The sequence below is a fragment of the Pseudarthrobacter sp. B907 genome (assembly GCF_040137805.1).
GTDB lineage: Bacteria > Actinomycetota > Actinomycetes > Actinomycetales > Micrococcaceae > Arthrobacter.
In genome coordinates this window covers 57,672-111,530 of record NZ_JBEEQE010000006.1, presented here as the reverse complement: position 1 = coordinate 111,530, position 53,859 = coordinate 57,672, and the positions used below count along the sequence as shown (strand labels likewise).

The 53,859-nt window shown below is 69.4% G+C and carries 61 protein-coding genes (2 of these 61 running past the window's edge); 25 read left to right on the top strand and 36 right to left on the bottom strand.

All coding sequences use genetic code 11. The annotated features are described in order from the left end of the window. Window positions 1-1,107 carry the 5' portion of a pyruvate dehydrogenase (acetyl-transferring) E1 component subunit alpha gene (pdhA, locus tag ABLI39_RS07240; protein ID WP_349412759.1) on the bottom strand. Its footprint begins 141 nt before the window's first position, so 1,107 of the gene's 1,248 nt are visible here — the first part of the coding sequence; it begins with the start codon at window positions 1,105-1,107; the stop codon falls past the left edge of the window. Window positions 1,108-1,254: 147 nt separating this feature from the next. After that, window positions 1,255-2,373 carry a histidinol-phosphate transaminase gene (locus ABLI39_RS07235; protein ID WP_349412758.1) on the bottom strand — a complete coding sequence of 373 codons (1,119 nt, stop codon included), beginning with the start codon at window positions 2,371-2,373 and terminating at the stop codon, window positions 1,255-1,257. Between the two features lie 59 nt (window positions 2,374-2,432). On the opposite strand from ABLI39_RS07235, the gene ABLI39_RS07230 reads away from it, so the two are divergent. Beyond that, entirely contained in the window at window positions 2,433-2,861 is a 429-nt protein-coding gene (locus tag ABLI39_RS07230; protein WP_349412757.1) for a phage holin family protein, read from the top strand. 9 nt (window positions 2,862-2,870) lie between these two features. On the opposite strand, the gene ABLI39_RS07225 is transcribed toward ABLI39_RS07230, so the two are convergent. Beyond that, window positions 2,871-3,665, bottom strand: coding sequence for an alpha/beta hydrolase (locus ABLI39_RS07225; RefSeq protein WP_349412755.1), 795 nt, complete (start codon window positions 3,663-3,665; stop codon window positions 2,871-2,873). 233 nt (window positions 3,666-3,898) lie between these two features. Between ABLI39_RS07225 and ABLI39_RS07220 the strand changes: the two genes are divergently transcribed. Beyond that, window positions 3,899-4,216 carry a hypothetical protein gene (locus ABLI39_RS07220; protein WP_349412754.1) on the top strand — a complete coding sequence of 106 codons (318 nt, stop codon included), beginning with the start codon at window positions 3,899-3,901 and terminating at the stop codon, window positions 4,214-4,216. Window positions 4,217-4,353: 137 nt separating this feature from the next. Here the strand turns inward: ABLI39_RS07220 and ABLI39_RS07215 are convergent, their stop codons facing one another. Beyond that, the gene (locus ABLI39_RS07215; protein WP_349412753.1) at window positions 4,354-4,650 is read right to left on the bottom strand and encodes a hypothetical protein; all 297 of its coding nucleotides are present in this window, start codon (window positions 4,648-4,650) and stop codon (window positions 4,354-4,356) included. Window positions 4,651-4,857: 207 nt separating this feature from the next. On the opposite strand from ABLI39_RS07215, the gene purB reads away from it, so the two are divergent. From purB to ABLI39_RS07190, 5 genes are all read left to right on the top strand, one after another. Continuing rightward, a complete protein-coding gene (purB, locus tag ABLI39_RS07210; protein ID WP_349412752.1) occupies window positions 4,858-6,300 on the top strand; it encodes an adenylosuccinate lyase in 1,443 nt (480 codons plus the stop codon). A 110-nt stretch (window positions 6,301-6,410) separates the two neighbouring features. After that, a complete protein-coding gene (locus ABLI39_RS07205; RefSeq protein WP_349412751.1) occupies window positions 6,411-7,295 on the top strand; it encodes an endonuclease/exonuclease/phosphatase family protein in 885 nt (294 codons plus the stop codon). A 52-nt stretch (window positions 7,296-7,347) separates the two neighbouring features. Then, entirely contained in the window at window positions 7,348-8,016 is a 669-nt protein-coding gene (locus tag ABLI39_RS07200) for a histidine phosphatase family protein (RefSeq protein ID WP_349412750.1), read from the top strand. Between the two features lie 117 nt (window positions 8,017-8,133). Next, a complete protein-coding gene (locus ABLI39_RS07195; protein WP_349412749.1) occupies window positions 8,134-8,613 on the top strand; it encodes a GNAT family N-acetyltransferase in 480 nt (159 codons plus the stop codon). 94 nt (window positions 8,614-8,707) lie between these two features. Next, window positions 8,708-9,895 carry an alkaline phosphatase family protein gene (locus tag ABLI39_RS07190; protein ID WP_349412748.1) on the top strand — a complete coding sequence of 396 codons (1,188 nt, stop codon included), beginning with the start codon at window positions 8,708-8,710 and terminating at the stop codon, window positions 9,893-9,895. A gap of 47 nt (window positions 9,896-9,942) precedes the next feature. On the opposite strand, the gene ABLI39_RS07185 is transcribed toward ABLI39_RS07190, so the two are convergent. The 4 genes from ABLI39_RS07185 to ABLI39_RS07170 all read right to left on the bottom strand — a co-directional run bounded on the left by ABLI39_RS07185 (window position 9,943) and on the right by ABLI39_RS07170 (window position 13,583). After that, complete coding sequence (locus ABLI39_RS07185; RefSeq protein ID WP_349412747.1) at window positions 9,943-10,335, bottom strand: nuclear transport factor 2 family protein; 393 nt, start codon at window positions 10,333-10,335, stop codon at window positions 9,943-9,945. Between the two features lie 107 nt (window positions 10,336-10,442). Further along, window positions 10,443-11,633, bottom strand: coding sequence for a 4-hydroxybenzoate 3-monooxygenase (locus ABLI39_RS07180; protein ID WP_349412746.1), 1,191 nt, complete (start codon window positions 11,631-11,633; stop codon window positions 10,443-10,445). 93 nt (window positions 11,634-11,726) lie between these two features. After that, complete coding sequence (locus ABLI39_RS07175; RefSeq protein WP_349412745.1) at window positions 11,727-12,506, bottom strand: IclR family transcriptional regulator; 780 nt, start codon at window positions 12,504-12,506, stop codon at window positions 11,727-11,729. Window positions 12,507-12,542: 36 nt separating this feature from the next. Beyond that, window positions 12,543-13,583 carry an FUSC family protein gene (locus ABLI39_RS07170; protein ID WP_349412864.1) on the bottom strand — a complete coding sequence of 347 codons (1,041 nt, stop codon included), beginning with the start codon at window positions 13,581-13,583 and terminating at the stop codon, window positions 12,543-12,545. A gap of 212 nt (window positions 13,584-13,795) precedes the next feature. Here ABLI39_RS07170 and mscL point away from each other — a divergent pair, with 212 nt between their 5' ends. Next, the gene (gene mscL, locus ABLI39_RS07165) at window positions 13,796-14,311 is read left to right on the top strand and encodes a large conductance mechanosensitive channel protein MscL (protein WP_349412744.1); all 516 of its coding nucleotides are present in this window, start codon (window positions 13,796-13,798) and stop codon (window positions 14,309-14,311) included. A gap of 87 nt (window positions 14,312-14,398) precedes the next feature. Further along, window positions 14,399-15,271: an amino acid-binding protein gene (locus ABLI39_RS07160; RefSeq protein ID WP_349412743.1), complete on the top strand. Its 873-nt coding sequence runs from the start codon at window positions 14,399-14,401 to the stop codon at window positions 15,269-15,271. Here the strand turns inward: ABLI39_RS07160 and ABLI39_RS07155 are convergent. Further along, window positions 15,268-16,227, bottom strand: a complete 960-nt coding sequence (locus ABLI39_RS07155) for a diacylglycerol/lipid kinase family protein (protein ID WP_349412742.1) — start codon at window positions 16,225-16,227, stop codon at window positions 15,268-15,270. The two genes, ABLI39_RS07160 and ABLI39_RS07155, sit on opposite strands and share 4 nt — an antisense overlap. Window positions 16,228-16,598: 371 nt before the next feature. Between ABLI39_RS07155 and ABLI39_RS07150 the strand changes: the two genes are divergently transcribed. Then, entirely contained in the window at window positions 16,599-17,084 is a 486-nt protein-coding gene (locus ABLI39_RS07150; protein ID WP_349412741.1) for a hypothetical protein, read from the top strand. A 31-nt stretch (window positions 17,085-17,115) separates the two neighbouring features. Here ABLI39_RS07150 and ABLI39_RS07145 read toward each other — a convergent pair whose 3' ends face one another. From ABLI39_RS07145 to ABLI39_RS07090, 12 genes are all read right to left on the bottom strand, one after another. Further along, a complete protein-coding gene (locus tag ABLI39_RS07145) occupies window positions 17,116-17,931 on the bottom strand; it encodes an IclR family transcriptional regulator domain-containing protein (RefSeq protein WP_349412740.1) in 816 nt (271 codons plus the stop codon). 38 nt (window positions 17,932-17,969) lie between these two features. Then, the gene (locus ABLI39_RS07140) at window positions 17,970-18,641 is read right to left on the bottom strand and encodes a 3-oxoacid CoA-transferase subunit B (protein ID WP_349412739.1); all 672 of its coding nucleotides are present in this window, start codon (window positions 18,639-18,641) and stop codon (window positions 17,970-17,972) included. A gap of 1 nt (window position 18,642) precedes the next feature. After that, window positions 18,643-19,302, bottom strand: a complete 660-nt coding sequence (locus ABLI39_RS07135; RefSeq protein ID WP_349412738.1) for a 3-oxoacid CoA-transferase subunit A — start codon at window positions 19,300-19,302, stop codon at window positions 18,643-18,645. Window positions 19,303-19,305: 3 nt separating this feature from the next. After that, window positions 19,306-20,532: a thiolase family protein gene (locus tag ABLI39_RS07130; protein WP_349412737.1), complete on the bottom strand. Its 1,227-nt coding sequence runs from the start codon at window positions 20,530-20,532 to the stop codon at window positions 19,306-19,308. Between the two features lie 86 nt (window positions 20,533-20,618). Beyond that, complete coding sequence (gene pcaC / locus ABLI39_RS07125; RefSeq protein WP_349412736.1) at window positions 20,619-21,083, bottom strand: 4-carboxymuconolactone decarboxylase; 465 nt, start codon at window positions 21,081-21,083, stop codon at window positions 20,619-20,621. Continuing rightward, window positions 21,080-21,898 carry an alpha/beta fold hydrolase gene (locus ABLI39_RS07120; RefSeq protein ID WP_349412735.1) on the bottom strand — a complete coding sequence of 273 codons (819 nt, stop codon included), beginning with the start codon at window positions 21,896-21,898 and terminating at the stop codon, window positions 21,080-21,082. Before ABLI39_RS07120 ends, pcaC begins: the two co-directional genes overlap by 4 nt. Continuing rightward, window positions 21,891-23,369, bottom strand: coding sequence for a lyase family protein (locus tag ABLI39_RS07115; protein WP_349412734.1), 1,479 nt, complete (start codon window positions 23,367-23,369; stop codon window positions 21,891-21,893). The genes ABLI39_RS07120 and ABLI39_RS07115 overlap by 8 nt, the downstream gene beginning before the upstream one ends. After that, window positions 23,366-23,947: a protocatechuate 3,4-dioxygenase subunit alpha gene (pcaG, locus tag ABLI39_RS07110; RefSeq protein ID WP_349412733.1), complete on the bottom strand. Its 582-nt coding sequence runs from the start codon at window positions 23,945-23,947 to the stop codon at window positions 23,366-23,368. The genes ABLI39_RS07115 and pcaG overlap by 4 nt, the downstream gene beginning before the upstream one ends. Then, on the bottom strand, window positions 23,940-24,848 hold the full coding sequence (gene pcaH, locus ABLI39_RS07105; RefSeq protein ID WP_502935200.1) for a protocatechuate 3,4-dioxygenase subunit beta: 909 nt from the start codon (window positions 24,846-24,848) through the stop codon (window positions 23,940-23,942). The genes pcaG and pcaH overlap by 8 nt, the downstream gene beginning before the upstream one ends. Before the next feature lie 49 nt (window positions 24,849-24,897). Continuing rightward, window positions 24,898-26,847, bottom strand: a complete 1,950-nt coding sequence (locus ABLI39_RS07100) for a sugar phosphate isomerase/epimerase and 4-hydroxyphenylpyruvate domain-containing protein (RefSeq protein WP_349412732.1) — start codon at window positions 26,845-26,847, stop codon at window positions 24,898-24,900. Next, window positions 26,847-27,728 carry a shikimate dehydrogenase gene (locus ABLI39_RS07095; protein WP_349412731.1) on the bottom strand — a complete coding sequence of 294 codons (882 nt, stop codon included), beginning with the start codon at window positions 27,726-27,728 and terminating at the stop codon, window positions 26,847-26,849. The genes ABLI39_RS07100 and ABLI39_RS07095 overlap by 1 nt, the downstream gene beginning before the upstream one ends. Before the next feature lie 125 nt (window positions 27,729-27,853). Continuing rightward, on the bottom strand, window positions 27,854-28,672 hold the full coding sequence (locus ABLI39_RS07090) for an IclR family transcriptional regulator (protein WP_502935204.1): 819 nt from the start codon (window positions 28,670-28,672) through the stop codon (window positions 27,854-27,856). 282 nt (window positions 28,673-28,954) lie between these two features. Between ABLI39_RS07090 and ABLI39_RS07085 the strand changes: the two genes are divergently transcribed. Then, window positions 28,955-30,274 carry an MFS transporter gene (locus ABLI39_RS07085; RefSeq protein WP_349412730.1) on the top strand — a complete coding sequence of 440 codons (1,320 nt, stop codon included), beginning with the start codon at window positions 28,955-28,957 and terminating at the stop codon, window positions 30,272-30,274. Between the two features lie 139 nt (window positions 30,275-30,413). On the opposite strand, the gene ABLI39_RS07080 is transcribed toward ABLI39_RS07085, so the two are convergent. After that, complete coding sequence (locus ABLI39_RS07080; protein ID WP_349412729.1) at window positions 30,414-31,502, bottom strand: ATP-dependent DNA ligase; 1,089 nt, start codon at window positions 31,500-31,502, stop codon at window positions 30,414-30,416. 154 nt (window positions 31,503-31,656) lie between these two features. Between ABLI39_RS07080 and ABLI39_RS07075 the strand changes: the two genes are divergently transcribed. Further along, entirely contained in the window at window positions 31,657-33,351 is a 1,695-nt protein-coding gene (locus ABLI39_RS07075; RefSeq protein ID WP_349412728.1) for an alpha-amylase family protein, read from the top strand. Window positions 33,352-33,501: 150 nt separating this feature from the next. Then, window positions 33,502-33,738 (top strand): hypothetical protein, encoded by a 237-nt coding sequence (locus ABLI39_RS07070; protein WP_146336271.1) that lies wholly within the window; start codon window positions 33,502-33,504, stop codon window positions 33,736-33,738. A gap of 4 nt (window positions 33,739-33,742) precedes the next feature. Here ABLI39_RS07070 and ABLI39_RS07065 read toward each other — a convergent pair whose 3' ends face one another. Both ABLI39_RS07065 and ABLI39_RS07060 read right to left on the bottom strand, forming a co-directional pair. After that, a complete protein-coding gene (locus ABLI39_RS07065) occupies window positions 33,743-34,030 on the bottom strand; it encodes a MoaD/ThiS family protein (protein WP_349412727.1) in 288 nt (95 codons plus the stop codon). Window positions 34,031-34,039: 9 nt separating this feature from the next. Next, entirely contained in the window at window positions 34,040-35,188 is a 1,149-nt protein-coding gene (locus ABLI39_RS07060) for a WD40/YVTN/BNR-like repeat-containing protein (RefSeq protein ID WP_349412726.1), read from the bottom strand. A 175-nt stretch (window positions 35,189-35,363) separates the two neighbouring features. Between ABLI39_RS07060 and ABLI39_RS07055 the strand changes: the two genes are divergently transcribed. From ABLI39_RS07055 to ABLI39_RS07035, 5 genes are all read left to right on the top strand, one after another. Next, window positions 35,364-35,873 (top strand): universal stress protein, encoded by a 510-nt coding sequence (locus tag ABLI39_RS07055; protein ID WP_349412725.1) that lies wholly within the window; start codon window positions 35,364-35,366, stop codon window positions 35,871-35,873. Further along, window positions 35,863-36,480 carry a DinB family protein gene (locus ABLI39_RS07050; RefSeq protein ID WP_349412724.1) on the top strand — a complete coding sequence of 206 codons (618 nt, stop codon included), beginning with the start codon at window positions 35,863-35,865 and terminating at the stop codon, window positions 36,478-36,480. Before ABLI39_RS07055 ends, ABLI39_RS07050 begins: the two co-directional genes overlap by 11 nt. A 216-nt stretch (window positions 36,481-36,696) precedes the next feature. After that, the gene (locus ABLI39_RS07045) at window positions 36,697-37,044 is read left to right on the top strand and encodes a metal-sensitive transcriptional regulator (protein ID WP_349412723.1); all 348 of its coding nucleotides are present in this window, start codon (window positions 36,697-36,699) and stop codon (window positions 37,042-37,044) included. Between the two features lie 64 nt (window positions 37,045-37,108). Continuing rightward, window positions 37,109-37,339, top strand: a complete 231-nt coding sequence (locus ABLI39_RS07040) for a heavy-metal-associated domain-containing protein (RefSeq protein WP_146336265.1) — start codon at window positions 37,109-37,111, stop codon at window positions 37,337-37,339. A 49-nt stretch (window positions 37,340-37,388) separates the two neighbouring features. Then, a complete protein-coding gene (locus tag ABLI39_RS07035; protein WP_349412722.1) occupies window positions 37,389-39,653 on the top strand; it encodes a heavy metal translocating P-type ATPase in 2,265 nt (754 codons plus the stop codon). 42 nt (window positions 39,654-39,695) lie between these two features. Here the strand turns inward: ABLI39_RS07035 and ABLI39_RS07030 are convergent, their stop codons facing one another. Then, window positions 39,696-40,646 (bottom strand): EamA family transporter, encoded by a 951-nt coding sequence (locus ABLI39_RS07030; protein ID WP_349412861.1) that lies wholly within the window; start codon window positions 40,644-40,646, stop codon window positions 39,696-39,698. A 177-nt stretch (window positions 40,647-40,823) separates the two neighbouring features. Between ABLI39_RS07030 and ABLI39_RS07025 the strand changes: the two genes are divergently transcribed. Beyond that, a complete protein-coding gene (locus ABLI39_RS07025) occupies window positions 40,824-41,366 on the top strand; it encodes a CGNR zinc finger domain-containing protein (RefSeq protein ID WP_349412721.1) in 543 nt (180 codons plus the stop codon). On the opposite strand, the gene ABLI39_RS07020 is transcribed toward ABLI39_RS07025, so the two are convergent. The 3 genes from ABLI39_RS07020 to ABLI39_RS07010 all read right to left on the bottom strand — a co-directional run bounded on the left by ABLI39_RS07020 (window position 41,363) and on the right by ABLI39_RS07010 (window position 43,780). Then, a complete protein-coding gene (locus ABLI39_RS07020) occupies window positions 41,363-41,713 on the bottom strand; it encodes a hypothetical protein (RefSeq protein WP_349412720.1) in 351 nt (116 codons plus the stop codon). The genes ABLI39_RS07025 and ABLI39_RS07020 overlap by 4 nt on opposite strands. Window positions 41,714-41,798: 85 nt before the next feature. Next, window positions 41,799-42,392, bottom strand: coding sequence for a hypothetical protein (locus ABLI39_RS07015; RefSeq protein WP_349412719.1), 594 nt, complete (start codon window positions 42,390-42,392; stop codon window positions 41,799-41,801). A 35-nt stretch (window positions 42,393-42,427) separates the two neighbouring features. Continuing rightward, window positions 42,428-43,780, bottom strand: coding sequence for an MATE family efflux transporter (locus ABLI39_RS07010; RefSeq protein ID WP_349412718.1), 1,353 nt, complete (start codon window positions 43,778-43,780; stop codon window positions 42,428-42,430). 145 nt (window positions 43,781-43,925) lie between these two features. Between ABLI39_RS07010 and ABLI39_RS07005 the strand changes: the two genes are divergently transcribed. Continuing rightward, on the top strand, window positions 43,926-44,360 hold the full coding sequence (locus tag ABLI39_RS07005; RefSeq protein ID WP_349412716.1) for a DoxX family protein: 435 nt from the start codon (window positions 43,926-43,928) through the stop codon (window positions 44,358-44,360). 170 nt (window positions 44,361-44,530) lie between these two features. Continuing rightward, a complete protein-coding gene (locus tag ABLI39_RS07000) occupies window positions 44,531-45,490 on the top strand; it encodes an acyl-CoA thioesterase (protein WP_349412714.1) in 960 nt (319 codons plus the stop codon). On the opposite strand, the gene dnaB is transcribed toward ABLI39_RS07000, so the two are convergent. Continuing rightward, a complete protein-coding gene (gene dnaB, locus ABLI39_RS06995) occupies window positions 45,487-46,872 on the bottom strand; it encodes a replicative DNA helicase (RefSeq protein WP_349412713.1) in 1,386 nt (461 codons plus the stop codon). The genes ABLI39_RS07000 and dnaB overlap by 4 nt on opposite strands. A gap of 639 nt (window positions 46,873-47,511) precedes the next feature. Between dnaB and ABLI39_RS06990 the strand changes: the two genes are divergently transcribed. Both ABLI39_RS06990 and ABLI39_RS06985 read left to right on the top strand, forming a co-directional pair. Next, window positions 47,512-47,934 (top strand): hypothetical protein, encoded by a 423-nt coding sequence (locus tag ABLI39_RS06990; protein ID WP_349412712.1) that lies wholly within the window; start codon window positions 47,512-47,514, stop codon window positions 47,932-47,934. A 3-nt stretch (window positions 47,935-47,937) separates the two neighbouring features. Continuing rightward, the gene (locus tag ABLI39_RS06985) at window positions 47,938-48,513 is read left to right on the top strand and encodes a hypothetical protein (RefSeq protein ID WP_349412711.1); all 576 of its coding nucleotides are present in this window, start codon (window positions 47,938-47,940) and stop codon (window positions 48,511-48,513) included. 22 nt (window positions 48,514-48,535) lie between these two features. Here ABLI39_RS06985 and ABLI39_RS06980 read toward each other — a convergent pair whose 3' ends face one another. The 3 genes from ABLI39_RS06980 to ABLI39_RS06970 all read right to left on the bottom strand — a co-directional run bounded on the left by ABLI39_RS06980 (window position 48,536) and on the right by ABLI39_RS06970 (window position 50,564). Beyond that, on the bottom strand, window positions 48,536-48,910 hold the full coding sequence (locus ABLI39_RS06980; protein ID WP_349412710.1) for a TFIIB-type zinc ribbon-containing protein: 375 nt from the start codon (window positions 48,908-48,910) through the stop codon (window positions 48,536-48,538). Window positions 48,911-48,984: 74 nt separating this feature from the next. Continuing rightward, complete coding sequence (locus tag ABLI39_RS06975; RefSeq protein ID WP_349412709.1) at window positions 48,985-49,611, bottom strand: FMN reductase; 627 nt, start codon at window positions 49,609-49,611, stop codon at window positions 48,985-48,987. Window positions 49,612-49,715: 104 nt separating this feature from the next. Then, complete coding sequence (locus ABLI39_RS06970; protein ID WP_349412860.1) at window positions 49,716-50,564, bottom strand: PhzF family phenazine biosynthesis protein; 849 nt, start codon at window positions 50,562-50,564, stop codon at window positions 49,716-49,718. An 88-nt stretch (window positions 50,565-50,652) separates the two neighbouring features. Between ABLI39_RS06970 and ABLI39_RS06965 the strand changes: the two genes are divergently transcribed. After that, window positions 50,653-51,075, top strand: a complete 423-nt coding sequence (locus ABLI39_RS06965; RefSeq protein WP_349412708.1) for a DUF1801 domain-containing protein — start codon at window positions 50,653-50,655, stop codon at window positions 51,073-51,075. 94 nt (window positions 51,076-51,169) lie between these two features. Here ABLI39_RS06965 and rplI read toward each other — a convergent pair whose 3' ends face one another. The 4 genes from rplI to rpsF form a co-directional block, all read right to left on the bottom strand. Continuing rightward, the gene (rplI, locus tag ABLI39_RS06960; RefSeq protein WP_349412706.1) at window positions 51,170-51,622 is read right to left on the bottom strand and encodes a 50S ribosomal protein L9; all 453 of its coding nucleotides are present in this window, start codon (window positions 51,620-51,622) and stop codon (window positions 51,170-51,172) included. A 17-nt stretch (window positions 51,623-51,639) separates the two neighbouring features. Further along, a complete protein-coding gene (rpsR, locus tag ABLI39_RS06955) occupies window positions 51,640-51,879 on the bottom strand; it encodes a 30S ribosomal protein S18 (RefSeq protein WP_003800144.1) in 240 nt (79 codons plus the stop codon). Between the two features lie 125 nt (window positions 51,880-52,004). After that, window positions 52,005-52,580, bottom strand: coding sequence for a single-stranded DNA-binding protein (locus ABLI39_RS06950; protein ID WP_349412705.1), 576 nt, complete (start codon window positions 52,578-52,580; stop codon window positions 52,005-52,007). Window positions 52,581-52,633: 53 nt separating this feature from the next. Continuing rightward, the gene (gene rpsF, locus ABLI39_RS06945) at window positions 52,634-52,939 is read right to left on the bottom strand and encodes a 30S ribosomal protein S6 (RefSeq protein ID WP_056736825.1); all 306 of its coding nucleotides are present in this window, start codon (window positions 52,937-52,939) and stop codon (window positions 52,634-52,636) included. Window positions 52,940-53,188: 249 nt separating this feature from the next. Here rpsF and ABLI39_RS06940 point away from each other — a divergent pair, with 249 nt between their 5' ends. Beyond that, window positions 53,189-53,859 carry the 5' portion of a DUF1345 domain-containing protein gene (locus ABLI39_RS06940; RefSeq protein ID WP_349412704.1) on the top strand. 19 nt of this gene lie beyond the right edge of the window, so only the first 671 of its 690 coding nucleotides appear in the window; it begins with the start codon at window positions 53,189-53,191; its stop codon lies beyond the right edge, outside the window.

Sequence of the window (53,859 nt, the reverse complement as noted above, 5' to 3'; positions counted from 1 at the left end):
TTCCAGGTCGTGGGTGGTCTTGCGGACATAGGCGGCAAGCTCGTCGCCGTCGGCCTTGACCTGGTCGAAGAAGGCGTCGTCGGCAAGGCCTTCGGCGCGGAGGTATTTCTCGAGCCGTTCAAGCGGGTCCTTCGCCCGCCACTGCTCCTCCTCCTCGGAGCCGCGGTACTTCGTGGGGTCGTCGGCGGTGGTGTGCGCGCCGACCCGGTACGTGAAGGCCTCGATCAGGACCGGGCTCTTGCCGTGGCGGGCGCGCTCCAGGGCCCATTCGGTGACGGCGTGGACAGCGATCACGTCATTGCCGTCCACCCGGATGCCGGGGAAGCCGTAGCCCTTGGCACGGTTGGAGAGCGGGATGCGGGTCTGTACGGTGGTGGGCACGGAGATGGCCCAGTGGTTGTTCTGGCAGAAGAACACCACAGGGGCGTTGTAGGAGGAGGCGAACACCATGGATTCGTGCACGTCGCCCTCGGAGCTGGCGCCGTCACCGAAGTAGACCATCACGGCGGCCTTCGGATCCTGCGCCGGGGCCGCGGACCCGGCGGCTGCCGCCTGGGCTGCGGCGCGCTTCTGGTCCCGCTGGATGCCCATCGCGTAGCCGACGGCGTGCGGGGTCTGGGCGGCAAGGACCAGCGTGTACAGGTGGAAGTTGGTGTCCTTGGGATTCCAGCCGCCATTGGACACGCCGCGGAACTGGCGCAGCAGTTCGGCCAGGTCCACGTTGCGGGTCAGCGCGACGCCGTGTTCCCGGTAGGTGGGGAAAATGTAGTCCTGCGGCTGGCTCGCGCGGCCGGAGCCGATCTGCGCCGCTTCCTGGCCGGTCAGTGGGACCCACAGCGCCAGCTGGCCCTGCCGCTGCAGGGCGGTGGCCTCCACGTCAAAGCGGCGGATTTTCGCCATGTCGGCGTAGAACCCGCGGAGCTTCTCGGCATCGAGCCGGGCCGCGTACTCGGAGAACACCGGATCGGTGCCCAGGGTGCCATCGGGGCGCAGCAGCTGGACCATGGGGACGGCGGGATCGCCCAACACGGCCTCGGCCTGCGCCTCCCGCTGGTCGTCCACGCCGGTTCCGTCGAACTCGGTGGAGGGCAGATGTGTGGCGCCCATACCGTCTCCTTGCCTGCCGCATCCGAATGCGCCGCAATCGCTGGGATATATGCCGGAAGAGGAATACATTCCCGGTCCGGCATATATTTGGCTTACTCGTCCCCTACTTTATCCGCAGCGGGCTCCCGGCGGGCTTCATGTTAAGCGCTAGGAACGCTGCGGGGGTTTTGTATAGATCGCACACAATTCAAGGAACCGGGTGTTGGCCTCGGGTTCGCCGATGCTGACGCGCACGCCCTCGTTGCCGAAGGCCCGGACGGAGAGGGCCCGTTCCCCTGCCAGCGCGGCGAATTCCGCGCTGTTGGTTCCCAGATTCAGCCAGACGAAGTTGCCCTGGGCGTCCGGCACGAACCAGCCGAGGTCGCGCAGTCCGGCCGTCACGCGGTCCCGTTCGTCGACCAGGCTTTGTACCCTTTCTACAACCTCGCCGAAATGCTGGAGCGAGGTCACCGCCGCCGCCTCGGCGATCTGCGAAACCGCGAACGGTGTGGCTGTCACCCGCAGGTGTTGCGTGAGCTCCGGCTGGGAGACGCTGTAACCCACGCGTAGTCCGGCCAGGCCGTGCGCCTTGGAGAAGGTGCGCAGCACCACCACGTTGGGGTACTTGCGGTACATCTCGATACCGTCAACGGCGTCCTCGGCCCGGACAAACTCCTGGTAGGCCTCGTCGATGACCACCACAATGTCCGAGGGCACTCTCTTGAGGAACCGCTCGGTCTCCTCCGTCGTGAGGATGGGTCCGGTGGGGTTGTTGGGGGTGCACAGCAGGATCATCCGGGTGCGCGCCGTCACCGCGGCTGCCATAGCGTCCAGGTCGTGCCGGCCCTCGGCCGTCAGCGGGATCTGCACGCTCTGCGCGCCGGCGAGGCCCACGCTGATGGGGTAGGCCTCGAACGAGCGCCACGCATAAATGACCTCGTCGGCCTTGCCGTCGTCATTCTGGCCGGCGAAGGTGGCCAGCAACTGGTTGAGCGCGCCGAGGCTGCCCGCGCCGGTAACGATGTCCTCGGCCGGGACGTCCAGGAAGCCGGCCAGCTCGCCGCGGAGTTTGCTGCTGAGCGGGTCCGGATAGCGGTTGAAGTCGGTCTGCGCCGCGATGGCCTGCTGCACTGCAGGAATCGGGGGCAGGGGGTTCTCGTTGGAGGACAGCTTGTAGCTAACCAGCCCCTCGACCGGGACCGGGGGTTTGCCGGCCGCGTAACGGGGAAGGAGGTCTACCACCGGCCGCGGGCGGACCCCGCCGGCCTGGTTCTCTGATGAAGTCATGCGACCTAGCCTACTTCGACCTCCTGCCGGGAGGCCCGGGGATGTGACAGCATGGGGCCATGCGCTCACTCTCCGTGCGGGTCATCGTCAATGCGCTGGCCCTTTGGATCGCCAGCTGGATCCTTCCCGGGATGGATATCTCCACCACCGCCACCACCGGGGCCGTGGCCAACAGCGGCGTCACGCAGGGCACGGACACGATCGGGATCATCCTGGCGTACCTGTTCATCGGGCTGATCTTCGGCCTGGTCAACGCCCTCGTCAAACCGCTGGTCAGCCTGCTGTCGCTGCCGATCACCATCCTCACGCTGGGACTGTTCACGATCGTCATCAACGCCGCCATGCTGTACCTCACCTCATGGCTGAGCTCCTACACGCCGGTGCATTTCACCATCGACTCCTTCTTCTGGACGGCAGTGTTGGCCGCCATCATCATCACCGTGGTGTCCCTGGTGGCCGGCAGGCTTCCGGGCGGCCGACGGGGCTGACCGGCGGCGCTAACCCGGCACTCCCAGCGGCACCGGTCTCGCGTCCGGTCGCGGGTCCGGCCTCGCGTCCCGTGCCGGCGGACCGGCCGACGGCGTTACGGGCTTGCCGCGGTCCGGGCCCGGCGCCGTGGGGACGCCCTGCGGGGCCAGCGCCTCGCGCCGCAGCGAGAACCTCGTGACCGTCGTGGTGCCGCCGGCCCCGACCACCGCCGCGAGCGCGGCGGTGGAAGCCTGCAGCGAGGGATCCTTGCTCGCCGAAACCGCTTCCGCCCCGGCCGCGTAGTTTTCCAGCCGGTGGCCGGGGCCGAGCCCGAAGTCCTGCGGCGGCGGCATGGCCAGGTCATTGGTCAGGGTCACGGTCACCCGGTCCCTGGTGTCCGCGTTGGCCAGCCCGTCGGCCCCCGGCACCCAGTCGTGCCGGTGCTCCAGGTGCAGGCTGCCGATCCCGGGTTCGGGGGTGATGCCGCCCACCGGGGAACCCGCGGTCAGCACGAACCTGAGGTCGAATTCGGCCAGGAAGGCTTTGTCCCGGCTGAGGTTCATGGCGTGGATGCCGCCCTGGCTGTAGCCCACCACGGCGAGCTGCTCGCCCGCTTCGGCGCCGGCTTCCCGCAGCGCCTGCCGGATAGCCGCGTTTGTTGCCTCCGAGTCGTAGCCGAGCGCCTCGGCGATACCGGCCGTGTCGAACGGATTCGTTCCCTCGGGCAAGCCGCCGAGCTGCGTTCCCGGAATGATGACCACCCAGGCGCGCGCGCTGCCGCCGTCGACCCGGATGACTTCGATGTCGCCGCTGGTCCGGCCCACCGCCTCGGCCCGGCGCAGCAGGCCGGCGGGGAGACATCCACGTCCGCGGTGGCCGTTTCGCTGCCGACAACCCTGACCGGCCTCGGTTTCAGGAATTCCAGTCCCGGCGCCGCGGTCAGGTCCCGGACGGCGCGGCGGACGTCAGCGGGGCCGCTGAGGACCCCGACGGCCCCCGCCAGCGGAAAGGTCAGGCCCAGCAGCAGGGCGAGGCCGCGGGGAGCCTCGGCCACCGCGTGTTCAACCTGGTCCCGCACGCCCGGGAGCTCGAAAGGCGCCGGAGAAGTGCCGTACTCCGGGGCGCCGAGACCCATCCGGAGCAGCAGCGCGTTCCGGGCCTCGGTGAACTCGTACTCCCGGTGGCTGGCCCGGACCTGGGCCGCGATGTGTTCCAGCTCGGCCCGGACCCGGCCGACGTCGCGGCCCGCCTCCCCGACGGCGATGATGGCGTCGCTCCCGCTGCGGTAGGAATCGGTCTGGTACTGGAAGAGCGACCGGCGGATACCGTCTGCTTCGCCTTCCACGGCGTACAGCTGGCGCACGACGGCGTCTAGGGCAGCCGCGCCGGCCAGCAACTCCTCGAACTGGAAGCTGAGGCCGCCCACCCCGCCGCGGATGCGCAGCATCCCTTCGGGAGCGGGCACGGACGGGCGCGGAACCTCGCCGGAGCCCGACGGAGTTACCTCCGCCATCAGTAGCCCGGGCGTCCGGATGAGAGCGTCACCTGCTGGGCGTGGCGCAGCACCACCGCCTGCGCGTCCGCCAGCGCGTCCCGGGCGCGCCGCAGGGACGCGGCCTGCAACGACAGCGTGTTGCGGTAGGCCCGGCCCGCCGGGGATTGCCAGTCCTGGAGCTCCAGCCGGCCCAGACCGGCAACGACGGCGCCGGCCTCCTCCGCGCAGGACGCCACCCTGGCCGCCAGCTGCTGGACCTCGTAGCTGCGTGAGGCGCAGGCCGCCGCATCGGTTGCCGTCAACGTGCCGTTCATGGCCCGAGCTCCCTTCCCTTCCAGTTCCCGTCCCGGATTCCAACGCTAGGGAGCCCCGGCGGGGGCCGGAACCGGCTGCGCCGGCTATGTGGAAAAGCCGACAGCGCTGCGCCCCGGCCCGCGGATCCGGGGAACGCCGGCAGCGCCGGGATGTCATACGCACCCGCGCGCTTAAGGCCCGGCGGCACTTCGTGAAAGAATCGGACCATGCCTGAAACTGCCGCCACAGCTGAGACCCGCACGCCGTCCGGACGCCTGGCCCTCGCCGCGTCCGACCACCAGATCGCTCTCGGCCCGCTGGACGGCCGCTACCAGCCCGCCGTCGCGCCGCTGGTGGACTACCTCTCCGAAGCCGCCCTCAACCGCGACCGGGTCGCCGTCGAGGTTGAATGGCTGATCCACCTGACCAGCAACAACGTGCTGCCGGGCGCCGGGCCGCTGAGCGCGGAGCAGCAGGCCAAGCTGCGCGCCATCGTGACCGAATTCGACGCCACGTCGGTCGCCGAGCTGGCCGACATCGAGGCCGTCACCGTGCACGACGTGAAGGCCGTGGAATACTACATCGGCCGCCGGCTGCCCGGCGTCGGGATCGAGCACCTGACCGCCATGGTGCACTTCGGCTGCACCTCCGAGGACATCAACAACCTCTCCTACGCGCTCGGCGTCAAGGGCGCCGTGGAAGACGTCTGGCTGCCGGCGGCCCGCAAGCTCGTCGCGCAGATCAGCGCCATGGCCGAGGCCAACCGCGCGGTGCCGATGCTCTCCCGCACCCATGGCCAGCCCGCCACCCCCACGACGCTGGGCAAGGAGCTCGCCGTGATCGCGCACCGGCTGACCCGCCAGCTGGACCGCATCGCCCGGACCGAATACCTCGGCAAGATCAACGGGGCCACCGGCACCTACGCTGCGCACGTGGCCTCGGTGCCGGGCGCCGACTGGGAGCAGGTTGCCCGGAGTTTCGTCGAGTCCCTGGGCCTGGCCTGGAATCCGCTGACCACGCAGATCGAGAGCCACGACTGGCAGGCCGAGCTGTACGCCGACGTCGCGCGCTTCAACCGGATCCTGCACAACGTCTGCACGGACATCTGGAGCTACATCTCGATCGGCTACTTCGCGCAGATCCCGGTGGCCGGCGCCACCGGCTCTTCAACGATGCCGCACAAGGTCAACCCGATCCGCTTCGAGAACGCCGAGGCCAACCTGGAGATCTCCTCCGGGCTGCTGGACGTGCTGGGCTCAACCCTGGTCACCTCCCGCTGGCAGCGCGACCTCACCGACTCCTCCTCGCAGCGCAACATCGGCGTCGCGTTCGGCCACTCCCTGCTGGCCATCTCCAACGTGGCCAAGGGCCTGGACCGCCTCGACGTCGCCGAGGACGTGCTGGCGAAGGATCTGGACACCAACTGGGAGGTCCTCGGCGAGGCGATCCAGATGGTGATGCGCGCCGAGGCGATCGCCGGCGTCGAGGGCATGGAAAACCCGTACGAGCGGCTCAAGGACCTGACCCGGGGCCAGCGCGTGGACGCCGCCCGGATGCAGGAGTTCGTCCAGAGCCTTGGCCTGTCCGCCGACGCCGAAGCCCGGCTCCTGGCCCTGACCCCCGGCAAGTACACCGGCATCGCCGACAAGCTGGTGGACCACCTGGCCTAGCCGTGCTGGCCCTGAGTTAACCTTCCGGCAGGCCGCCGTTTACGCGGCCGTCGAGGACTGGCCAGCTTCCACGGGGAAGCTGGGACTGTTACCGACACGAGGAGAACCCCTTGCCGAGCGACACCGCGTCGACCGCACGGACTGTCCTGGCCGACCCCGGCGCTGAAGCCGACCCCGGCGCCGGCACTGCGGCCGCGGACGCGGCCGCCCTGAGCCTGATGAGTTTCAACATCCGCTGCGACATCGCGTCGACACTGCCGGGGCAGGCCGACTACTGGCCCGAGCGCGTCCCGGCGCTGCAGGCCGTCCTGGCCGAGGAACTTCCTGAGGTCCTGGGCATCCAGGAGGGCCTGGAGCACCAGCTGGCCGTGATCGAAGAAGCCCTTCCGGAGCACTACCGGATGATCGGCCACGGCCGCGAGGGCGGCCGCCGGGGCGAGCACTCCTGCATCTTCTACGACTCCCGCCGCCTGCGGCTGCGCATGTGGGACCAGTTCTGGCTCTCGGACACGCCCACGGTGCCCGGATCGGCGACGTGGGGCAACGACGTCACCCGGATCGCCACGTGGGGTCGATTCGAGGACAGCTGTACGGGACGTGAGCTGATGGTGGTCAACACCCACTTCGACCACGAGTCCGAGAACGCCCAGTTGCGCAGCGCCGAGGCCATCATCGAGCATGCAACCCGCGAGCCGGGGCTGCCGACCGTCCTGATGGGGGACTTCAACGCCGACGCCGGCGCCTCCGGGGCGTACAGCACCCTGGTGGGCAGCGGCGCATTCCGGGATTCCTGGACCGCAGCGAAGCAGCGGCTGACCCCGGAGTACGGGACGTTCCCGAACTACAAGGACCCGGTCATCGGCGAAAGCCGGATCGACTGGATCGCGGTGACGCCGAACATCCAGGTTGCCGAGGCCGCGGTCAACACCTTCCGCCTGGACGACCGCTACCCCAGCGACCACGCGCCAATCCAGGCCACGGTCCGGATCCCGTGACCGGATCCAGTGACCGGCGCAGCCGGCACAGGCAGCCGGTAAAATCGCTGCCATGAGGCTGCTGCTGATCCGCCACGGGCAGACCCCGGGCAACGTCCTGGGCCAACTGGACACCGCCCACCCGGGACCCGGCCTGACCGAACTAGGCGTGCGGCAGGCCGCCGCCCTCGCCCGCACCCTGGTGAACGAGCGGATCGAGCTGCTCTACGCGTCCACCCTCGTCCGCACCCAGCTCACGGCCACACCGCTCGCGAGCAGCCGGGACCTGGAAATCGAGGTGCTCGCCGGGTTGCGGGAAATCGAAGCCGGCGCCCTGGAAAAGCTCACCGATCGCGAATCCCACCTGCGCTACCTGGGCACCGTGTTCGCCTGGGCCGAGGGCGAGCTGGACCGGCGGATGCCCGCCGGGCCCAGCGGGCACGACTTCTTCGAACGCTACGACGACTCGATTGCGAGGATTGCCGCCGCGTCCACCGGCGCTGACGACGCCACCGTGGCCGTGGTCAGCCACGGCGCCGCGATCCGGGTCTGGGCCGGGCTGCGCGCTGCCAACGTCGAGCCGGGGTTCGCGGCGCGGCACGTGCTCGCCAACACCGGTATCGTGGCCCTCGAAGGCGATCCCGACGCCGGTTGGCGTCTGATCCACTGGGACGACAGTCCGGTGGGCGGGCTCGCCCTCGCGGACCCGACGGCGGAAGACCCCACCGGCCGCCCGGCCTAGCCTGTACTTCGGGCCCCGGGCCGCCGAGTTCTCGAAGCCCTTACACGGCGGAAACACCGGCGAAACCGCGCCTCCCTAGCCTTGGTCTGCATAACCCTTCGGCGAATCGAGGCAGCGATGCAGACCAACCCGCGGCTCCACATCCGGCTAGTCCCCTGGGCCAACCCCGTGGGCGCCGACCTGCGGGCCGCCCAGCAGGCGGAACTGGACGCCCGCTTCGGCCACAGCAACCACGAGCCCGGACCGCCGCCGTCGGAGACGGACACCGCGGTGTTCCTGGTGGCCCACGACAAGGCGTCCGGCCAGCCGGTCGGCGGCGGCGGGCTGCGCCTGCTGGACGATTGCACGGCGGAGATCAAACGCCTCTACGTGCTGCCGTACACCCGCGGCTCGGGGGTGGCCAGTTCCATCCTCGCGGCGCTGGAGGGACACGCCCATGCCCTCGGCATCACCACCCTGACCGCGGAGGCGTGTTCGGTACAGGCCGACGGCCGGCACTTCTACGAGAGTTCGGGCTTCACACCCGTGCCCAACTTCGGCCCCTACTACGCCAAGGCGATCGACTCGCACAGCGCCGCCCGCACGGCAATGGTGTGAACTCCCTGTGAATACCGCCCGGGCGCTGTCGCCGGGGGCGGCAAAGGGCTTTGCTTAAGACACGGACCACAGCGTCAAGAGAAAGCCGCAACCCATGAGCCGGAACCGTGCCCTCCCCGCCCGCCGGATGACCGGCCTCCTGCTTGCCTCCGCGCTCATCGCCGCGGCCGCCGCCTGCACCCCGGCCCCGCAGCCGCCCGGCCCCACCGGCAGCGGCACGCCCACGGCGACTGCACCGACGACGGCGAGCGCCACGCCGTCGACCTCGCCCCCGTCAACTTCGGCGCCGCCGTCGTCGCCCTCCGGCGGGCCGCAGGCGGCCGGCAAACCCGGCCACGTTTTTATCATCAACTTCGAAAACAAGAGTTACGACAAGGTGTGGGGTTCCGGCTCCGCCGCTCCGTATCTCTCCCGGACCCTGCGCGCCCAGGGGGTGCTGCTCTCGGAGTATTACGGCATCGCGCACAACTCCAACCCCAACTATCTGGCCCAGATTTCGGGGCAGGCCTCCAATCCGATGACCCGCGCCGACTGCCCGACGTATGCGCCCCTCACCCAGACCGGCACGGCCGCCCTGGGCCAGGTGCAGGGCACCGGCTGCGTCTATCCCGAGTCCGTCCCCACTGTCGCCGGCCAGCTCAGCGCCGCGGGCAAGACCTGGAAGGGCTACATGGAGGACATGGGGACCCCCTGCCTGCATCCAGAACCCGGCGCCAAGGACGACCACCAGGGCGCCAAACCGGGGGACCAGTACGCCACCAGGCATAACCCCTTTGTCTACTTCACCGCGATCACTTCCTCCCCGGACTGCGAGCGCAATGTGGTGGACTTCTCGGCCCTGGCCGGAGATCTGCAGTCCATTGCCACGACCCCCAATCTCTCCTACATCTCGCCCAACCTCTGCAACGACGGCCACGACAGCCCCTGCGTTGACGGCAGCCCGGGAGGGCTGGCCGCCAGCGACAGCTGGCTGCGCGAGCAGGTCCCTGCCATCCTCGACTCCCCCGCCTTCAAGCAGGACGGCGTCCTGGTCATCACGTTCGATGAGACCGAGGGCCAGACGACCGGATCCGCCGCGATTCCCGGCGGTGCCGCCGGCGGCCGGGTCGGTGCCCTGGTGCTCTCGCCCTTCACGCGGGGCGGCACGGCCACGGACACGCCGTACAACCACTTCAACCTGCTGGCCAGCATCGAGGACATCTTCTCGCTGCCCCGGCTCGGGTACGCCGGGGCGCCGGGCCTCAAGAGCTTCGGCGCGGACGTTTTCAACGCCCGGTCCTGACGCTGGCCTGACCTGCCGGGGCGGCCCAAGTAGGGTGTCGGCACGGGCTAGACCCAGAAATCGTCCGCCCTGGCCGTGTCCTCGAAATACTCCCTGCCCTCGGCGATTTTTCCGTCACGGACCACAAACGTGATGACGGTGGACATATCCAGAGTCTTGCCGTTGTTGGTTCCGTGTGTTTGCTGGATCGCGACTGTGTGGTCCTCGCCGCCGACGATGTCCTGGACCCTGGCCTGGAAGTCACCCTGGGTGCGTGCTCCCAGTTCCCCGAAGTAGGCCAGGACGGCGTCGCGGCCCTGTTTCGTTCCCGAGAGCACGCCGCTGCCGGCCACGTACCAGACTGCGTCCTCCGCGAACAGCTCGTTGAGGGTCGCCATATCCCCGGCGTTGAAGGCCTCGTACCCTCGCCGGACCAGCTCGATATTCTCCGTGCTTCCCATGATCGGACACCTCTCCGTCGTCCTTGTTGGGGTCATGCTGGGACGGTTAAAGGCTAGTCCTGGCCCGGGGTGGTGTCGACGGAATTTTGCGCCCTGCCGCGGCCGCCCTAGCGTCCTGCCGGCCAGCCCGTGTAGGCCTCCGCAAGGTAGGCGCGGCCGTGCCTCGAGGACACCACGGAGCTGAGCTCGCCGAGCTGCCGGGCGCGGGCGAAGTCGTCGGCGTCGGTCGGGGTGTGGAGCATGGAGGTCATCCAGTAGGAGAAGTGCTGCGCCTTCCATACCCGGTCCAGGGCGCGGTCGCTGTACAGGTCCAGGAGCCTGGTGGAGCCGGTCTTGTAAAAGCTGTCGAGGCCCTCAAAAAGCACCTTGACATCGTGCAGCGCGAGGTTCAGGCCCTTGGCCCCGGTGGGCGGGACGGTGTGGGCTGCGTCGCCGGCGAGGAAGAGCTTGCCGTGGCGCATCGGGGCGTGCACAAAGCTGCGGAACTTCAGGACGGTCTTGTCAATAACGGGTCCCTCCTTGAGTTCGAAGCCGTTGCCGTTGACGCGGCTGCGGAAGGCGTCCCAGATCCGGTCCTCGCTCCAGTCGTTGACGTTCTCGTTGGGGTCGCACTGGAAGTACATTCGCTGGACGGTCTCGGTCCGTTGGCTGATCAGGGCGAAGCCGTTCTCGGAGTTGGCGTAGATCAGTTCGTCGGAGCTGCGCGGCGCCTCGGCCAGGATCCCGAACCAGGCGAAGGGGTATTCGTGGAAGTACCACTTGCGCTGGGCCTCCGGGATCTGGAACCGGCTGTGGCTGCGGGAGCCGTCTGCGCCGGCGATGAAGTCGGCCTGCAGCTCCCATTCCACTCCGTCGGCATCGGTGAACCAGACCTTTGGGTCGCCCTCAAGGTCGTAGATGGTGGTGTCGGTGACGCTGTACCGGACATCGCCGCCGTCCGCCCGGCGCCGTGCGGCGAGGTCGAGGAAAACGTCGGTCTGGGGATAGAGCCAGACCGACTCGCCGACGAGGTCCTGGAAGTCGATCCGGTGGCTTTCGCCGTTGAAGCGCAGTTCGATGCCGTCGTGGCGGTCGCCGTCACGCAGGACACGGTCGGAGACGTCGCTGTCCACGAGCAGGTTTACGGAGCCGTGTTCCAGGATGCCCGCACGGACGGTTTCGGAGATTGCCTGGTGGCTGCGGATCTCGATCACGGTGGATTCGATGCCCTCTTTGGCCAGCAGGTGCGAGAGCATCAGCCCTGCCGGGCCGGCCCCCATGATCGCGACCTGGGTGGTGATGACTTTGCGGTTTGCCATGGTGTCCTCGCTTCGTTGCGGGGCCGGGACTGCTGGGCGTCCGGGGCCGGTGCTTTCTCTGGCTACAGTGTGCGCCCACCGGGGTGATCCGCGTTACAGGCTTTCCGTTGAACGGAAATCAGCGGCCGCGCGGGCGTCCCCTAGCCGCCGGCCGATGCCGCGGGCCGCGGTCTGCAGGGCCGGGACCAGCGCCTGCAGCCGCACCTCCCGCAGCGGGACCACGACGCCGAGTGCCGCCACAGCGCGCTTCCGGCCGTCCAGCACCGGAACGGCGATTCCCCAGGTGTCGGGATCCACCACTCCGGCCAGCTCGGCAAAACCCTGGCCGGCCACCTCGGCCAGGAGCGCACGGACGTCCGCGGCGCGCACCCTGCCCGCGGGATCGGTGAACTGGCGCAGGTACTCCGCCTGCACAGGGGCCGGCTGGTGGGCCATCAAAGCCAGTCCGGCCGAGGAGAGGTGCACGGGCATCCGGCCGGCGATCTGGGCGCGGTTCGCCACTGAGCCGCGACGGGACAACCGTTCCACGAACAGGGCCTCCCAACCGTCCAGCACGGCGAGGTTCACGTTCTGGTGGAGCACCTGCTGGATGTCCTCCATAAAGGGCATGGCCGCCTGCCGCAGGGCCAGGGTGGGGGAATTCCGGTTCACCAGCTCCCACAGCCGCAGCCCCAGCCGGACCGATCCCCCGCCGCCCAGCTCCACGAGGCCGTGCCCGGCCAGCTGCCGGACCAGCCGGTGCGCCGTCGTCAGGGGCAGGCCGGCACGGTCCGCGAGGTCGGAGAGCTGCAGGGCCGTCGAGCCCTCGGGGAACGCCTCGATCAGGCGCACCACGCGGTCCACTACCGAGTCCCCGGTGCGGGAATTAGCCATCCGTCCTGCTTCCCCAAGCTGTTGCTGTGCCTGGTATCAGTCTTCCATTGAATGGCCACCCGCGCTGAGCCGGCGCCACACGGCCGGAGCCAGCACCACGGCGACGCCGACGGTGGCCCCGATGACGGTCTCCAGGAAGCGGTCCCGCAGCGTTCCCGCCGGCACTGGGGCCACCAACAGGGTCGAAATCAGGGCCAAAGGGGTGACGAAGACCTGGGCCAGCACATATTGGCGGGCGATGAACATTTCGGCGCCGAACTGGCAGGCGGCGATCACCAGCACGGTCTGCCAGGGGGCGGGTTCCAGCAGCAGGATCAGGGCGAGCAGGACCAGCCCCAGGGCGGTCCCGATGATGCGCTGCAGGCCGCGGCTGAGGCGGTGCCGCGTGGTGTGCCCCACCAGCGGGACGACGGCGGCCACCATGGCCCAGTAGTTGTGGCCGAAGCCGAGCCACTCCCCGATCAGGGTGGCAAGGGTGCCGGCCAGCCCCGCCGCCACGAGGTATCCCACCGCTTCAAGCCGGGCAACGCGGTGCTCCACGCCGGAGAGCCTGGCCGGCCGGGGCCAGGACCATGGCTGGCGGCGGCTCGGGAGGACGCGGGAGGACAGGCCGACCAGCAGCGAGAACCCCACCGTCAGGGCGGCGACCAGCATGCCCTGCCACAGCGGCGGCTGGTTGTGGATCGAGGCGATTGCCGCGAAGGCGAAGATGTGGAACAGCGATCCCGCCGGCCGGAGCCGCCACCAGGCGACAATCAGCGAGCAGCCGCCGGCCACCAGCGTGGTGGCAAGGACCTGCAGCCAGGTGCTGCCGGATGGAGTGAGGGCGAACACTTCCCCGGCCCGGGCCGTCAGGGCGCCGAGCAGGATCACGGCCAGCATCAGCGCGCCGGCCCGCAACTGGAGGATCAACCGCCGGCCGTGGGGCTCGTTCCGGCCGTAGATTCCGGTGAAGGCGCCAAAGGAGGCAAAGATGGCCAGATCCAGGCGGCCCAGCAGCACCAGGCTCAGCAGCGGGACAAAGACGCCAACGGCGCACCGGACCGCGACCTGGTGATCCTTGTTGGCCGGAGCCATGGTGAACATGTCGGCGAGCAACGTCGCGGGCTTCACGGGCGGGATGGGCCTTCCTTTGCATTCGGTTCAGGGAACGACGGCGGCACTGGCATCCGGTTGAATCGTACGCCAGCAGCGGGACATTCCGGGCCTCGGATTCCGTTGAACGGAAGTTTTGGTTGGGGGTCGAGGTGGTAGCGTCTAGCGGTTGAAACACCATTCGAGAGGACACCATGCTCAAAGGATTCAAGGATTTCATCCTGCGCGGCAATGTGATCGAACTGTCCATCGCCGTCGTGGTCGGCACGGCCTTCACCGCGCTGGTCACGGCCTTCACCACAAACATCATCAACCCGGTCATTGCGGCCGCCGGCGGCGTCGAGACGCACGGACTCGGCTTCTACGTCTGGCCCGGCAACGAGAAGACCTTCGTCAATATCGGGGCGGTCGTGACGGCCTTTGTGACCTTTATGATCACCGCCGCGGTGGTGTACTTCATCTTCGTGGCGCCGATGAACCGGATCAACCGGATGGTCAAGCAGCGCCTGGCCACCGCCGAGCCGGAGGAGAAGCCCCTCCCGCCGGACACCGCGCTGCTGGCGGAGATCCGCGACCTGCTGGCTTCGCTGGCCGGAACCGGCGCGAAGCCGGGAAACGACGCCGGCGGCGGCGGGCCGGTCGGACGCGACGGCGGCGCGGATGCCCCCGGCAGCCGTACGGCCGAGTACTCCGGCGAACGCAGCCGCTGACCCGCCCGGTCCGCAGCTCCCGGGCCGGGACGTAAATCTTCATCCATCGGCAACCGGCCCGAAACAGCCGGCGGACACGATGGGAGCATGAAGCCCAGAGCAAACCGTGCAACGCCGGCCGGGACCGTCCCCCCAACGCCGGCGGAGTTGAGCTGCGAGGTCTGCGGCCAGATGCCCGAACCCACCAAGGCGCGGCTGACCCTGGCCAACATCGCCGTGATGCTTCCGATCGAGCTGCTGGTGCACGCCGCCGTCGTCGAGACGCACCTGCCCTACCTGTCCAAAGTGCTGGTACTCACGCTGACCGCCACGGTGCTGGTGATCTGGGTGGCCGAGCCCTCGGCGGCGCGGATGCTGCGGCGCTGGCTCCACGCCCCGGCCCTGCGGCACCGCAGCCGGCTCGGCGCAGCACCGGCCCTGTGGCGGGCGCGCACGGTGCTGCGGGACCGGCCCGGGGCCCTGCAGAAGCTCACACAGGCCCTGGCCGGGCTGGAGACGAACATCCTGAGCATCCATGTCCACCACGTGCCGGGCGGCGTCCTGGACGAATTTGTCCTCGCCCCGGGGGAGGTGGGCGAGGCCGGGCTGCTGCGGGCCCTGCGCGAGGGCGGCGGCCGCGAGCCGCAGGTCTGGCCCACCACCGCCCTGGCCATGGCCGACGGGCAGACCGGCGCCCTGAGCCTCGCGGCCCGGATCGCCGCCCATCCCGCCGAGCTGCCGCTGGCCGTGGCGGAGCTGCTGCGGGCGCGGATCGTTGCGCTGCCGGGATCGGACCCGGGGCCGCCGTTCCAGGACCCGCGGGACGGCACGCTGCTGCGGATCCCAACCGCCTGGCACGGCCCGATCAGCTTCATCCGGCCCGGCGAGCCGTTCACCCCCGCGGAATCCGCGCGGGCCCACCGGCTGGCCGAGCTCGCCGAGATCCTCGCCTACCGGCAGGTCCCCGCGGCGGAGGGCTAAGCCGCCTTCGTCATCCGGATGGCCAGCGCCTCGTGCTCCACAGTGACCTTGAGGTGCTTGGCCTTGCCGATGTGGTCGCCGTCGAGCTGGAACTCCTGCTCATGGTCGAGGCTGATTTCCGCGGTCTTCCCAGCGAAGTACTCCACCGACTTGTTCTTGCTGTTCTTCCGCCCGAACATGCCGGCCACCACGCTGAACCAGCCGAGCCTGCCCGCCGGGGCCAGGATCAGGACGTCCAGAATGTTGTCATCAATCTTGGCGTCGGGGAAGACTTCCACGCCTCCGGTGATCTTGCCGCAGTTGCCCACCATCACGCTGCGGATCCGGCGGCGGACCGGGTGCTGCCCGTCGATGCTGATGTGGGCCTTGACGGGCTTGCCGGGCAGGTGCCGGATGCCGGCTTCCACATACGCGAGCCAGCCCACGCGGTCCTTGAGCTCGTCTACGGTGTTCGCCATGATCGCCGCGTCGTAGCCAAGGCCGGCCATGACCAGGAAGACCTGTTCGTCCTCGGCATGGTCCAGGCTGGCCTTCACCACGTCCACCTTGATGTCGCTGCCGTTCAGGACGTCATAGCTGGCGGCCACCGGATCGGTGATGTCGACGCCGATGTTGCGGGCCAGCAGGTTCCCGGTGCCCATCGGGACCAGGCCCATCGGCGTCCCGGTGCCCGCGAGGACCTCGGCCACGCAGCGGACCGTGCCGTCGCCGCCGGCGGCGATCACGACGTCGACCCCCGCCTCGAGCGCCTGGCGGGCCTGGCCCAGGCCGGTGTCCTCGGCGGTGGTCTCGAGCCACAGCGGTTCGCTCCAGCCCTGTGTTTCGCAGAGCCGGTAGAACGACGCTTTGAAGTCCTCGCCGGAGGATTTCATGGGGTTGATGATCACGGCGGCGCGCTTGGGCTGGACGGGGGCGTCCTGGCCGGGGGTGTCCTGCGCGGCATTGGTCTGTGGCATGGCGTCCTTCGGGCAAGTGGTCGGGATGGGTCCCGCAGGGAAATCCTATCGGGGCGGGGCTGGAACCTGGCGCAAGAGGTCCGGGAATCACGGCAGCACCGTCCCGGCCGAAACAATGCCGCCAAAATCCTCATTTTCGGGCCGCCTTGTGCCAGACTGGGCGGGACTTACCGGCACATCGATGACCGGGACACTCATCTCATTTGGGGGAATGATGACAGAGCGCGCAGATTTTGACGCCGAAAAAAAAATCCGAATCCTTTGGGCCGGCCGAGCCGCGCTACGGCCAGCGGTGGCCCGACGGCGCGCCCTGGCCGGATTCCGCGGAACACCGGCATGCGCAGCTGCCCGCGTTGCCCCTCCCCCTCCCCGTGCCCCTCCCCCCGGTCCGGCCGGAGTCCCTGGATAGCACGGTGCGCGGCACGGTCTTTGCCCTCGCCGTGGTGCCGGTCGGCGTCGGACTCTGGCTGCTCCTGTGGAAGCTGGGGTGGATGGGGTCAATCGTTGCCTTCGTAACCGCGGCAGGAGCCGCCCGGCTGTATCTCGCCGGCAGCATGGCGGGCCGCGGCTCAAACATGACCAAGCATGGCGCGTGGGTGGTTGTGGGCGTGACAATCGTGACGGTGCTGCTGTCATTCCTGGCCAGCATCTGGGTGGACCTGGCCGACTACGTGGGCGATTCACCGCTGGCGATGCTGGCCCAACCCGAGGCATGGGACCTCCTGGGCTACAACCTGACGAGCAACCCGGACCTGATCGAGGACCTCAAGGGTGAATTCCTCATGGCGCTGCTGTTCAGCGCCCTGGGCTGCTTCTTTACGCTGCGGCAGCTGTTCGCCCAGGCCCGCCGGGGCTAGGCCGGGGTATCGGCACGGGCCCTGCGCCGGATCAGCCTCCGGCGGAGAGGTCGGCCGAAATGAGCTCCGCGGTGGCGACGGCGGCCTCGCGGACTGACTCCAGGTAGGCCGCCGGGTCCGGCTGCGCCGCGACGGCCTGGGCCTGCAGCGAGACGTTGATGGCGGCGACCACCTTGGGCCCGTCGTGGATCGGCGCGGCCAGGGACATCAGCCCCAGCTCCAGTTCCTGGTCCAGCAGGCACCAGCCCTGGCCGCGGACGGTGTCCAGCTCCGCCACGAGTTCTTCGGGGGTGCCGATCGCGCGTGGTGTGAGGGGCCGCAGTTCGGCCGCGGCCAGGTACTCCTTGAGCCGCGCCGGCGGGAGGGCGGCCAGCAGCACCCGGCCCATGGAGGTGGCGTACGCCGGAAACCGGGTGCCCACGGTAATGCCGACGGTCATGATCCGGCGCGTGGCGACCCGGGCAATGTAGGCGATGTCAGTGCCGTCCAGCACGGCGGCCGACGTCGACTCTCCCAGCTTGAGCGAGAGCTCCTCCAGGTGCGGCTGGGCGATTTGCGGCAGCGACAGCCCGGAGAGGTAGGCGTAGCCAAGCTGGAGCACCTTGGCGGTCAGCGCGAAGGCCTTGCCGTCGGTGCGGACGTACCCGAGCTCGACGAGGGTGTGCAGGAAGCGGCGCGCGGTGGCCCGGGTCAGGTCCGTCCGGGCCGCCACCTCGGTCAGCGTCATCAGCGGGTGCTCCGAGTCGAAGGACCGGATCACCGCCAGTCCCCTTGCCAGCGACTGGACGTACTGGTCGCTGGCCGCGGGCGCCCCGTCGGCCCGGGTGCCCTTTGCTGCCTCAGTCATTTAACGCCTCTCGATCACGCATCACTTTATACGGAGGCTTAGGGTCCGGCGGCGGTGAGCGGCACCGGCACCAGGGCCTGCAGCTCCTCGAGGGTGCAGCCGAAGGTCTCGCGCACCTGGACGCCGTCGGGGCCGGTCAGGAAGACCGCCTTGTCCGTGTAGACCCTGGTCACGCAGCCGATTCCGGTGAGCGGATAGCTGCAGGACTCCACCAGCTTGGACACTCCCTCGCGGGTCAGCAGCGTCATCATCACAAAGACGTCCTTCGCGCCGGTCGCCAGGTCCATGGCGCCGCCGACGGCGGGAATCGCATCCGCGGCGCCGGTGTGCCAGTTGGCAAGGTCCCCGGTGGCGGAGACCTGGAACGCGCCGAGCACGCAGATGTCCAGGTGCCCGCCGCGCATGATCGCGAAGGAGTCCGCGTGGTGGAAGTAGGACGCGCCCGGCAGCTCCGTCACCGGGACCTTGCCCGCGTTGATGAGGTCGCCGTCGACCTGTTCCCCGGTGGCCTCCGGGCCCATGCCCAGCATGCCGTTCTCGGTGTGGAGCGTGACGTTCTGCTCCGGCTCGAGGTAGTTCGAGACCAGGGTGGGCTGGCCGATGCCCAGGTTCACGAACGAGCCGGGTTTGATGTCCCGGGCCACCAGGCGGGCAAGGTCGTCGCGGCCCAGCGGCGCGTCCGAGGTCTGGATACTCGTCTTGAGGCTCATCTCAGGCCACCTTCACGATGCTGTTGACGTAGATTCCGGGGGTCACAACGTTTTCCGGGTCCAGGCCGCCGGTGGGGACGATTTCGGAGACCTGGACGATCGTGTGTTTGGCGGCCGCCGCCATGATAGGGCCGAAGTTGCGGGCGGTCTTGCGGTAGACGAGGTTGCCCTTCCGGTCGGCCGTGAGCGCTTTGATCAGCGCGACGTCGGCGTGGATGGGCGTTTCGAAGACCTGCCATTTGCCGTCCAGGAAGCGGGTTTCCTTGCCCTCGGCCAGCATGGTGCCGTAGCCGGTGGGGGTGAAGAAGCCACCGATCCCGGCGCCGGCGGCCCGGATCCGCTCGGCCAGGTTCCCCTGCGGCACCAGCTCCAGCTCGATCTCGCCGGCGCGGAACTTCGCGTCGAAGTGCCACGAATCGGACTGCCGCGGGAAGGAGCAGATCATTTTCTTTACCCGGCCTTCCTTGATCAGCAGGGCCAGGCCCTGGTCGCCCTGGCCGGCATTGTTGTTGACCACGGTGAGGCCGGTGGCGCCGCAGTCCAGCAGGGCGTCGATGAGTTCGAACGGCTGCCCGGCGTTGCCGAAACCGCCGATCATCACCGTGGAGCCGTCCGTGATCCCGGCTACGGCCTCGCCCACGGTGTCAATGAAGTTCAGCATGTCCTAGCCCTTTGCAGCCGGCGCCGACGGGTTATCCCGAACGGCGGTAGAAACGTTTTCGAGGACGACGGCCAGGCCCTGGCCGACGCCGATGCAGATCGCGGCGACGCCCCAGCGCTGCCCGGAGGCCTGCAGGGACCGGGCCAGGGTGCCCAGGATCCTGGCTCCGGAGGCGCCGAGGGGGTGGCCCATCGCGATCGCGCCGCCGTGCCGGTTCACGATGGCCGGGTCGATGCCCCAGGCGTTGATGCAGGCCAGGGACTGCGCGGCGAAGGCCTCGTTGAGTTCGACGGCGCCGACCTGGTCCCAGCCGATCCCGGCCTTCGCGAGGGCCTTGTTCGCGGCCTCCACCGGGGCGTAGCCGAAAAACTGGGGGTCGTTCGCGTGCGCGCCGCGTCCGGCGATGCGCGCCAGCGGGTCCATCCCCAGCAGGCCTGCCGCGGTTTCGGAGCCGAGCCACGCCGCGGACGCGCCGTCCGAGAGCGGGGAGGCGTTCCCGGCGGTGACGGTGCCCTGCTCCGTCCGGAACACGGTTTTGAGCCCGGCAAGTTTCTCCGCGGAGGACCCGGGACGGATGCCCTCGTCGCGGACCAGGTCGGTGCCCGGGACCGGGGCGACCAGGGTGTCGTAGAAGCCCGCGTCCCAGGCCGCGGCGGCCAGGTTGTGCGAGTTGGCGGAGAATTCGTCCTGAGCCTGGCGGCCGACCCCGTATTTTTCGGCGAGCCGCTCGGTGGCCTCGCCCAGGGAGACGGTCCAGTCCGGGCGCATGGCCTTGTTCACCAGCCGCCAGCCGAGCGTGGTGGAGACCAGGGCGAGGTCTCCGGCCGGGTAGGGTTTCTCGGTCTTGGGCAGCACCCAGGGCGCCCGGGACATCGATTCGACCCCGCCGACCAGCATTAGGTCCGCGTCGCCCGTGTTGATCTGGCGGGACGCGATGATCGCCGCGTCCAGCGAGGACCCGCAGAGCCGGTTGACCGTGGTCCCCGGAACCGAGACCGGCAGGCCGGCCAGCAGCGTGCCCATCCGGGCGACGTTGCGGTTCTCCTCGCCAGCGCCGTTGGCGTTGCCGAACACCACCTCATCGATCCGCTCCGGATCGAGCCCAGGGGCTCGGCGGACGGCCTCTCCGATCACGTGGGCGGCCAGGTCATCCGGTCGCACCGCGGCGAGCCCGCCGCCGAACTTCCCGAACGGGGTCCGCACGGCGTCGTACAAAAAAGCCTCAGTCATCTCTCATGTCCCTCATGGTTACGTTCCCTCCCAACTGGCTGGCAGATCAGGCCGTTTTCAGCCCTGAAAACGGCCCCAAGTGCGAGTCAGTTGGGTGGGGGTGCGGCGGTTGGATCAGTTTCGTCGATGGTGCGGAACACCTGCTGGGCGGTCTTGAAAGCGGTGTTGGCGGAGGGGACCCCGCAGTAGATGGCGGTCTGCAGCAGGATTTCCTTGATCTCGTCCCTGCTCAGGCCGTTGGTGACGGCGGCGCGGATGTGCATGGCCAGTTCCTCCCAGTGCCCGTGCGCCACCATCGCGGTGATCGTGACGGCCGAGCGCATCTGCCGGCTGAGCCCTGGCCGGGTCCAGATCCCGCCCCAGGCGATCCGGGTGATCATGTCCTGGAAGTCCTCCGTGAAGGAGTCCTTGGCGGCGTTGGCCCGGTCCACGTGCGCGGCACCGAGCACCTCGCGGCGCACGGCCATGCCGCCGTCGTAGATCTCCTGGCTGGTGGCATCCGGCTGGACTGCTCCATGCCGTTCCAGCCCGGTCCGCTCCGGCCCGGTCACTGGCCGGCTCCGCGTGATTCGGTCCAGCTGATCAGGCTGCGCAGCAGTTCGGCCACGTGGCCGGGCGCCTCGAAGGGCGCCAGGTGCGCCACCCCGTCCAGGGTCGCCGCATTGGCCGTGCCTCCCTCGGCGGTGATGCCGTCGACGATCTCCCGGGCCAACGACGGCGGCGCGACGGTATCCTGGGCGCCGGCCAGCGCCTGGGTGGGGACCCGGATGCCGCCGAGTTCGTCCCGCACGTCGAAGCCGGCGAGGGCCTCGCAGCAGAAGGCGTAGCTGAAGCGGTCGGCGTCGCGCAGGGTGTGCAGCAGGTGGCTGCTGCGGTCCGGCTCGCGCTCCATAAAGCCCGGCGCGAACCAGCGCTGGGCGGAGCCCTCGATCATCACACCGGTGCCCTGGTTGCGGACCGTCACGGCCCGTTCCAGCCAGCCCTCGGGGGTGCCGATCTTCGCGCCGGTGCACTGCACGGACAGGCTCTTGAGCCGTTCGCCGTGCTTGATGCCCAGCTGCAGGCCGGTGGCACCGCCGAGGGACACACCGGCGTAGTGGAACCGGGCGCCGGGGGCGATCGAATCGACCAGCTCGACGACGGCGTCGGCCAGTTCGGCGACGGTGAAGGTCTCCGCCGCGGCCGGGGAGACGCCGTGACCGGGCAGGTCCCAGGCGACGATGTCGGCGTCGTCGCCGAGCAGGGCGCCGGCCTGGCTCCAGAGCAGTGTGGAAGTCCCCAGGGACGGGCCCAGCACGAGGAGGGGCTTGTCGCCGAGCTCGCGCACGGGCGAGAGCAGTACGGCCTTGAGGGTTGGTCTAGCCACGGTTGGCGCCTTTCTCTTCGGTCGGTCTTGTGGGGTCGGTCGGTTCGGCGCCGGGCTGCGCGAAGGCCGGCCACGCCGCGAGGATGCGGCGCGAGATTTCGGGCGCCTGGCCCAGATAGTTGGCCGGATCCAGCAGCTCCTCGAGCCGCTCGTCGGAGAGCAGCTCCGCCGGGACGGCGGCCCGGAGCAGCTTCCGGTAGGAGCTGGACTGTTCGGCGGCGTGCACCTGGAGGGTCTGGTCCACCACGTCCTGGAGCCGGCTCCGGCCGTCCGGCCCGAGCAGCGGACCGACGGCGGCGCCCACCGCCTCGGAGAGCAGCAGGGGGCCGGCGAGGTCCAGGTTCCGCCGCATCGCCGACGGGTAGACCTGCAGGCCCTCCGCCAGTTCGCGGAGCTGCACTGCCGCGCCGAGGGCCAGGCGCAGCAACGAGCGCAGCGCGGTCCACTCGCTGTGCCAGGCGCCGTCGGGGCGTTCGTCGTTGAAATTGGCCGCGGCCAGGTGCAGCTGGGCTGCCAGCGCCGGCGCCTGCAGGGCGGCGCTGCGCACCAGCACGGACAGCACCGGGTTTTGCTTCTGCGGCATGGCCGAGGAGCCGCCGCGGCCGGCGGCCCGGGGTTCGGCGAGTTCGGCCACCTCGGGCCGGCTCAGGAACAGCACGTCGGCGGCGATCTTGCCCGCCGCGTCGGTCACGGCGGCCAGGGCGTCGCCGAGCGCGGTGACGGCGAGGCGGTTGGTGTGCCACGGGGCGGGGGCGGCGGCCAGCCCCAACCGTGCGGCGAGCCGGTCGGCCAGCTCGAGCGGGCCGAGGGCCGAGCCTTCGGCCAGCACGGTACCGGCCGCCAGGGTGCCGGCGGCCCCGCCGGTCTGGACCGGCAGTTCCAGAGCCTCGAGCCGCTGAGCGGCGGCGGCGAGCCCGTGGAACCACTGCGCGGCCTTCAGGCCGAAGCTGAACGGCAGCGAATGCTGGGTCAGGCTGCGGCCCACACACAAGGTCCGCTGGTGCCACTGCGCAAGGTCGGCCAGGGCCGCCGTCGTGCGGCGGGTCTCGGTGAGCAGTTCGCGCACGGCGCCGGCGGCCAGCAGCATCAGGGCGGTGTCCAGCACGTCCTGGCTGGTCAACGAGCTGTGCACGGCCCGTCCGGCGCCGATGCCGGCCGAGTCCAGCGCGGCGACCTGGTCGCGGAGGTCGGCGAGCAGCGGGATCACCGGGTTGCCGCCGCCCTGGGCGCGGACGGCGATCCCGGCGACGTCGTAGCGGTCGACGGCGGCGGCCGCCGCCACGAGCGCGGCGGATCCGGCCGGGACCAGGGCCGCCTCTTCCAGGACGGCAGCCCAGCCGGCTTCGACCCGGAGCAGGGCGGCGAGCACCGCCCGGTCCCCGGTCAGCGCAGCCACCCGGGGCGACGCCGACACCGGGCTCAGCAGGCCGAAGTCGCCGTCCGGGCCGGGCCCGGCGTGCGGGGAGGTCACGTGGCGTCCCCCGCGCCCGCGGCTCCCTCGAAGTCGAGGAAGACCGTCTCGTCCTCGCCCTGCAGCCGGATGTCCCAGCTGAGGCCGCCGTCGGGGTCGCGCCGGGCGATCAGGGTCCGGCGGCGCTCCGGGTCGAGCGAGGCCAGTAGCGGGTCGGCGGCGAGGGCTTCCTCGTTCTCGGGCAGGTAGACCCGGGTGAAGAGCCGGTTCATCAGGCCGCGGGCGAACACCACGACGGAGATGAACGGCGCGGCGCCGGGGGCGGCGGGGCCCGGGTTGACGGTGGTGAAGGTGAAGACGCCGGTGTTGCCGACGGCGCTGCGGCCGAATCCGGTGAAGGTGTAGCCGTCGCGGACCAGGGAGCCGGTGCGCTGTGGGACGTTGCCCTCGGCGTCGGCCTGCCAGATCTCCAGGATGGCGTCCGGGACCGGGTTGCCGGCGCCGTCGTACACGGTGCCCTGGAGCCGGATGGAGCCGGCGGATCCGGGGGCCAGCAGCTCGCGGTCCTTGGCGTAGGGCAGGGCGTAGCCGTAGAACGGGCCCACGGTCTGGCCGGGGGTGGGGGTCAATTTACTCATGGTCGTCTCCGTCCGCGCCCAATGCTTCGTTTTCGGTCCAGGTCCGCTTCGAGCCGGTCAGGACGATGTCCCAGTTGTAGGCCAGCGCCCATTCCGGTTTGGTCTGGTCATGGTTGTAGGTGGCGACCAGCCGGTCCCGGGCGTCCTGGTCCACGATCGACTGGTAGATCGGGTCCAGGGCGAAGAGCGGGTCGCCGGGGAAGTACATCTGGGTGACGATCCGCTGGGTGAACTCCTGGCCGAAAAGCGAGAAGTGGATGTGCGCCGGGCGCCAGGCGTTCAGGTGGTTCTTCCATGGGTAGGCGCCGGGCTTGATCGTGGTGAAACTGTAGGACCCGTCCGCCCCGGTGATGCAGCGGCCGACGCCGGTGAAGTTCGGGTCCAGCGGCGCCGGGTGCTGGTCGCGCTTGTGGATGTAGCGGCCGGAGGAGTTGGCCTGCCAGATCTCCACGAGCTGGCCCGCCACCGGCCGGCCGTCGCCGTCGAGCACCCGCCCGGAGACGATGATCCGCTCACCCAGCGGCTCGCCGTTGTGCTGGATCGTGAGGTCGGCTTCAAGGGCGTGCACGTCCATGTGCCCGAACGCCGGTGAATGCAGCTCGATGGTTTCCGGGTCCGCGTGCTGCAGGCTCTTGGTCGGGTGGCGCAGGATGCTGCTGCGGTACGGCGGGTAGTCCAGCCGCGGCTGGGTCTCCGCCGGGGCGCCGTTCCGGAGCGCCTGCGCGTAGGCATCCCCGAGCGCCGTCATCTCGTCGCTGAGGATCTGCTGCGATTCCGCGGCGGTGTCCAGGGCCGGGGCCGCCTTGGCGGCGGGCTTCGGTGTGGCCTCGGGCGCTGCGTCGGACACGTCCTCGGTGAGCTGGTCCGCGTTGAAAATCTCGAGGTTGATCTCTTCAGGCACAGCAGCCTCCTTTCGTTGGGTGGGATGGGTGGGTCCTGGCCGGGTGCGGTCAGGCGGTGAGTTTCAGCTGGTGCAGGTGGTCGTACTGGACGGCGTGCCGGACCGGGGCGTTGGGTGCCCCGTAGCCGTCATAGGAGCCGCGGCGTTCCACCATTTCGAAGAACACGCTGCCGACGGTGGCGGTGTAGAAGTGCAGGAACTCGCCGTCGGCGTCCCGGTCGTAGAGCAGGTTCAACTCCCGCAGCGTGGCGAGGAACGCCGGGTTCAGGTCGAACCGTGCGTCCAGGTCCTCGTAGTAGTTCGCCGGGATCTGCAGGAATTCCAGGCCGCGGCCGCGGGCGGCCCGGGCCGTGGCCACGAGGTCGTCCACGGCGAACGCGATGTGTTCCTGGTAGGTCCGGCGCGGGGTTCCGGCGGGCGCGCTGCCGGCCGGCTCCGGGCCGGCCTCCTGCTGGTGCAGCGGGGCCAGGTTCAGCACCAGCCGCACACCCCGGTCCCGGGTGGTCATCACCTGGGAGCGGACCAGCCCGGTGGGGCTGGCAACCTCGGCGTACGGCTGCGGCTCCAGGGCCAGGGCGCTGGTGTAGAAGAGCACGGCCTCGTCGAAGTGCTGCCACGGCTGGGCGAGGTTGACGTGGTCGATCACGGCCGGCGGAGCCGCGGCCGGCCCGGTTTCGGCGCCAGCGGCGGCGCCGAAACCGCTGCCGGCGGCGGGGCCGAATTCGCTGACCCAGGCGGGTATGCCGTCCGGGTTGCCCTGGCAGAGGAAGATTTCGGTGGAGTCCGGCGCGGCGAAGCCCTGGAAGACCTCCTCGTTCGCCTGGCTCTTGCGCGGCACCGCGGGGGCCTTCAGCTGCTGCGCCCGGGCCGCAGCGATCACGGGGGAATCGACGTCGAAGCCGACCGCGGCAATGGCGGTCTCCGCGGCGGCGGGGGCTTCCTCGTTGATGATCACGCGTGCGTGGCCCATGGTCCACAATTGCACATTCTTGGTCCGGTGCCGGCCGTTGAACCCGAAACCCAGCTGGCCCAGCAGGGTCTCCAGGGCGGCGGTGTCGGCGGCCCGGACCTCGGCGAAGTTGAACCCGGCCGGCTCGGCCACCCGCGGCAGCGTGGCCAGCTCCATCGGATGGCGGCGGCGGCCGGCGCCGGCAGCAGCCTCGGCCGGGGATGGGTTCGCCTCCAGCCACCGCGCGCTTTGTTCCTCGAGCCAGATCAGCGAGCGCATGGCATCGACGGCGGTTCGCTCGACGTCGGACTGCCGGAAGACATCGTTGAAGACCTCGAGCGAGACCGGACCGGTGTAACCGGCACGGACCACGTGGCCCATTAACTTGGCGAGCTCGAACTGGCCCTCTCCCGGGAAGACGCGGTAATGCCGGCTCCAGGACAGCACGTCCATGGACAGCTTCGGCGCGTCCGCCACCTGGACGAAGAAGATCTTCTCCGGGTTGAATTGCTCGATCGGCGCCGTGTCCCAGTCCCGGGACAGGATGTGGAACGAGTCCAGGCAGGTGCCCAGGTTCGGGTGGTCCACGAGTTCCACCAGGCGGTGGGCGTGCTCGTAGTCGTTGACGTACTTGCCCCAGGCCAGGGCCTCGTAGGCGACCTTCACCCCGTGGTCGCCGGCGAGTTCGGCCAGCCGGGACAGCTGGGCGGCGCGCAGCTCGTCGTCGTCGATGCTGGCGGTGGCCACGTTGGAGCAGACCAGGATGGTGTCCATGCCCAGCCGGGACATCAGCCGGAACTTGGCCTCGGCCCGGCGCAGGTTGGCGGCGAGCAGTTCCTCCGGCACAGAGTCGAAATCGCGGAACGGCTGGTACAGGTCAAGGGTCAGGCCCAGGTCTGCGGCCATCGACCGGATCTGCTCCGGGCTCAGCGACGAGGTGACGAGGTCCTGCTCGAAGATCTCGATCCCGTCGAAGCCGGCGATGGCGCAGGCCTGCATCTTCTCCCGCAGGGTCCCGGAGAGGCAGACGGTCGCGATTCCGGTGCGCATCAGGCCGCCACCTCCTCGGCGGCGACGAGCTCCAGGAAGTGGGCGCGCATCCGGTCCGCGTCGGCGTCGAGGCCGGTGAAGATCCGGAAGGCGTCGGCGGCCTGGCCCACGGCCATCCGGCCTCCGTCGAGCACCTCGCAGCCCCGGGCGCGGGCCTCGCGGACCAGTTCGGTCTCGATCGGCCGGTAGACGATGTCCGCGACCCAGTGGCGGGGCTCCAGCAGGGACGTCTCCAGCGGGACGCCCGGATGGGCGGCCATGCCCACGGGCGTGCAGTGGACCAGGCCGTCGGCGAGCGGCATGAGCTCCGGGAGCTCCGCCGTCGTCCGCGCGGTGACCACACTGTCCGGGAAGAACCCGGCGAGTTCGGCCGCCCGGTCGGCGCAGCGTGCCGAGTCGGTGTCCACCAGGTCCAGGCGGCGGACGCCGGCGGTGAGCAGGGCGTAGGCGACGGCGGATCCGGCGCCGCCGGCGCCGAGCTGCACCACGCGGTCCAGCTTCGCCCCCGGTAGGCCGGAGGCGAGCGCGGAGGCAAAACCGGAGAAGTCGGTGTTGTGGCCGATGAAGCGGCCGTCGCGGATGGTCACCGTGTTGACCGCGCCGAGGCGCCGGGCATCCGGGGAGACCTCGTCGAGGTGCTGCAGCACCAGCTGTTTGCAGGGGTGGGTGATGTTCAGGCCGTTGAAGCCGAGGCGGTGCGCGAAGGTGAGGAGGTCCCCGATGGCCTGGCCCGGGAGGCCGAGCTCGGTGAGGTCGATGGGGCGGTACAGGTACCGCAGGCCCTGCACATCGCCCTCGCGTTCGTGCATGGGGGGCGTGAGGGACGGCGTGACGCCATCTCCTACGAGGCCCACGAGGAAGGACTCTGCTCGGTTGCTCATCCGTCTAGCTCCTTTGACAACGGCACTCGGCGGGCCACGGTGCAAGCGGCGGGCCGGGTGATGGGGATTACATTAGCGCAAGTGTTCACATATTGCACTATTGTTCTTATTACGAACACAGCCATCTACTGCTGGGGCAGCCGGGCCGAAAGTTCGGCCGCTGCGGACTGGAGCAGCGGCACCAGGGCCACGAGGGCCTCCATGCTCATCCGGAAGACCGGGACCGCGGTGGCCAGCGAGGCGAAGGCGTGGCCCTGGGAGTTGAAGACGGGGACGGCGACGGCGCGCATGCCGAGCTCGTTTTCCTCGTCCATGGTGGCGTAGCCGCGCTGGCGGACGAGCTCGATCTCGGCCCGGAAGGCGTCCCGGTCCGTAATGGAAAACTCAGTAAGCGGCTCGAGCTCCAGCTCCCCGACCAGCTGCCGCCGTGTGGCGTCGTCGGCAAAGGCGATGAGCGCCTTGCCTACCGAGGTGGTGTGCAGGGCGCCGAGGTGGCCGGGGTCCGAGGTGACCCGGAAGGTCTGCGGGCCGTCCACCTTGTTGACGGTGAGGTGGTGGTTCCCGTCGCGCACGGACAGGATGGTGGCCTCGCCGGATTCCTCCGTGACGCGGCGCAGGATGGGAAGGGCGGTGCCGGCGAAGCCGTGGTGGTTGGACACCCGCTGGCCGAGCTGGAAAACGCGCAGGCCCAGGTGGTAGCGGCGGCCGTCCGGCTCGTAGTCCACGAAGCCGTCCCTGGTCAGCGAGCCGAGCAGCCGGTACGTGGTGCTGAACGGCAGGTCGGCGCGGCGCGAGAGCTCGGCGGCACTGGCGCCGCGGGGCTCGTCCCCCAGCAGGACCAGCAGCCCCAGGGCCTTGCCCACCATGTCCGTGCGGGAATCCTCCCGGGCGGCCTTCTTTGTCCCGGGGGCGGAGGTCTCGGCAGTATCTTCGGCCGCATCCATGGGGCCGCCGGGGGCTTCGGCCGCGGGGGCCGGCTCTGTGTCTTGGTTCACACTCATGCATTGATGTTCTCACATGGTGAGAGCTATTGCTAGATGATGATTATTTTTGTTGACAAGTGATGGCAATCACAGCCATGCTTGCTACATCGCACAAGTAGCTCCCACCATGTGGCTACTAGTCCGGGTCTTTCCTCGGTCCACCGGCTGCCGCACACTTAAAGCCACCGGCCGGTGAGACCTTCCCGATCCATCCGCGACAACGTCGTCACACAAAGGAACACCATGAGCCAGACACTCCCGTCTACGACGCCGGGCACTGCCGCACCGGCCGGGACACCAAAGAAGGCAGCCCTCGCCAGCTTCCTGGGCAGCGCCGTCGAATACTACGACTTCTTCATCTTCGGTTCCGCCGCCGCCCTGATCTTCCCGAAGGTCTTCTTCCCGGACGCCGACGCGAACGCCGCGATCATGTCCTTCGCCACCTTCGGCTTCGCCTACGTGGCACGTCCGGTGGGCGCCGTGATCCTGGGCCACTTCGGTGACCGGGTGGGGCGCCGGAAGGTCCTGATGTTCACCCTGCTGCTGATGGGCGCCTCCACGTTCGTGATCGGCTGCCTGCCGGACTTCAAGACCGTCGGCTGGTGGGCGCCCGCGCTGCTGGTGATCGCCCGGCTCTGCCAGGGCCTCTCCGCCGCCGGCGAGCAGGCCGGCGCCTCCTCCATGACCCTCGAACACGCCCCGGACAACCGCCGCTCCTTCTTCACCTCCTGGACCCTGACCGGCACCCAGGGCGGCCAGATCCTCGCCGCCCTCGTCTTCATCCCCGTCCTGGCGCTGCCGGACGAGGTCAAGTACGGCATCGGCTGGCGCATCCCTTTCTGGCTCAGCGCCGTCGTTGTGGTGGTCGCGTTCTTCATCCGCCGCACCCTGCACGAGCCGCCGGCATTTGAGGAAGCACAGAAGTCCGCGCAGATCTCCAAGCTCCCCGTCGCCGACCTGCTCAAGCACCACTGGCGTGACGTGCTGCGAGTGGTCGCCTGTGCCTTCATCGCCGCCGTCTCCACCGTGTTCGGCACCCTGGCCATCAGCTACGCCAAGAACGTGGCCAACGTGGACGGCACTGTCACGCTCTGGCTTGTGGTGGGCGCCAACCTGGTCGCCCTCGGCACCCAGCCGCTGTTCGGCATGCTCGCCGACCGGATCGGCCGCAAGCCGGTCTTCATCTACGGTGCGCTGGCCAGCGCGGTGCTGACCCCGGTGTTCCTGCTCAGCCTCGAATCCGGCAGCGTCCCGCTGATGTTCCTGGCCGCGATCGGCTTCTTCTCCTTCGGCTACGCGGCCTCCAACGCCGTCTGGCCTTCCTTCTACGCGGAAATGTTCAGCACCAAGGTCCGCTTCTCCGGCCTGGCGATCGGAACCCAGCTCGGCTTCCTGATGGCCGGCTTCGCCCCCGCAATCGTCGCGGCCATGGGCGGTATCAAGCCCGGCGGCTGGGTCCAGATCACCATCTTCACCGGGATCATCTGCGCCATCGCCGCCGTCTCGGCGCTGACCGCCAAGGAATCGTTCAAGATTCCCACCAAGGAGCTCGGCCTGCGCTAAGGCCCCGGCCTTCCCGCCCGGTTACTTCGGGGGAAGCCCGGTGTGTTCACGGAACACACCGGGCTTTTCCGCGTGTCGCCGGGGTGGCGGCGGAGGAACCGGGCGGGAGCGTTCTGTGGAGCGCCCGACGGCGGGCGGTTCAGCCGCCGGACGGCGGCCCGCCGGCGCCGAGCACCGCGGCCAGGTCGTAGCTGACCGGCTCCTCCAGCTGGGCGTAGGTGCAGGAGGCGGGGTCCCGGTCCGGCCGCCAGCGGACGAACTGGGTGGTGTGCCGGAACCGCGGCCCCTCCATGTGGTCATATTTCACTTCGACCACCCGTTCCGGGCGCAGCGGCGTGAAACCCAGGTCCTTGCCCCCGCTCCACCGGCTTCCTTCGGCGTTGCGCGGCGTCCGCGCCCCCTCCTCCTGCCGGGCCCACGCCCACGGGTGGTCCGCGAAACCGGTGACCAGCGGCTGGAGTTCCTCGAACAGGTCCATGCGGCGCTGCATCGGGAATGCACCCACCACGCCCACGTTGGCCAGCACGCCGTCGTCGTCGTAAAGTCCCAGCAGCAGCGAACCGATCCGGTCCGGGCCGGAGGTGTGCACCCGGTACCCGGCCAGGACACAGTCCGCGGTGCGTTCGTGCTTGACCTTGAACATGGTGCGCTTGTCCGGCTGGTACCCGGAGCCCAGCGCCTTGGCCACGATCCCGTCCAGGCCGGCGCCCTCGAACTGCCGGAACCACCGTCCCGCGGTGTCCCGGTCCCGGGTCGCGGCGGTCAGGTGCACCGGCGCGGAGCTGCCCGCGAGCACCCGTTCCAGGGCCGCGCGGCGCTCCTCGAACGGCCGGGCGGTGAAATCCTCCTCGTCCAGCGCCAGCAGGTCGAACGCGACGAAGCTCGCGGGGGTCTGGTCCGCGAGCAGGCGGACCCGGCTGGCGGCGGGATGGATCCGCTGCTGGAGCGCGTCGAAGTCAAGGCGGTCCCCGGCGGCCCCCACCAGGATGATCTCGCCGTCGAGCACACACCGCGGTGGGAGATTCAGCTTCAGCGCCTCCACCAGCTCCGGGAAGTAGCGGGTCAGGGGTTTGCCGTTGCGGCTGCCGATCTCCACCTCGTCACCGTCGCGGAAGATGATGGACCGGAAGCCGTCCCACTTGGGCTCGAAGCTCATGGCCCCCGCCGGCAGGGCGCCGACGGCTTTCGCCAGCATCGGCGCGATCGGGGGCATCAGGGGCAGTCGCATGGGCCCTATTCTGGCGCGGCGGACCGCCCGCGTCGATCCCCCGGCGCCCGGCCCGGACTGCTGCCCGGCGGGATGCCCTCGACAGACCCGGATACCGAGGGTAGACATTGACGATGGCTACCACCGGATTCCACACCCCGCACGAGCAGACGGCATGAGGATCGCCGGGACCTCCGACCTCTGGTGGAAGAACGCCGTGATCTACTGCCTGGACCCGGAGACTTTTTTCGACGACGACGGCGACGGGACCGGGGACTTCGCCGGCCTGACCCAGCGGGTGGACTACCTGGCCGCCCTGGGCGTCACCTGCATCTGGCTGATGCCCTTCTACCCCTCGCCGGACCGCGACGACGGGTACGACGTCACCGACATGTACGGTGTCGACGGCCGGCTGGGCACCCTCGGCGACGTCGTGGAATTCATCCGCACGGCGCATGACCGCGGCATCCGGGTGATCGCTGACTTTGTCATCAACCACACCTCGGACAAGCACCCCTGGTTCGTGGAAGCCCGCAAATCGGTGGACAACCCCTACCGGGACTACTACGTGTGGCGCAAGGACACCCCGCCGGACACCTCGGACCAGGTGGTGTTCCCCGGCGAGGAAACGTCCATCTGGACCAAGGACAAGTCCACCGGCGAGTGGTACCTGCACATGTTCGCCAAATTCCAGCCCGACCTGAACGTGATGAATCCTTCAGTCCGGGACGAGATCGCCAAGTCCATGGGCTTCTGGCTGCAGCTGGGACTCGACGGCTTCCGGCTCGATGCGGTCCCGTTTTTCCTGGAACTGCGGGGCGAACCCAGGGACAAGCGCGCCCGCATTGATCCGCACGACTATCTCAGCGCCCTGCGCAGCTTCCTGAACCGCCGGCACGGCAGCGCAGTGCTGCTCGGCGAGGTCAACCTGCCCTACAAGGAGCAGCTCAAGTACTTTGGCGGCGCGGCGGGCAATGAATTGAACATGCAGTTCGACTTTCTCTCCATGCAGAACATGTACCTCTCGCTGGCGCGCGGGGATGCCAGGCCGCTGGCCCGGACGCTGGCCTCCCGGCCGGCAATCCATCCGGACAACCAGTGGGCCATGTTTGTCCGCAACCACGACGAACTGACCCTGGACAAGCTCAGCGACTCGGAGCGGGAGGAAGTCTTTGCCGCCTTCGGACCGGATGAGGACATGCAAATGTACGGCCGCGGGCTCCGGCGCCGGCTGCCGACCATGCTCGACGGCGACCCGGCCCGGATCCGCATGGTCTATTCGCTGATGTTCTCGCTGCCCGGCACCCCCGTGCTCTTCTACGGCGAGGAGCTCGGGATGGGCGAGGACCTGCGGGCGGACGGACGTTCCGCCGTCCGCTCCCCGATGCAGTGGAACGACACCGCCAACGGCGGCTTCTCCACCGCCCCCGAGCGGGAGCTGGTGGCCCGGGTGGTGGACGGCTACTTCGGACCCAAGAACATCAACGCCGCCGCGGCCAAACGGGATCCGGAGTCGCTGTGGAACTTCATCGCGGTGCTCATCCAGCGCTACCGCGAAAGTCCCGAGCTCGGCTGGGGCCGGTTCGAGCTGGTCAAGCAGCCTGTCGCCCGGGTGCTGCTGCACCGCTGCAGCCGGGACGACTCCGCCCTCCTCCTCGCGCACAACTTCGGGGCCGAACCCGCCTCGGTCACCGCAAGCGCGGCCACACTCGGGGAGCCCGGCCGTTCCTACGCCGGCGCGGTGCTGCAGGACCTGCTCGACGGCGAGGATATCCCGCTTCAGGACGACGGCGGCTTCGAACTGGAGCTGGGCCGTTACGGTTACCGCTGGTTCCGGATCCACCATCCGGAGGACCGGCTGAGCCCCTGAACGCCCCGCCCGGCAGCCGGAACCCCTCAGGAGGCGCCCCGCGGAAAACTAACCCAGCGCTTACCGGGCGGAAACGCGGCGGCAACATTGGCGCCGGACACTGGAAGTGCCGGCAAGAGCAGGCACCAGCTCCAGTCCAGGAGGCCAGCGATGTTGAAGGAAGCCAAAGCCCAGATCACCAGAGTCCGCGCCCTTGACCAGCTGCACCGCGGCGACGAGATCGAGGCGCGGCTGCGGGTCGGACCGAACTACGACGACGTTGTAATCCGCCGCGGCTGCGTGCAGGAGACGGCACCGGGAATCGGCGTTGTCTGGATCCTGGACCGGCAGTCCGGCACGCGCAAGGCCGTCAACACGGACGAATGCAGCCTCTGGCGCGTGGCCTGAGGCGTTAGCCGCCGGCCACGGACTGGATGATCAGCACTTCCTGGCCCGGGGCCACCTCGGTGCCCAGGCCCTGCAGGCGCCGGATTTCGTTGCCGTTGACGTAGATATTCACGAAACGGCGGACGGCACCGGTCTCGTCCCGCAGCCGCCTGGACAGCGCGGGGAAGTCACCGGCCACCGCGTCCAGCAGCCACCGGACGCTCACGGCCCCCTCTGCGGGCGCAGTCAGGACGGACTGCCCGCCGGCCAGGGGCTGCAGCACGCTGGGGAGCACCACGCTGATGTCAGGCAACGGTGCGCCTCACCCGGCAACCTCGGCCCCGGCGAGGGCGTCCGCGTGGCCGCCGGTCACCCGGGCGCCGGTCACCTGCGCGGCCCGGACACAGAGCACGTCCGGCAGGTGCGAGGCCACCTCGGTGAAGTGGTCGCCCTCGTCCGCGCTGGCGTAGACGCTGCCGCCGCGGGTGCCGAAGTAGACGCCGGCGGGTTCGGCCGCGTCGACGCAGGCCGCGTCGCGGAGCACGGCGTTGAACTCGGCCTGCGGAAGGCCGTCATCCAGCCGTTTCCAGCTCGCCCCGGCGTCGTCGGTCCGGTGCACGGCGAGCTTGCCGTCCGGCGGGATACGTTCCCCGTCGGCCTTGAGCGGGATGACCCATGCTGTGCCGGAGCGGCGCGGATGCGTGAGCATCACGAAGCCAAAGTCCGCCGGCAGGCCCTCGGCGATCGACTCCCAGCTTTCGGCGCCGTCGTCGCTGCGGTAGACGCCGTGGTGGTTCTGGGCGTACAGGCGGCCGTCGACGGCGGCGTCCGCCGCGATCTTATGGACGCACTGGCCGAATTCGGGGTAGGGGTCGGGGTTAAAGCGGGCCGAGATCCCCTTGTTCCGCGGCTCCCACGAGGTGCCGCCGTCGAGCGAGCGGTAGACGCCGCCGGTGCTCATCGCCACGTGCACCTTGTCACCGTCGGGGTTGACGACGATCGAGTGGGCCGCGGCCCCGCCGTAGCCGGCCCCCCATTCGCTCCGGTGCGGGTGGTCCCACAAGCCGCGGTTGAGTTCGAAGTGCTCACCGCCGTCGGTGGACTTCCAGACAGAAATCGGCTCGCAGCCGGCCCACACGACGCCGCGGCGGGACTCGGCGTCGGGGTGGATCTGCCAGACGCGCTCCAGTGCGGCGTCCGTGTCCTCGGGGAATCGGATGGCGCCGTTTTCGGGCTCGTGCCAGGTTTCGCCGAGGTCGTCGGAATGGAAGACCGTGGGTCCCCAGTGCTCCGAGCGGACCCCGACCAGGATCCGCGTCCGGCCGTCGCGGGTATCGATGCCGATGCTGGGGACCTCGCTCATCAGGAAGTGTGGGCCGGACAGCGACCAGTTTCGGCGGTCCGGGCTGGTTGCCAGCCAAAGGCCCTTCTTGGTTCCAATCGCCAGGACGTAACTCTCTGCGGTAGCCATGCCCTACATGCAACCACCCCGGCCCGGCCGCCGCAATGGTTTAAGCCCCATTCAGTCGACGAACTCTGACTGGGTCTCGACGAAGTCCAGGTCGGCGGCACTGAGCACCCCGGCAAGAGCTGCCTCGGGCAGGATGGCCCTAGCCGGACAGCCCGGATGTGGGCAAAAATGGACCATGCCCGCCGAGCGCACGCCCCATCCACCGCTGGTTGTCGGTGTCCTCCCCGGACGGTCGCCCGAGGTGCTCGAAACCGCCGTGGAGCTGGCCCGGGTCCTTGCCGCGCCGCTGGTCTGCGCCTTCGTCGACGAGGCCAGCTACCTGGTGGAGTGGGATCCGGCCCGTTCCGCCCACCGGCTCTCGCTGCACCCCGAGGCGGACAACGAGGGACTCCGGGCGCAGACGGAGCGCCTGCGCTCCGAGATTGCCGCGGCCTGCGAGGGTCCCGGCGTCGAGTGGAGCCTGCGGACCCTGGCCGGGGATCCGGCCCGGGCGCTCGGGCGGCTGGCGGCGGACGCCGGCGCAGCCATGATCGTGGTGGGCACCCCCGAACCCGGGCTGGGGCACCGGATCACCGCCGCCCTTAACGGCTCGGTGGCCGCCTGGCTGAGCCACCACCAGGACCGGCCCATCCTGATCGTTCCCGCCCGTGCCAGCGGACCGGGCGGGTCCCGCCGTGGTTCCTGACCCCGCCGCTCCCGAAGGCCGCCCCAACAGCCCTGTTCCCTTTGAGCGCTTTGACCGCGCGGACGTGGCCGCCGGCTACCGCCGGAACTGCGCCGAGCTGGAGGCCTGCCTGGCCGCCGCCACGCCGGAGTGGCTGCGGCGGCGCAGCGCAGGAACCCGCTGGAGCAACGAGGAACTGCTCTACCACATGGTGTTCGGCTACATGGTGGTGCTGGCGCTGCTGCCGCTGGTGCGCGTCTTTGGCCGGCTGCCGCTTCCCGTCAACCGCGGCTTCGCGCGGCTTCTCAACGCCGGGACGGCCCCGTTCGACGTCGTCAACTACTGGGGCTCAAAGGCCGGCGCCCGCGTGTTCAACCGCCGCCGGATGGCCGCGAAACTCCGCCGCACCACCTCGGCTTTGGAGCGCCGCCTGGCGAGCGAGACCCCCGGACAACTGGGCCGCTGCATGTCTTTTCCCGAGCGCTGGGATCCGTTTTTCCGGCCCAGGATGTCGCTGGCGGACGTCTACGCCTACCCGGTTGACCACTTCGATTTCCATGCCGGCCAGCTGTCAGCGGACGGCCCGGCCTCCCGGGGATTCGGGCCCCGGCCGGACCCGGGAAAATAAAGCGAAAGTAGTTATTCGAGGTGCTGGCGCATCGTCGCTACCGCCAAGTAAGGTTGTAGTCGTAGGCGGGAAACCCCCTACCCCATAGCTGCTCCGGAGTGCGTATCCCCCAATAACGCACTCCGGAGCTCTTTAATTTCCGGGTCCGGCCGGGCGCGGCCACGATACCCCCGGAGGGTACTTGCAAGATACCCCTAGGGGGTATATGTTGGGGGCATGAACGAGTCCGACGCCTCCGCCACGGCCGCCCTGGAAGGCACCGCGCCCCAGCAGCACGGCTACTCCGCCAACAAGGATGCCTACCTCAAGCGGCTCAAACGGATCGAGGGGCAGGTCCGCGGCATCGCCCGGATGGTCGATGAGGACAAGTACTGCATCGACATCCTGACCCAGGTCGCCGCCGTCACCAAGGCCCTGCACGCCGTCAGCCTCGGGCTGGTGGAGGAGCACATCGGCCATTGCGTGGTCGGTGCGGCGGCGGAGCCGGATCCGGAACTTCGGGCTGAAGCCATCGACTTCAAAGTGAAGGAGGCCACCGATGCCATCGGGCGCCTGCTGCGGTAGCGGCAACACCACTCACCACACCATCGGGCTGGGCAACCCCCAGTCCCCCACCAAGGAGCTAGCCATGAGCACCGTTTCCACCACCGTTGAAGTATCCGGCATGACGTGCGGGCACTGCGTGTCCTCCGTTTCCGAGGAACTCGAGGCGCTGGCCGGTGTCGAAAGCGTCGACGTCGACCTGAACGCCGGCGGCGTCTCGACCGTGACGATCACCTCCGACAAGCCGCTCTCGCCCGCCGAGATCGGCGAAGCGGTCGCCGAAGCCGGCTACCTGGTGGTAGCGAACGAGGCCTGAGCCCGCCGCCGGGCAGCACTTACCGATCAGGACCGAAGGGGTAGATACCGTGAGCAACGCGCAACTGCTGGACCAGCCCGGAAGCCGGGTGATTGAACTCGACATCGAGGGCATGACCTGCGCCTCCTGTGTGGGCCGGGTCGAACGCAAGCTCGGAAAGCTCGACGGCGTCACCGCCTCCGTCAACCTGCCGCTGGAGTCCGCCCGGGTCACCGTTCCGGCAGGCATCACGGACGAGCAAATCACCGCCACGGTGAACGCCGCCGGCTACAAGGCCACGCTCAAGACGCCCCGGGACGCGGCAGCCGAGGCGCCGGCCGCAGGCCCGTCGACGACGCTGGGTCCCCGCCTGATGGCCGCGGCCGCCCTTACCGTCCCGGTGTTCCTGATCTCCATGTTCCCGGCTTTCCAGTTCCCGAACTGGGGCTGGGTTGCCGGCGCCCTGGCGCTGCCCGTGGTCAGCTGGGCGGCCTGGCCGTTCCACCGGGCCGCCGCGGTGAATGCCCGGCACCTGTCCTCCACCATGGACACGCTCGTGTCAATCGGCGTCACGGCCGCCTACGCCTTCTCGGCGTGGCAGCTGCTGGCCGATCCCCGCCTGACCGAGCACCCGGGCATGGAGGGCATGGGCTCCGGCGGACTGTACTTCGAGGTCGCCGCCGTCGTCACCACCTTCCTGCTGCTCGGGCGCTACCTGGAGGCAAACGCCAAACAGAAGGCCGGCGACGCGCTAAAGGCCCTGCTGGACCTGGGCGCCAAGGACGCGGCCGTGCTCCGGGACGGGCTCGAGTTCAAGGTGCCCGCGGAGAGGCTCCGGGTCGGGGACGTCCTCGTCGTCCGCCCCGGCGAGAAGATCGCCACCGACGGGGTGGTGATCGAGGGCACGTCCGCCGTCGACGCCTCGCTCGTTACCGGGGAATCGGTGCCGGTGGAGGTCGGGCCGGACAGCCCGGTCACCGGCGCCACGATCAACACCTCCGGCCGGATCCTGGTCCGCGCCACCCGGGTGGGCGCAGACACGACCTTGGCCCAGATGGGCCGGCTGGTCTCCCAGGCGCAGTCCGGGAAGGCGCCGATCGCCCGGCTCGCGGACAGGATCAGCGCCGTCTTCGTCCCCGTGGTCCTCGCCATCGCCGCGGCCACCTTCGCTGCCTGGCTGCTCGCCGCCGGCCCCGCCGTCAACGACGCCGAGCTCCGCGCCGCCTTCACGGCCGCCGTCGCCGTGCTGGTCATCGCCTGCCCGTGCGCCCTCGGCCTGGCCACCCCGGTCGGCCTGCTCACCGGGACCGGCCGCGGCGCCCAGCTGGGCATCCTGATCAAGGGACCGCAGGTGCTCGAGGACACCCGCACCGTGGACACCATCCTGCTGGACAAGACCGGCACCGTCACCACCGGCCACCTCGCCGTTGACGGCACCCGCGCCTTCGCCCCGTTCGGCGAGGGTGAGGTCCTGCGCCTCGCCGGCGCGGCGGAGGCCGCCTCCGAACATCCCGTCGCCCGGGCCATCGCGGCTGCGGCACTCGCTGCCGGGCAGGAGAACGGCGGCGACGCCGCGCTGCCCGCCGTCACCGGCTTCCACTCGGCGCCGGGAGGCGGTGTCCGCGGCAGCGTGGACGGGCGCCTCGTCACGGTGGGCCGGTCCGGCTGGCTGCAGGAGAACGGCGTCACCGTCTCCGGCCCGCAGCAGGAAGCCCTGGCCGCCGCGGAGGACGCCGGGGCCACCGCCGTCTGGGTGGCCGTGGACGGCGAACCGGCGGGCATCATCAGCCTGCGCGACACGCTGAAGCCCGGTTCCGCGGCGGCCATCGCCCGGCTCCGCGAGCTGGGGCTGCGGCCCATCCTGCTGACCGGCGACAACGCCGCGGTGGCCGGCCAGGTTGCCGCCGCCCTTGGCATCCCGGCCGAGGACGTCTTCGCGGGGGTGCTGCCGGAGGGCAAGGTGGACGCGGTCCGGAAACTGCAGGCCGGCGGCGCCACGGTGGCGATGGCCGGCGACGGCGTGAACGACGCACCGGCGCTGGCGCAGGCGGACCTCGGCATTGCCATGGGCTCCGGCACGGACGTTGCCATCGAGGCTGCGGACCTGACCGTGATGGGAAACGAGCTGGGGCAGGTCGGACAGGCGATCGAACTGTCCCGCCGGACGCTGGCGACGATCAAAACGAACCTGTTCTGGGCCTTCTTCTACAACGCAGTGGGCATCCCGGTGGCCGCGCTTGGCCTGCTCAACCCGATGATCGCGGGCGCGGCGATGGCGGCGAGCTCCGTGCTGGTGGTGGCCAACTCGCTCCGGCTGCGCAGCTTCGGCAAGTAGCCCCGCGTCCGGGCCGTCCGCCGCCGCGGCGGGCGCGGCCGCTCAGGGCACGGGTTCGACGTCGTTCGCGTGGTCGAGTTCCGCGGGCAGCGCGGCGGGCCGCCGGAGCTCGTCAAGCCGGACCAGCACCACCCCGCCCACGATCAGCACACCGCCCAGGAGCTGGACCGGGCCGGGTAGCTCACCGAGGAGCAGCCAGGCCCAGATCACGGCGAACAGCACCTCGGTGAGCGAGACGAAGGACGCCACCTTGGAGCCCAGCGCCCGCGCGGCCACAATGCCGGACACGTAGGCGAGCACGGTGGCCAGGACCACCAGGCCGCCCAGCGCTACCCACCAGGGCGTGACCCAGGGGCCCAGCCGGGTGTCGGCCGGGCTGGCGGCCATCGGCAGCAGCCCGGTGGCCGCGGCCAGCCACATCACCAGCGCGCCCACCACGAGCCCGCCGGACGCCAGCACGATCGGCGGCAGGGTGTCGTTCTCCCTGGCCGTGATGAAGAAGTAGATGGCCAGACAGACGGCGGCCGCGATCCCCCACATCACACCGATGAGATCGATCTTCACCGCCCCGGTGAGGTCCAGCACCAGGACCAGTCCGGCGAGCGAGAGCAGCGTGCCGGCAATCGTGAGCGGCCGCGGCCGCTTCCGGCTGGCCCCCCAGAGCCACAGCACGATGATGACCGGGGCCAGGTATTCGAGCAGGAGCGCGACGCCGACCGAGAGCCGTTCGACGGCGTTGAAGTAGAACAGCTGGCACGCGGCCACGCCGATCAGGCCGAACAGCAGCACGGTGAGCCAGTTGTCCCGGAGCTGGTGCCAGCGGCCGCGCAAGGCGAGGGCGGCCGGGACGGCCAGCACCAGCGCGGCCCCGCTGAGCCGCGCGGTCACCGCGGCGCCGGGCGTCCAGCCGGTCTCCAGCAGCGCCTTGGCAAAGGATCCGGAGAGGCCGAACACGGCCGAGGAGAACAGGGCCACGCCCAGCCCCGAGGCCAGGAAGCCCGTGGCGTCGGACCTTGGGCCTGCGCCCTTTGGGCCGGCGGCGTGCCGGGTCGGCTGGTTCAGGCCCGAGGGCGCGGCGGGGCGGCGTGCGGCAGACACGGACTGCCTCCTGTCAGGAGTAAAGTAGGGTTATGGTCATGACAGTACGCCCGGCCAACGTAAGGAGTCAAGATGGTTTTTGCCCCTGACACAGAAGTTGCGCTGCGCTCGGTGGTCGGCCTGATCAACACGGCGGCCAACGGGGAGGAGCAGCTGGCCACCGTCGAGGACCTGGACCGCTTCCTCGCCGCCGAGGGCTTCACCGGCTCGCGGACCCGGGACGCTGCGGAACTGGCGAGCGTGCACCGGCTGCGTGCCGAACTGGCCGCTCTCTGGCTGGCCGGCGAGGGCGCCGCAGTAGAGACCGTCAACCGGCTACTGCGTGAGGCCCGGGCGCTCCCGCAACTGGTCAAACACGATCAGTGGGACTGGCACCTGCACGCGACCACGCCGGAAGCTCCGCTGGCCGATCGGATGAGCACCGAGGCCGCGATGGCCCTGGTGGATGTGATCCGCAGCAAGGAAATGGACCGGATGCTGGTCTGCGCCGCGGAAGACTGCGACGCCGTCGTGCTGGATCTCAGCCGGAACCGCTCAAAGCGCTACTGCGATACCGGGAACTGCGCCAACCGCGCGCATGTGGCGGCCTACCGGGCGCGGAAGGCCGCGTCCTAGCGGAGTTCGCCGCCGGCGTCGTCAGCCTCGGGGGCCGGCTGCGTGCCGGGGCCGCCGTGGGAGGAGCCCGGCCGCTTCGAGCTCAGGTTCACCCCGGAGCCCTTGCCGAGGTGCTCGGCGTTGTCCTTGTAGCTCATCGAGAGCATGGCGGCGATCACGAGTGTGACGATGAAGACGATACCCGCGCCGGTGAAGGCCAGGTCGAAGCGGGGGGCCCTGGCGCTGCCACCGGAGGCGAAAATCAGGACGGCGACAAAGGCCAGCACTGCCCAGAACGCGGAGAACATCAGCGGTCCCTTGACCGAGGTCCGCAGGCTGCGGCGTTCTCCTGATTTCTGCTCTGCCAAGGTGCTTTCCTCCTGCCGCCAGCGCCGGGCAGGCGTGGCAGTCGTGATACCGCGATTGTTCTACGCAGGGTAGAACCTGTCCCCTCTAGTTTACGGCCTCCGCGGAAACCCCCCGCGCATCATGCCGGAGGGTCAGCCCCGCCAGGGTCCACAGCACGCCGCCAATGATCGCGCCGCCGCCGGCAACACCCAGCAGCGCGTGCGGGCCGAGGTCGATGAAGAAGGGCAGCGCCACCGCGGTGCCGAGGCCGATCACGCCGGAGGCGATCCAGTCGCGCGCCAGCACGGAACGGCGGCGGGTGGCCAGGCCAAGGTAGAGTTCAGCGGCACCGGCGAGCCCCAGGCCGAGGGCGCCGACCGTGCCGAAGACGAGGCTTCCGGGGAGCAGCCCGACGGCGGCACCGGTCCCCGTGAGCACGGCGCCGGCAGCGGCCAGGGTCTTGGCGGCGGCTGCACCGTGCGGCAGGCCGGTTTTTTTGACGCTCCAGATGAGCACTACCCCGCTGGCCAGCAGGTAGAGTCCGCCCGCCCAGCCCATTCCGGCGACGGAGGGGGCCGCCCAGAACACCGTGACGGCGCCGAACACCAGCGCGACGGCGGCCCGGACCAGCACGGGTTTCCACAGGTCAGCGGCAGCGGTCAGGGCAGTGGCGGTGCGGGGGGATACGGGGAGAGTCACCCGTCCAGTTTAGGGGCTGCCGCGTCCCGGCCGCGTCAGTGTGCGCCGAGCCGCATCCAGCGGTCGGTGCGGGCCCGCAGCCCCAGTGTGAGGGCGCGGGCCAGCATGTAGCCGAGCGAGAAGGCGGCCCAGAGCCAGGGCAGCGCGGTCGCCCCGTCGGGGGCAAAGAGCCGGACCGCCAGCAGCAGCGGCAGATAGGCGGCCAGATTCACGACGCCGGCGATCGCCAGATACCGCGCATCGCCCGCGCCGATCAGCACCCCGTCCAGGACAAACACGTAGCCGGCGAGCGGCTGGCCCGCGGCCAGGACCCAGAGGGCGAGCGTGAGGGTGGACCGGACGCCGTCGTCGGGGGTGAACAAGAGCCCGGCCCACGGGGCGACGGCGGCGAGCAGGACCCCGGTCAGCGCGCCGAAACCGAGGCCCCAGCGGACCATGGTGCCGGTGAGCTCCCGGGCGGCGGCGGCGCGGGAGGCCCCGAGTTCCTTGCCGATGAGGGCCTGGGCGGCAATGGCGAGGGCGTCGAGGGCGAATGCGAGGAAGGTGAAGATGGTCATCGCCAGCTGGTGCGCGGCCAGGTTGGCCGGGCCCTGGGCGGTGGCCACCAGCACGGTGGCCAGGATGGCGATGCGCAGGCTGAGCGTCCGCAGCATCAGCCAGGAGCCCACCCTGGCCAGCGCCCGGATCCCGCGCCAGTCCGGGCGCAGGGACACCCCGTGGGCGCGGGCGTTGCGCTGGACCATCACAACATAGGCCAGCGCCATGCCCCATTGGGCAATGCTGGTGCCCAGCGCCGAACCGGTGACCGAGAGCTGGAGGCCGTAGACCAGGACAAGGTTCAGCGCGATGTTGGCGGTGAAGCCTGCGGCGGCCACGGCCAGCGGGGTCCGGGTGTCCTGCAGGCCCCGCAGCACGCCGGTGCCGGCAAAGACCAGCAGCATCGCCACCAGGCCGGGCATGGAGAAGCGCAGGTAGTCCACGGCATAGGTGCGCACCTCGCCGCGGGCGCCCATCAGGTCCAGCAGCGGCTCGGCGGCCAGGAATCCGGCCGCGGCCAGGACGAGCCCGAGCAGCAGCGCGAGCCAGACGCCGTCGCGGCCGGCCGCCAGCGCCCTGGGCAGCTGTCCGTTGCCGACCGCCCGCGCCACGGCCGGAGTTGTGGAGTAGGCCAGGAACACCATGAGTCCGACCGCTGTATGCAAAACCGCCGAGGCCAGTCCCACGCCGGCGAGCTGGGCGACCCCCAGGTGCCCCACGATGGCGGAGTCCGCCAGCAGGAACAGCGGCTCCGCGACCAGCGCCCCGAAGGCGGGAACGGCAAGGCGGAGGATTTCACGCCGGCGGGCCGGGGGTGGAAGCGTAACGGGACTCGGGGCTGACGCGGGCACGGAACCACCCTAGCGGTCCCGCCCGGCCCGCGGGCGTCGCCCTGCGTCGCATTAGTTGACTTTTCAACCAATGACCTGAATCATAGAAGTTGAATCTTCAAGTAAAAGGCGCAGCCCCCGCCTTCAGATCCCAGAACGGTATGCCATGAACCAGCCCACACTCACCACTACGGCCCGCACGATCCTGCGCATCGTCACCGGCTTCCTGTTCGCCGCCCACGGCTGGCAGAAATTCAACGAATTCACCATTGCCGGCACCCAGGCCGCCTTTGCGCAGATGGGTGTCCCGGCCGCCAACCTCGTCGCTCCGGTGATCGCCACCCTCGAGCTCGTCGGCGGCGTCGCCCTGATCCTCGGCGTGCTGACCCGCGTCTTTGCCGTGCTGCTCGCCGTCGACATGCTGGGCGCCCTGTTCCTGGTACATGCCCCGGCGGGAATATTCGCCGCCGCGGGCGGCTACGAACTGGTGCTGATTCTGGCTGCCGCGGCCCTGGCCGTGGCCCTCGTCGGCGCCGGCAAGGTCTCCGTGGACCAGGCCCTCTTCGGCCGCAGCGGCTCCCGGCTCAGCGCCCTGGCCTAGCAGCGGCTCCCCCGGTACGTCCGACGGCGGGCGGTCACCCCACGGTGGCCGCCCGCCGTCGTGTCTGGCGGCTTTGGCGGGCTTGTGTGGCGGCCCTGTGTGGCGGCCGGCGCCCCGAATGTGTCAACGGGCCGCGGGCGGTGAGGCGGCCGGTCAGTACACTCACTTCCATGAGTGAGACTTCCGCCAACGCCGTCACCCTGCGCTTCCTCGCCGCCCCCACGGACGTCGGCCACAGCGGCTCGGTGGACGCCGGGACGGTGCTGGAGTGGGTGGACAAGGCGGCCTACGCCGCCGCCGTCGGCTGGGCGAAGTCCTATTGCGTGACCGCCTATGTGGGCAACATCCACTTTGCGGATCCGGTCAACAGCGGCGACATGGTGGAGGTCACGGCCACCATCGTCTACACCGGCCGGTCCTCCATGCACATTCGGACGGTGGTCTCCTCCGGCGACCCCAAGGGCGGCCCGGCCACCATGCGCAGCCAGTGCATGGTGATCTTCGTGGCGGTGGGCGAGGACGGCAAGCCTATCCCGGTCCCGCAGTTTGCACCGTCCACACCTGCGGAAATCGAGCAGCGCGACCACGCCCTGGCGCGGATCAAGGTCCGTGAGGACATCGTCCAGGCCATGAGCGGGCAGGAATACACCGACGCCGGGACCGCCGAACGCGTCACGCTGCGGTTTATGGCCGCCCCCACGGATGTGAACTGGGGCGGCAAGGTCCACGGCGGCATCGTGATGAAGTGGATCGACGAGGCCGCCTACGTCTGCGCCTCGCGCTACTGCGGCAAGGACACGGTGGCGGTCTTCTCCGGCGGCGTGCGGTTCTACCGCCCGCTGCTGATCGGCCACCTCGTGGAGGTGGAGGCCCGGCTGGTCTACACCGGGACGAAGGGCATGCACATCGCGGTCCATGTCCGTTCCGGTGACCCCAAGGGCCACGAACTGAACCTCACCACGTACTGCCTGACGGTGATGGTGGCCCGCGACGAAAGCGGCACGTCCGTGCCGATTCCGCAGTGGGTTCCGGTGTCCGGGGAGGACAGGCGGCTGCATGCGCACGCCCGTGAACTGCTGGAGATCAGGGGCCGGGCGCCCGGAAACCGGCTGCCCAACCACCTGCTCTAGAAGCCTCCGCCGCCGCCGGCGTCGCCCGCCATGTTCGCGAACCGGGAGTAGTGGCCCTGGAAGGCCACCACAATGTCCTTGGTGGGGCCGTTACGGTGCTTGGCGATCAGGATGTCCGCTTCGCCGGCGCGCGGGGACTCCTTGTCGTAGACGTCTTCGCGGTGCAGCAGGATGACCATGTCGGCGTCCTGCTCGATCGAGCCGGACTCACGGAGGTCCGAGACCATGGGGCGCTTGTCCTGGCGCTGCTCGGAGCCACGGTTCAGCTGTGACAGCGCGATCACGGGCACCTGGAGCTCCTTGGCGAGCAGCTTCAGCGCACGCGAGAACTCCGAGACTTCCTGCTGGCGGGATTCGACCTTCTTGCCCGAGCTCATCAGTTGCAGGTAGTCGAGGATGACCAGCTTGAGGTCGTGCTGCTGCTTCAGCCGGCGGCACTTGGCCCGGATCTCCATCAGCGACATGTTGGGGCTGTCATCGATGAACAGCGGCGCATCGTTCATCCGGCCCATGGTGGTGGCGATCTTGGACCACTGCTCGTCCTTGATGGTGCCCTTGCGCAGATCCTGCAGGCCGATCGTTGCCTCCGCCGAGAGCAGGCGCATGGCGATCTCATTCCGGCCCATTTCCAGGGAGAACATCACGGTGGCGAGGTTGTTCTTGATGGCCGCGGAGCGGGCGAAGTCCAGCGCGAAGGTGGACTTACCGACGGCGGGGCGCGCGGCGATCACGATCATCTGGCCCGGGTGCAGGCCGTGGGTCAGTTCGTCGAGTTCATAGAACCCGGTGGGGACGCCCACCATGCCCTCGCCACGGTGCCCGGACGCCTCGATCTCATCGACCGTGGATTCCATCACGTCCTTGAGCACAACGTAGTCTTCGGCGGTGCGGCGCTCGGCCACGGCGTAGACCTCGGCCTGGGCCTGGTTGACCAGATCCTCCACCTCCCCGTCCTGGCCGTATCCCAGCTGGACGATTTTGGTGCCGGCATTGACCAGGCGGCGGAGGACGGCCCGTTCGGCCACGATCTCGGCGTAGTAGCCGGCGTTGGCCGCGGTGGGAACGGTCTGGATCAGCTCGTGGAGGTAGGCCGGGCCGCCGATCCGGTTGATTTCGCCCCGCTTGGTCAGCTCGTCCGAGACGGTGACGGCGTCGGCAGGCTCGCCGCGGCCGTAGAGGTCGATGATGGCCTCGTAGATGGTCTCGTGTGCCGGGCGGTAGAAGTCCTGGCCGCGCAGGATCTCCACAACGTCCGCGATGGCATCCTTGGACAACATCATGCCGCCCAGCACGGACTGCTCCGCCGGGATGTCCTGCGGAGGCTTGCGGCTGCCTTCGGCCCCCCGGGTGCCCTCGACCGAGTCCAGATGCGTAACTGACAAAACTGCCGTCCTTCATTGTGTTCCGGCGGGGTCGCGTTCCCTGCCGGCGGATAAGCCATGTGTTGTGGTGCCTGGGTTCCGGCAAAAGGTGCCACGCGCCTGCAGGCACCCGCCGGTTAATTCGTATCAGCACGCACCGACAGTCTGTGCTGCCCCGCAGGACCGGCGCCGGCCAGGTCTCGCCGGACGGTTCCACCGGTGGGGCCGGGCCGCGCGGCGGGACCGGAGGCCGGTACCCCGCGGCCGGACACCCGCAACGTTAGCCCCCGATCGGGCAGGCTCCAACCCGGCTTCCCGGCTCTCCTGTGGATAAGTTGTGGACTAGTGGCCCCTGCTTGTGCACAGCCTGTGGGAACAACTGTGGATAGAAGAATTGTTTGCCGCTCTATAGGCCACTGACCTGCGGAAATACCACTTTTCCCTTGTGGACGAAAAAGAAATTTGCCACCCCTTCATCCACAGCCCGCACCGCGGCGGCTGGGGATAGCACCCGCGAGGCCGGGCCACACAACAGCCCAAATATGCGAATTTTGTGATGCACGTCACCGATTTGCGGCCTCATTGAAGTCCCGGGCGGCGGCGTGTATGCGAAACCCGGAATGTACTGTGGATAACTGCCAACTGGCATAAGCTGTGGCCATGGGCGACGTCTTGATAGTCATACTGCCTGCCCTCATCCTCGCGGGCATCCCGTGGGCAGTGGCCGCGGCACTGAAACCGCGCAACCTCGGCATCTCCGACGCCGAGCGCTACCAGCTCGAACTGGCGGTGCGTTCCCGCGCCCACTACGAGGCCCAGGTTAAGGCGGCCCTGGCCGCGCGGGCCCGCGTGGACGCTTCAACCCGTCCGAGCCAGAACGAACAGCAGCATTCGCAGCAGCAGGAGCACGCCCGCGCGGCTCTGGGTGGGGCCGTGCTGCCCGGCGGCCAGCTCAGCCCCCAGTTCACCCTTCAGCTGCAGTCCCTTGCCCGCTCCGGGCACAAACTGCAGGCGATCAAGCTGTTGCGCCAGGCCACCCACTCAGACCTCTTAACCGCCAAGAATTACATAGATCGGCTGTAGTCCATGGAAGCCCTGCTCGTCCCCCTCCTGATCCTCGTGCTCGCGGGCGTCGCCGTCGTATTGGCCGCGCGCGCCCTGGGGCGCCGCCGCCCGGCCGCCCGGCCGGACGAGTCCCCGAAGCCCATCCGCAATTCGGCGGAACTCGCCCGCACCGCCGCGGCCAAGCTGGACCAGGAACAGCACCGCCGGCTGTACGCCCTGATTGCCCAGGGCCAGGCCATGGCGGCCATCAAGCTCTACCTGGAAGCCACCGGGGAGGGCCTGCGCGCCTCCCGGGACGCGGTGGGGGCCCTGGCCGCACACCCGCAGCCGTACCGGCCCCGCGAGGCGCCCCGGCAGCCCGCGCACGACGACGACGAGGACGCGCCGCAGCGCTTCCCCTACCGGTACCGCGCAATCGCCAGCAAGGGCGAAGTCACCCGCGAGGTCAGCAGCAACATGCTCAACGACGAGATCTACGGCCGCATCCGCACGCTGGCCAGGAGCGGCGACACCGAGGGTGCGGCGGCCGCGCTGACCCGGCACTCGGACATCACCCTCAAGCAGGCGCGCGAGTTCATCGCCCTGCTCGAGGAATGACCGGCGCGGCGACGGGCCGCGCCTAGAAGTCGAACAGGTCCCCGAGCCAGCCTTCCTTTTTCTTGGGCCGGCGGCGGTCGTCGTAGCGCGGCTGGTCATACCGTGGCCGGTCGCGGCGCTCATCGTGGCGCCGGTCGTCGAAGCGCCGGTCGTCCGGGCGGCGGTCATCCCGGCGCGGGTCCAGGTTGTAGGGCGGCGGCGGAATGTGTCCCGGCGGGGTCGGCGCCGGGGCGGGGGCGGCCGGGGCGGCCGGGGCCAGGCCCTCCGCCGCGCGGTCGATGATCTTGTCGAGCTCGCCGCGGTCCAGCCACACGCCGCGGCACTGCGGGCAGTAGTCAATCTCCACGCCGCTTCGTTCGCTCATTACCAGGTCTACGGAATCCACAGGACATTTCATGTCCCGCACAACGAACCGGGCGCCGAATAAGTTCAGCCCCGCCCGGTCAGGCGGGCCGCCCGCCGGGAGCCGCGCTAGTTGCCGCCGGAGATCCCCGCGAGGAGCTGTTCGAACGGCAAGGACTCCAACGCAGCCTGGCGCGGCCGCGGCTGGGCGCCGTCGAGCAGGGCGGCGAACTCCCCTGCGGCGCGGTCGATCCGCACCGAAAGCGGCGATCCGCCCTCGCCCGTGGTTCCCCAGTCCTGGGGGCCGGCGAAGACGCCGGTGGCAGCGGTCCGGGTGCGCAGGTAGCTGAACAGCGGGCGCATGGCGTAGTCCAGCACCATCTGGTGCCGGTCGGTGCCGCCGGTGGCGCCCAGCAGCACCGCCTTGCCGTCCAGGGACTTCGGGTCCAGCACGTCGATGAATGACTTGAACAGACCGCTGTAGGAGGCGCTGAAGACCGGGCTGACGGCGATGATGCCGTCGGAGGCCTCAACGCCGGCAATCACCTCGGCGAGGCGCGGTGCGGCGTAGCCGGTTACAAAGTTGTTGGCGATCTCGACCGCGAGGTCCCGCAGTTCGACGACGTCGACCGTTACGGCATAGCCCGCGCCGGTTAGTTGGCGTTCGGCCGCGGCCGCCAGCTGGTCCGCCAGCAGGCGGGACGACGAGGGGACGCCAAGACCGGCGGAGAGAACGGTGATACGGCGGGTTTCCACGGTGTGCTCCTAGTTCGAATCCAGTTCAGCAACGCTATTACATGCGTTTGCATCTACCTATAGAAGCGGCGGCATCACCCGTTTATTCCCGTCCCCGGGCCCGGTCAGAGCAGGACGAACCCCTCGATGCAGCTGACCGAGCTGCCCCCGATCCAGATGTCGTCACCCAGCGCGTCGACGTGGACCCGGCCGGCCCGGCCCAGCACCGTTCCCTGCGCCGCGAGGTACGACTCGGGGGCGCGTCCGCTGCGGATCAGCCACTGCGCGGCCCCGGCGTTGAAGCTGCCGGTGACGGGGTCCTCCGCGGCCGCGTCCCCGGGAATAAACGTCCGCACCTCGAAGTCGACGGCGGATCCTCCCGGGTGCGGGCCGATCACCCCCACCTTGAGCCCCTCCATCGCGGCGTAGTCCGGCCTGATGGCCAGCACCTGTTCGGCGGACTCGAGCAGCACGCCGATCCATTGCGGGCCGTTGACCAGCCACGAGGCGTCCAGCAGCGCTTCCCGGGGCAACCCGAGCCCGGCGGCGATACGGACCAGGTCCTCCTCCGCCACGGCACCCGAGCAGGTCAGCGGCGGGGCCGCGAAGGCCAGCCGGCCGCCGTCGCGCTTTACCCTGACCAGCCCGGCCGCGCATTCCTGGACCAGGATGCCGTCCCGGCCGGGGACGCCGCCGGCTTCGAGCCACGCGTGCGCCGAGCCCAGGGTGGGGTGGCCGGCAAAGGGAAATTCCTCGGTGCCCGTGAAGATCCGGACCCGGTAGTCGGCCTCCGGATGCGTCGGCGGGAGCAGGAAGGTGGTCTCGGAAAGGTTGGTCCAGTTGGCGAACTGCTGCATGGTCCCGCCGTCGAGGCCCTCAGCGTCGACGACGACGGCCAGCGGGTTGCCCCGGTAGGGCACGTCGGTGAACACATCCACCTGGGCGAAGGGGCGGAGACGGGGCGCTGCAGGCATGGCGTTCACCGCAGCAGGCTACCACCGGCGGCGGCTGGGGCGGAGGGCGCGGCTGACAGCAACGGACCGCATCTGCGAGACTGCCCGCATGGCAGAAAACAAGACCCAGGCAACCGGCGCGTCCGTGGAGGAGTTCCTCGCCGCCGTCGAACACCCGGTGCGGCGCAGCGACGGCTTACGACTGCTGGCGCTGATGTCCGACATCACGGGGGAACCGGCGCAAATGTGGGGTCCGACGATAGTGGGCTTCGGCCGCTACCACTACAAGTACGCCAGCGGCAGGGAGGGCGACGCCGCTGCCGTCGGGTTCTCCCCCAGGAAATCCGGCCTGTCGCTCTACGGCCTCACGTACGGGCCGCAGGCCGCCGAACTGCTCGGCGCCCTGGGCAAGCACAAGACCGGCGCCGGCTGCCTGTACATCAACAAGCTGGACGACGTCGACGACGCCGTGCTGGCGGAACTGATCCGGCTCGGCTACCGGCACGTCACCACGGAGCTGCACCACGGCTGACTCCGCGATGGCGTTAAAGCAGAAGGCCCCCGCGTCCGGTTCCCAAGGGAATCCGGAAGCGGGGGCCTTCCAGCAGTTCAGTCAGTCAAAGAGACTACTTGCCTGTGACTACGTCGAGCTCGATCACAGCGGAAACGTCGTCGTGGAGACGGACGTTGGCCTGGTAAGAACCGGTCGACTTGATGTGAGCCGGCAGTTCAACCTTGCGCTTGTCGATGCGGCCAAGGCCAGCGGCCTCAACAGCGTCGGCCACGTCGCCCTGCTTGACGGTGCCGAACAGGCGTCCGGTCTCGCCAGCCTTGACAACGAGCTTGACCGGCTTGGCCTGCAGTGCAGCGGCCTGCTTCTGAGCGTCTTCCAGGGAAGCGTGCTCGCGGGCGGCACGGGCAGCCTTGATGGACTCAACCTGCTTCTCGCCACCCTTGGACCAGGTCAGGGCGAAGTTGCGGGGCAGCAGGTAGTTACGTGCGTAACCGTCCTTGACCTCGACAACGTCGCCAGCAGCGCCGAGACCGGTTACTTCGTGGGTCAGAATGAGCTTTGCCATGTTAGTTAATCCCTTCCTTAGCCGCGGCCAGCGCCGGAGTAAGGCAGCAGAGCAACTTCGCGGGCGTTCTTGATTGCCTGGGCGATCTTGCGCTGTTCCTGCACCGTGACGCCAGTGACGCGACGGGCGCGGATCTTTCCGCGGTCGGAGATGAACTTGCGCAGCAATGCTACGTCCTTGTAGTCGATGACAGTGATGTCAGCGGCCTTCAAGGGGTTGGACTTTGGTTTGGGCTTACGGAGTTCAGCCTTAGCCATCGTGGAGCTCCTATTCTAGGGAGCCCGTGGATATTGATCCACGGGATGGTGGTGGTCCGCGGCGGTCGTCGCGCCGCTGCCATGCGGCAGCGTCGCGGGTCCCGACGTCGGACCTTAGATGTTGTTTAGAAGGGAGGTTCGGAATCCGGGCCGTTGCCCCAGCCGCCGCCTGCATTGCTGACCCCGGGCGTGGCCCAGGGATCATCCTGCTGCGCGGGCTGGTTGCCGCCCCAGCTTCCGCCGGAGTTGCCGCCGCCCTGGTTTCCACCAGAGTTGCCACCGAAACCGCCGCTGTTGCCGCCGCCGAAGCCGCCCTGGCCACCCTGACCGCCGGAGCGCTGGGTGCGGTTGACCTTGGCGTTGGCGTAGCGCAGGCTGGGGCCGATTTCGTCGACCTCAAGCTCGATAACGGTGCGCTTCTCGCCTTCCTTGGTTTCGTAGGAACGGCTCTTCAGGCGGCCGGAAACGATCACGCGCATGCCCTTGGTGAGGGACTCGGCGACGTTTTCGGCTGCTTCGCGCCATACCGACGCGCGGAGGAACAGGGTTTCCCCGTCCTTCCACTCATTGGACTGGCGGTCGAAGGTGCGCGGAGTAGACGCGATGGTGAAGTTCGCTACTGCCGAACCGGACGGTGTGAACCTCAGTTCGGGGTCATTGGTGAGATTACCGATGACCGTAATAGTGGTTTCGCCTGCCATCTACTGCCTCCTTGTTCGTTCCTGCGGGGTTAAAGATTGAGGGGTGGAGCTGATTACTCAGCAACAACCTTCTGCTCTTCGGGGCGGGTGATCTTGGTGCGCATGATGGTCTCATTGAGACTCAGCTGGCGGTCAAGTTCCTTGGCGGTAGCCGGCTCAGCGGTGAAGTTCACCACGGCGTAGATACCTTCGGACTTCTTCTGGATTTCGTAAGCCAGTCGACGACGGCCCCAGATGTCAACCTTTTCGATGGTTCCACCATCGTTGGTGATGACGTTCAGGAACTTCTGAAGCGACGGCTCAACGGTACGCTCTTCGACCTCGGGGTCGATGATTACCATCAATTCGTAAGGACGCATATGTGAACCCACCTCCTTTGGGCTAAGCGGTTACGGCATTTCCGTAACAGGAGGTTCATTTGCGGTACCGGTGCGGCACATCGCCCCCGGAACGGAGGCAGGGCGCAGCACAGACTTCAATAGCTTAGTGCATCCGGGCGGGTTTCGGCGATTTCTTATTCCGCCACCGTAAGCCCCGCCGCGCCCGCGGCGGAAGCGCCCCGCCCGGCATGTGGATAACCCCCCGGGCGCGTGTGCCATGATCGGGGCATGAGTACTGGTTCGCCCTCCCGTTCAACGGCAACGACGATCCACCGCAGCCGGCTGCGCTTCGCCGTGATGGTGCTGGCCGGGCTGCTTGCTGCCGGCACGTCGGGGCTCGCCGGGCGCTGGGTGGAGGCCCCGGCGGTGGGCTGGAGCAGCGCCGCGCTTACCTATGTGGTCTGGGTATGGATCGTGATAGGCCCGCTGGACGCCGCCGGCACCGAGGCCCACGCGACCTCGGAGGATCCATCCCGCAGCGTCACGGACCTGATGATCCTGGCCGCCAACGTCGCCAGCCTCGCGGCCGTGGCCGCCGTCGTGCTCGATTCGCACAGCAGCAACGACGGCGGATCGCGGCTTGGCGGGGGCCTGCTGGCCCTCGCGTCCGTCGCGCTGGCCTGGATGCTGGTGCAGACGCTTTTCACCGTCCGGTACGCCGGGCTCTACTACAGCACCGCGCCCAAGGCGGGGGCCGCGGTGGGCGGCATCGACTTCAACCAGGACGAACCGCCGCAGTACACCGACTTCGCCTACCTCGCCACCAGCCTTGGGATGACCTACCAGGTGTCTGACACGGCCCTGAAAAACCACGCGATCCGCGCCGAGGCCCTCAAGCACAGCCTGCTGTCCTACCTGTTCGGCACCGTCATCCTGGCCGCCACCATCAACCTCGTGAT

What these genes read in the sequence shown, in the direction of transcription:
- ABLI39_RS07235 (WP_349412758.1), bottom strand. Translation starts at nt 2,373, where the DNA reads ATGACTTCATCAGAGAACCAGGCCGGCGGGGTCCGCCCGCGGCCGGTG.
- ABLI39_RS07230 (WP_349412757.1), top strand. Translation starts at nt 2,433, where the DNA reads ATGCGCTCACTCTCCGTGCGGGTCATCGTCAATGCGCTGGCCCTTTGG.
- ABLI39_RS07215 (WP_349412753.1), bottom strand. Translation starts at nt 4,650, where the DNA reads ATGAACGGCACGTTGACGGCAACCGATGCGGCGGCCTGCGCCTCACGC.
- purB (WP_349412752.1), top strand. Translation starts at nt 4,858, where the DNA reads ATGCCTGAAACTGCCGCCACAGCTGAGACCCGCACGCCGTCCGGACGC.
- ABLI39_RS07200 (WP_349412750.1), top strand. Translation starts at nt 7,348, where the DNA reads ATGAGGCTGCTGCTGATCCGCCACGGGCAGACCCCGGGCAACGTCCTG.
- ABLI39_RS07195 (WP_349412749.1), top strand. Translation starts at nt 8,134, where the DNA reads ATGCAGACCAACCCGCGGCTCCACATCCGGCTAGTCCCCTGGGCCAAC.
- ABLI39_RS07190 (WP_349412748.1), top strand. Translation starts at nt 8,708, where the DNA reads ATGAGCCGGAACCGTGCCCTCCCCGCCCGCCGGATGACCGGCCTCCTG.
- ABLI39_RS07185 (WP_349412747.1), bottom strand. Translation starts at nt 10,335, where the DNA reads ATGGGAAGCACGGAGAATATCGAGCTGGTCCGGCGAGGGTACGAGGCC.
- ABLI39_RS07180 (WP_349412746.1), bottom strand. Translation starts at nt 11,633, where the DNA reads ATGGCAAACCGCAAAGTCATCACCACCCAGGTCGCGATCATGGGGGCC.
- ABLI39_RS07175 (WP_349412745.1), bottom strand. Translation starts at nt 12,506, where the DNA reads ATGGCTAATTCCCGCACCGGGGACTCGGTAGTGGACCGCGTGGTGCGC.
- ABLI39_RS07170 (WP_349412864.1), bottom strand. Translation starts at nt 13,583, where the DNA reads ATGGCTCCGGCCAACAAGGATCACCAGGTCGCGGTCCGGTGCGCCGTT.
- mscL (WP_349412744.1), top strand. Translation starts at nt 13,796, where the DNA reads ATGCTCAAAGGATTCAAGGATTTCATCCTGCGCGGCAATGTGATCGAA.
- ABLI39_RS07160 (WP_349412743.1), top strand. Translation starts at nt 14,399, where the DNA reads ATGAAGCCCAGAGCAAACCGTGCAACGCCGGCCGGGACCGTCCCCCCA.
- ABLI39_RS07155 (WP_349412742.1), bottom strand. Translation starts at nt 16,227, where the DNA reads ATGCCACAGACCAATGCCGCGCAGGACACCCCCGGCCAGGACGCCCCC.
- ABLI39_RS07145 (WP_349412740.1), bottom strand. Translation starts at nt 17,931, where the DNA reads ATGACTGAGGCAGCAAAGGGCACCCGGGCCGACGGGGCGCCCGCGGCC.
- ABLI39_RS07140 (WP_349412739.1), bottom strand. Translation starts at nt 18,641, where the DNA reads ATGAGCCTCAAGACGAGTATCCAGACCTCGGACGCGCCGCTGGGCCGC.
- ABLI39_RS07135 (WP_349412738.1), bottom strand. Translation starts at nt 19,302, where the DNA reads ATGCTGAACTTCATTGACACCGTGGGCGAGGCCGTAGCCGGGATCACG.
- ABLI39_RS07130 (WP_349412737.1), bottom strand. Translation starts at nt 20,532, where the DNA reads ATGACTGAGGCTTTTTTGTACGACGCCGTGCGGACCCCGTTCGGGAAG.
- pcaG (WP_349412733.1), bottom strand. Translation starts at nt 23,947, where the DNA reads ATGAGTAAATTGACCCCCACCCCCGGCCAGACCGTGGGCCCGTTCTAC.
- ABLI39_RS07100 (WP_349412732.1), bottom strand. Translation starts at nt 26,847, where the DNA reads ATGCGCACCGGAATCGCGACCGTCTGCCTCTCCGGGACCCTGCGGGAG.
- ABLI39_RS07095 (WP_349412731.1), bottom strand. Translation starts at nt 27,728, where the DNA reads ATGAGCAACCGAGCAGAGTCCTTCCTCGTGGGCCTCGTAGGAGATGGC.
- ABLI39_RS07090 (WP_502935204.1), bottom strand. Translation starts at nt 28,672, where the DNA reads ATGGATGCGGCCGAAGATACTGCCGAGACCTCCGCCCCCGGGACAAAG.
- ABLI39_RS07085 (WP_349412730.1), top strand. Translation starts at nt 28,955, where the DNA reads ATGAGCCAGACACTCCCGTCTACGACGCCGGGCACTGCCGCACCGGCC.
- ABLI39_RS07080 (WP_349412729.1), bottom strand. Translation starts at nt 31,502, where the DNA reads ATGCGACTGCCCCTGATGCCCCCGATCGCGCCGATGCTGGCGAAAGCC.
- ABLI39_RS07075 (WP_349412728.1), top strand. Translation starts at nt 31,657, where the DNA reads ATGAGGATCGCCGGGACCTCCGACCTCTGGTGGAAGAACGCCGTGATC.
- ABLI39_RS07070 (WP_146336271.1), top strand. Translation starts at nt 33,502, where the DNA reads ATGTTGAAGGAAGCCAAAGCCCAGATCACCAGAGTCCGCGCCCTTGAC.
- ABLI39_RS07060 (WP_349412726.1), bottom strand. Translation starts at nt 35,188, where the DNA reads ATGGCTACCGCAGAGAGTTACGTCCTGGCGATTGGAACCAAGAAGGGC.
- ABLI39_RS07055 (WP_349412725.1), top strand. Translation starts at nt 35,364, where the DNA reads ATGCCCGCCGAGCGCACGCCCCATCCACCGCTGGTTGTCGGTGTCCTC.
- ABLI39_RS07045 (WP_349412723.1), top strand. Translation starts at nt 36,697, where the DNA reads ATGAACGAGTCCGACGCCTCCGCCACGGCCGCCCTGGAAGGCACCGCG.
- ABLI39_RS07040 (WP_146336265.1), top strand. Translation starts at nt 37,109, where the DNA reads ATGAGCACCGTTTCCACCACCGTTGAAGTATCCGGCATGACGTGCGGG.
- ABLI39_RS07025 (WP_349412721.1), top strand. Translation starts at nt 40,824, where the DNA reads ATGGTTTTTGCCCCTGACACAGAAGTTGCGCTGCGCTCGGTGGTCGGC.
- ABLI39_RS07005 (WP_349412716.1), top strand. Translation starts at nt 43,926, where the DNA reads ATGAACCAGCCCACACTCACCACTACGGCCCGCACGATCCTGCGCATC.
- ABLI39_RS07000 (WP_349412714.1), top strand. Translation starts at nt 44,531, where the DNA reads ATGAGTGAGACTTCCGCCAACGCCGTCACCCTGCGCTTCCTCGCCGCC.
- ABLI39_RS06990 (WP_349412712.1), top strand. Translation starts at nt 47,512, where the DNA reads ATGGGCGACGTCTTGATAGTCATACTGCCTGCCCTCATCCTCGCGGGC.
- ABLI39_RS06985 (WP_349412711.1), top strand. Translation starts at nt 47,938, where the DNA reads ATGGAAGCCCTGCTCGTCCCCCTCCTGATCCTCGTGCTCGCGGGCGTC.
- ABLI39_RS06980 (WP_349412710.1), bottom strand. Translation starts at nt 48,910, where the DNA reads ATGAAATGTCCTGTGGATTCCGTAGACCTGGTAATGAGCGAACGAAGC.
- ABLI39_RS06970 (WP_349412860.1), bottom strand. Translation starts at nt 50,564, where the DNA reads ATGCCTGCAGCGCCCCGTCTCCGCCCCTTCGCCCAGGTGGATGTGTTC.
- ABLI39_RS06965 (WP_349412708.1), top strand. Translation starts at nt 50,653, where the DNA reads ATGGCAGAAAACAAGACCCAGGCAACCGGCGCGTCCGTGGAGGAGTTC.
- rplI (WP_349412706.1), bottom strand. Translation starts at nt 51,622, where the DNA reads ATGGCAAAGCTCATTCTGACCCACGAAGTAACCGGTCTCGGCGCTGCT.
- rpsR (WP_003800144.1), bottom strand. Translation starts at nt 51,879, where the DNA reads ATGGCTAAGGCTGAACTCCGTAAGCCCAAACCAAAGTCCAACCCCTTG.
- ABLI39_RS06950 (WP_349412705.1), bottom strand. Translation starts at nt 52,580, where the DNA reads ATGGCAGGCGAAACCACTATTACGGTCATCGGTAATCTCACCAATGAC.
- rpsF (WP_056736825.1), bottom strand. Translation starts at nt 52,939, where the DNA reads ATGCGTCCTTACGAATTGATGGTAATCATCGACCCCGAGGTCGAAGAG.